This is a genomic window from Colwellia sp. SU-HH01217 (genome assembly GCF_057543495.1).
Window position 1 is genome coordinate 230,685 of the sequence record NZ_BAAJLX010000004.1, and the last position, 57,671, is coordinate 288,355.

Here is a 57,671-nt window from a genome sequence, read left to right on the forward strand (position 1 = left end):
GTCGATGTTAAACGGCAATAAAGCTCTACATCCCCCCAAATTAAACAATTGGCACTAATGGCTTTTGCAATAACTGGCTCTGTTAAATCAACCCCTGGACTGGCTAAGATAATTTCTGCTTGAGCAATGAGTTTTTCATCCCAGCATCCCACTGATAATTGTGTTTGTGGGTAGTTTTTCTTAAATTCAGTAGGCTCTACTAACGGCTGTTCACGGCTATCATTTACTGCAAAAGAGATATTATGTTTCTTTAAGAATCGCGCACAGGAAAGCCCCGTAAGCCCAATGCCTAAGATTAATACCTTTTTCTCTCGTAACAATGAGAGTGTTGCTTGCGATAGTTGTGTCATTACTGTTGCTAACTTTTCCTATTACTAGTTTTAACGAAGCTTTAACGTGGCTAAACCAATTAAGACTAAAATCAACGAAATTATCCAAAAGCGAACAATCACGCGGGGCTCTGGCCAACCTTTAAGCTCATAATGATGATGAATAGGTGCCATTCTAAATATTCGCTGCCCCCTCATTTTGTAAGAGCCTACCTGTAGAATTACCGATAAAGTTTCCATAACAAAAACGCCGCCCATAATAAAAAGCACTAATTCTTGTCGCACTAAAATGGCGATAACTCCCAACGCAGCTCCTAAAGCTAAAGATCCCACATCTCCCATAAACACTTGTGCAGGATAGGTGTTGAACCATAGAAAGCCTAAACCTGCTCCTACCATTGCCGTACAAACAACAACAAGCTCACTCGTTAGCGCAATATGAGGAATATTTAAATAAGAGGAGAAGTTAGCGTTGCCTGTCATGTAAGCGAAAATAGCAAATGCTCCAGCAACCATAATGGTTGGCACAATAGCTAAACCGTCTAACCCATCGGTTAAGTTAACCGCGTTACTGGTACCAACAATGACAAAATAACTAAAGACAATATAAAAAATACCCAATTGAGGTAATACATCTTTTACAAAAGGGATCAGTAATGAAGTTTCTTCGGGGCTTTGGGCAAACTGATATAAAAAAATTGCCGTCACTAATCCTGCCACTGTTTGCCAAAAGTACTTCCAACGAGCAATTAAACCATTAGAGTCTTTCCTGATCACTTTACGATAGTCATCAACAAAACCTATAATGCCAAAGCTAACGAGCACAAAAAGCACCACCCATACATAGGTATTCGTTAAATCTGCCCACAATAAAACACTAACCACAATTGAAGCTAAAATTAATATGCCGCCCATGGTTGGAGTGCCAGATTTAGACAAATGGCTTTCAGGTCCATCGTCTCTAACCGTTTGTCCAATTTGCATTGTTTGTAAATAGCGAATTAATTTCGGCCCAAAATACAACGAAAGCGTAAGTGCCGTTAACGTACTAATAATGGCTCTGAATGTAAGATATGAAAATACATTGAATGCCGAGAAATATTGAGTTAAAAACTCACCAAGCCAAAGTAACATTAGATAGACGCCCCATTATTATTTTTATTTTCAAGAGTGGTTGTCGATGCATTGTCCGTATTAGCTGTAACATCCTGTTTTAAGTTAATAATATCGGCAACAACATTTTCCATATGCGCACTACGTGATCCTTTAACTAAAATTGACACGTTTTGTTTTTCATCTGCTACCAACGTATTTAATGTCCGCATTAATTGCTCTCTAGAGCTAAAATGTAAGCCTTTTCCATGTTTCCCCGAAAGTATGTCAAATGCATCAGAACTACTTTGACTTAACACGCCTAGTGTTAGTAAATAGTCGATGCCTTGTTTGTGAGCATGTTCACCCACTTCTTGATGGTAACTTCTAGCCACTGAGCCCAATTCGCCCATATCACCTAGAATTAAAATACGTAGTCCTTGATAATTAGCGATTAATTCGGTCGCCGCTTTAACTGACTCAACATTAGCATTGTAAGTATCATCAATTAGTTTAAAGCCTTCGTTTAATTGGTGTATATTCAGTCGCCCTTTAACAGGTGACATTTGTGCAAGCCCCAGTTGAATGTCGTCTAAGCTGGCACCAAATTCTAATGCAATTGCCGCAGCAGCTACTGCGTTACAAACATTGTGTTTGCCCGGTAGAGTTAATTCGATATAAGTACTACCTAAATTACTGTTAAGGGTAAAACTTGCACAACCATTATCATTTAAGGTTACTGCGCTAGAATATACTTTGGGTTGTTCATCAACATTACTATCAAGACTATTTTCAACTGCTGGCTGACATGAAAAACGACAAACGTTTTTATCAACTAAACGCCACTGCCATTTATGTGCATATTTTGAGTCTTGATTATAAATTGCTACGCCATTTTGAGGTAAGCCTTCGAATATTTCACCCTTCGCTCTAGCCACACCACATAAATCTCCAAATCCTTCAAGATGAGCGGCGGCGATGTTATTGATTACGGCAACATCAGGTTTCACTAAATCAGTGGTATAAGCTATTTCACCTAAATGATTCGCCCCCATTTCAATAACAGCAAAGTCATGCTTTTCCTCAAGACGTAATAGCGTTAAAGGCACACCAATATCATTATTGAAGTTACCTTTAGTTGCTAACACACAGCCTAAGCGTGACAATATTTCTGACACCATTTCTTTAACCGTGGTTTTACCGCTGCTACCAGTGATACCAACGGCCTTAGGTGCCACACGCTGTTTCACATATGCCGCAATTCTTCCTAATGCGATACGAGTATCTTGAACCACAATTTGCGGAACAGTCACTTGATAGTCTGGAGTCGGTTCAATAAAATGGTCAACAATAACGGCACTACAACCAAGCGATTCAACTTGTTTAACAAATTTATGCCCATCAAAGTTAGGCCCTTTAAGTGCGAGAAAAACTTCACCTGTTTTAAGTGCTCTGCTGTCTGTGATAATTTGTTTAATAGTTAACTCACCTGAATTATCAAGTGGACTTACCAAAGAGCCATCTACTGCATGGGTGAGTTCAGATAATGTTAATTCAATCATAGTGTGCTCTCACTTTTGAAAAAACTACTGACAATGTCTCGCTCGTTATAGGCAATTTTTTTATCACCGATAATAATGTAATCTTCATGACCTTTACCGGCTAATAAAATAAAGTCGTTGATTTTTGCATGAGCAAGCGTTGATAAAACGGCTTGTTTTCGATCTAACATAATAGTGACTTTTTCACCAACTCTGCAGCCTGATAGAATATCACTGACGATCATTTCTGGGGCTTCGCTTCGTGGATTATCATTGGTGATAACGATATGATCTGCAAATTTCTCAGCTATTTCGCCCATTAATGAACGTTTACCTTTGTCTCTATCACCACCACAGCCAAACACCACCCATAAATCACCATTACAATGTAAGCGACATGCTTTTAATGCGTTTTCTAGCGCATCGGGTGTATGGGCGTAATCAACAATTGCCGTTGACATATTTGGCGCAGTAAAAGTTTCCATTCGGCCAATTATTGGTGTAAGACTAGCTACACTTTGCGAAATATCGTCTAGCGAAACTTTCTCGGCTATCAATACCGCTATTGCCGCTAATACATTGTCAATATTAAAGTCAGCCATTAATGGGCTGTTTATTTCAATATCGCCTAAATGTGTTGATAATAAAAAGCACACACCCGTTTGATGATGTTTTATGTTGTTAGCTTTAACGTATTGTTGATGCTCACCTTGCTCAAATGAGCGCCCGTAGACTATAACGTTCTGCGTTTTAGGCCAATTATTCAACCATTGTTGGGCCATAGCATCGTCGCCATTGACAATCGCTATTTGCCCAATTTCTCCCGTAAAAATCGCGCGTTTAGCTTGTGCGTAATTTTCCATGGTTTGATGATAATCAAGGTGATCACGAGATAAATTAGTAAAAATGGCAATGTTAAATAGATCCGCCGTTACTCTACGTTGATCTAATGCGTGCGAAGAGACTTCCATAGCAACATGGCTTATCCCTTCATTAGCAAATTTAGCTAATAAATGAGTTAATTGTGTCGCTCCTGGCGTAGTATTATTCAACGGCGTTAGCTGTTCTATTTTTCCTGCGCCATTAGTTCCAATTACCGCAGCCGAACGTTTAGTTGCATCAAGCAATTTGGCAATTAATTGGCTAGTGCTAGTTTTACCATTAGTGCCTGTAATGCCAATCATAGACATATTTTTTTGTGGCTGTTGATTATAAGATGTCGCAAAAGAAAACAATAAACGATTAAGTTGATAGAACTGAACAATTGCAATTTGCTTATTCGCCTGAGCTAACTTAAGGGATGAGTTCGTCGCTTTTCTCCACAGTACATTTCCGTGCTGTTGAGCATTTTTACATTCTGCAACAACAAGCAATGCACCTTGTAAGATAGCCTCGTCGATGTATTCGCGACCGTCTTGTTGACTACCGATTACTGCGCAAAAAATGTCACCTAAGCGTAGTTCTCTGGTGTCGTTTATCAGTAAATTTTGCTCCGATGTTGTTTGACTAAGTTGTTTAAGATAGTCGGCAACATCGGTATTGGTGTTAAAGTTTTTATTTGCACCAAATTCTGCCAAAGCATCAAGAATTGAGAAAGAATTAGACATGATCTCGCCCCTTTTCTTTCTTTTGCTTTGACGGTTTTGTTAACTTTTTATCATTCGATTTTAGGGTATGACTAGCAACACTTTCAGCGTCTGGTGCAACATTTAATACCCTTAAAGCGCCTTTCATTACACGAGAAAATACAGGCGCAGCCACTTCACCGCCATGGTATAAGTCGCCACCGGGCTCATTAATCACAACAACAACAGCAAGTTCTGGTGCAGAAACTGGCGCTATACCTGCAAATAAACCAACATAGTCATTACCATAACCACCGGCAATAGATTTTCTACTAGTGCCTGTTTTACCACTAACACGATAACCTTCAACTTTGGCTCTTGGCGTATGTTTATCAACTACCGCTTCGAGCATTTCTACAATATCTTGACTATATTCAGCGGAATAAACTCTTTCTTCAATTGCATAATCAGAACGAACTTTATCTTGTTTAACAATTGTTAATGGTCGTTTCATACCACCATTAGCTAATGTGGTATAAAAACGGGCAAGCTGCAGTGGAGTAATAGCTAAGCCATAACCAAAAGATAGTGTTGCTAATTCAAATTTTGACCAACGATGACGATCAGGCATCATGCCTGTACTTTCGCCAATTAACCCTGTGCCGGTATCACTGGCAAACCCTGCTTCAAAAAATTTATCCAATAAATAATTTTTAGGCACTGAAAGTGCTAATTTTGCTGTTCCCATATTCGAGGAGTGCACTAGAATTTCTTCTAAGCTTAAGTTACCGCGGTTAATAGGATCGCTAACTCGTCGGCCACCTAAACGCATCCAGCCAGGGCTTGTGTTAATAATATCTTTTGATTTTGCTGAGCCAAACTCTAACGCTGTTAATACTGTTAATGGCTTCATAGTAGAACCCGGCTCATAAACATCAGTAATGGCGCGATTACGAAAACGATGCATAGCAGTATTTCGACGATTATTAGGGTTGTACGATGGGCTGTTAACCAAAGCTAAAATTTCACCCGTATGGATATTAGTAACGACTACCGAACCTGACGTTGCTTTAAAAGCCTGTACTGCTCCTTTTAACTCTCTATAAGCGATGGCTTGAATACGTTGATCAATACTTAACGTTAAATCTTGTGGTTCTTTAGATTTTTCTTCAGCAAGAATTTCAATTTTACGACCTTTAGCATCTTTACGGTATCGTTTGGTGCCATCGGTCCCTGTTAGTAGACTATTGTAAACACGTTCAATCCCTTCAATGCCTTTGTCATCTACATTGGTAAAACCAACAATATGTGAGCTTATTTCACCCGTTGGGTAAAAGCGTTTTGACTCTTTTCGTAAATGAATCCCTGGAATTTTTAATTCTTTAATGTATTTTGCCATTGCAGGCGATACTTGACGTTCGATATAAACAAAACGCTTTTTAGGGTTTCGAACAACTCGATTAGTTAATTTATGTACATCTTGCCCTAATACATCAGCTAATGCGTTCCAGTGCTCTACCATAGCTAATGCGTTATTTTGCATTATAATTTTAGGATCTGCCCAAACAGTTTCCACAGGCACGCTGATCGCAAGTTCAGTACCATTTCTATCAACAATGTTCCCACGCTGAACTGTGTGTTCTAGGGTACGAATTGAACGCATATCCCCTTGTTTTTTAAGCATGTCAGGTTCAACAATTTGGATAAAAGCCGTTCGACTAAGCAAAGCAAGATAAATTAAAACAATAACAACCATCACCACGTAAAAACGCCATGTTGCTGTTGTCGGCATGTTCTTAGCTGATTTAGCCTTGCCTGATTGTTTAGTTACTTTTTCGCTCATTTATATAGTCTCTAACTTTCCTCTATTACTTCTTTGTTAGCTCTGGAAGTGAAATAATCACTTCGGTTTTAATTGTTGGTCTTTTCATATTCAATAGTTTTTCAGCTTTGCTTTCTATGGCGCTATGTTCAGCTAAACTGTTTTGTTCTAATAATAAGTTGCGCCATTCAATATCAAGTTCATCGCGCTCTGTTAGTAGTACTTCTAAACTACTGGTGCTTTGACGATTTAAATGTGTAAAATAAATCACTGAAAAAGCAGAAATCACTACTAGCATTAATAAAACATAAGTAACGATATGTCGTTGTAAATCTTGTAATATATCAACAACTAAAACTGTTTTATTTACTGCCATAACAATAAGTTAATGCCTTACCTAGGCAATCGTTGTGCAATACGTAGCACCGAACTTCGTGAGCGAACATTCACTTCAACTTCATTTTTGCTTGGTTTTAATCGGCGCCCTATTAAGGCTAATTTTTTGCCTTTTTGTAATTCTTCTTCTGTTACTGGTAAACCCCTTGGTACGGTTTTACCTTGCGAGTGTTTTTTCATAAACTGTTTAACTAAACGATCTTCTAAAGAGTGAAAACTAATCACGACTAAACGCCCTTTTTCAGCTAACACGCTCAAAGAAGCTGCAAGCACTGTTTCGATTTGCTCAAGCTCGCTATTAATGTACATACGAATAGCTTGAAAGCTCCGAGTAGCAGGGTGCTTTTTAATTTCTCGTTGAGGGGCAGTCGTTTTAATTAACTTGGCAAGTTCGCTGGTACGGGTTAGCGGAGATTCGTCTCGCGAGTCGACAATAGCATTAGCAATGCGCCATGCATGTTTTTCTTCACCAAAAGTTCTTAATACCCAAGTGATATCTTCCACATCAGCAACGGCAAGCCATTGAGCTGCAGTTTGTCCACGCGTTGTATCCATACGCATATCTAAAGGGCCATCTTTCATAAAGCTAAAGCCACGTTCAGCTTCATCCAATTGCGGTGACGACACACCTAAATCAAGTAAGACACCGTCAATTTTTTCAGTTAATTGATGTTTTTCAACAATAGTTTCTAGCTCAGCAAAGCCATGATGTTCAATGGTAAAACGAGGATCATTTTTAAATTTTTCTGCGGCAGCAATCGCACTAGGATCTCGATCAATTGCAATTAAACGACCTTGTTCTGATAATTTAGACAAAATAACGGCTGAGTGTCCACCTCGACCAAATGTGCAATCGATATAACAACCATCAGGTTTTATTGCTAAACCATCAACAGCTTCTTCAAGCAAAACTGATATATGTGAACTGTCTTTTGGTATGCTTGTTGTCATAAGTATTTATCGATTATTTTATTTAAATTTATATTTATATTTACTCTCACTGAGTAACGCTTGTTCTACCTTGGCTTATACTAAATTAGCTATTACAGCTGTAAATCAAGTAAGCGCTCTGGTAATTCAATCTCATTAGGCTCTATACTACTTATGTCTTGCTGCATTTGAGCTTGCCATGCGGCTTCACTCCAAATTTCAAACTTCCTTAACTGCCCAACTAACATCACGCCTTTTTCTAAACTGGCATGCTGTCTTAGTGGACCTGATATCAGTAAACGACCATTTTTATCCATTTCACAGTCTGATGCGTTACCCAGCAATTTTTGTTGGGCTAAGCGCTCGGCTCTATTCATGCTTGAAAGTTCACACAATTTAAGCTCAATTTCTTCCCACTCAGCTAAAGGATAAAGTAATAAACAGGGGTATTGCAGATCAATGGTACACACCATTTTTCCTTGGCAATCGGCAAGCAGCTCTTCACGGTACCGAGTGGGTACTGTGATTCGACTTTTACTATCGAGTGTAATTGCGCTAGTGCCTCTAAACATAAACCCTTTTTTTGCTCTTATTAATTATCGACTTTAATCAAATTATATGAGGTAAGATCCACTTTTACCCACTTTTTACCACATTGATACAGTTTAGTGATTAAAGTAAAGCCTTGTCAAGCAAAGTTTCATTAAAATGATCCTGCTAGAGTGCAAGAAAATTAAGGGGTTTAGCGAAGTTTATGAAATTGTGGAACTTTGTGGATCTCTATCCCAAGAAATGTATTTTAAACACTTAGTTTTTAGTTTTTAACACATAGGAGTTGCTGGTTTTGGTGTCAGAAGTGGAAGTCGGTGAACCTAAAACGATTAATCGCTCACTTTTTCAATTAAATATTACAATAATTTATCAACCTGTTTATCAATGGCAATCATAATAACAGACAACTAAGAGATACTCTTATCGTTTATTACTCAAGTTACAATTTATCACAATTACAAATATGACATTAGCTCGCACATTATTTATTTGCTAACTACAATATTAGTTGCCAACATTTACGTATATGCATAATACTAGGTAATAATAGGATTAGTTTAAGGATTAAATATGATAACACTCACACAGTTAACGGAATTACTCGGATGGGCGAGCGTACTCAATATTAGCATTCTAATTTTTGCTACACTCGTTTTCTCTATAATGAAAACCACAGTCTCTGCAATACACAGTAAAATGTTTAATATTTCAGAAAACGAGCTATCGATTATTTATTTTAAATACTTAGCAAACTATAAAATACTGACTACTGTATTTATATTAGTCCCTTATATTGCTTTAAAAATAATGGGCTAATAACTTTATTGCTCACCCTCAAGTTATACTTAGATTAAAATTAAGATTGATACTGCGCTTACTAAAATTCGATAAGAAAAGGAATAAATAATGATTGAAATGTTACCTGAAAGCCAAGGCGCAACAATAGGTGTTCGAGTATCTGGCAAAGTTGATAGCATTGAAGAAAATAAGTGGCTTAACATATTTAATTCACTTATTAGTGAACATAAGGTTATTAATACTCTCATTGTTTTAGATGGCAAAGTGGATGTTGATCTTGATGCGGCCTACGAAGACCTAAAATGGTTATTCAAGAACCTAAAGCACATCAATAAAATTGCCATTGTCTCTCAAAGCAAGGTATTAAGCTGGCTTGTCGCCGCCGACAGCCCTTTTGCTAAAATAGTAGGAATTGATGAAAAGCATTTCGAAAAACATGATTTAATGCATGCGTGGGAGTGGGTTAAAACGAAGTAGTCGTCGTTCAAAAAGAGAGTTAAAGCGTCTACTTTTAACGTATAATATTCAAGAGATTACTTTTTACTGTTATTAGGATTCACGTTAAGTAACACTTATGAATAAATTTAACTTGTTCGATCTACCGCATAATTTTATTTATCTAGCTTCTAAAACCCTTTTTTCTAGTATTCGTGGTGTTAAAAGCTTTTCCTGTTTGCAAATTACTTTTTTGATTGGAATTTACTTATACCTCCTTCCTGCTTTGGCTACAGCCTATCCCCTTGTTGAAAGTAAACGTTCATCTCAAGACATATTCGCCAAGTATGGTATATCAAAAGATATTGCAAAATTAGGGCTGAGTTCCCTTACACAAAGTGAAAATGTCGTTGAGCACGTTCATAGAGCAATAAATTATGACGGTAACACTCATCAATCAGAAGTGTTTCTAGTACAAAGCACTGATAAAAACAAAAATATTGATATTCGCATTAAATACAACCCCAAAAAATTAGATGCAGATGAAGATCTCATTGAACACATTGAGCAATTAACAAAAAATGAATATCTATTGAGGCAATATTCAAACAGCTACGACGAAAAGTCAGTACGTGTGTTCGAAAAAGGTGAAGACAAAGTCATTGTTCAATTTGATTATTCAAAATATGGGCTACCGCAAAATATTGCTTACTTTCGTTTTTTTAAAGTCTCGTTAACCATTATAAATAAAAAGTTATCTGAAATGGTCATCACCAATAGTCGACCTTTTTTATTGGATAGCTACTTGATTGATACTTACTCTCAAAAAATTACATTTACTACATTAAGCAATGGGCAGGTTATTGCGAATAATAAATCCATATCAGCACTAGGCCAAAAACACGGCAAACCTGCAAAGCTCATCACCCATATAAAGTTAGTATCATTATATAGTGATGAAGATGTTATCGTGCTAGAGCCTGAACTACTTGCAGAAGTTTCTGACCCAAGAATAAGAGAAGAGCGCGTACAACTTAATCGCACTTTTCCTTTAATGGCCGACTTAGTCAGGCGGCAAGGAATTGATGTACCCTTACCTTTTGGTATTTCAATGGCTTACAGAAAGCAAAATATGGATTTAGGTTTTACTAGCTTTAATGTAATGGGGATGAGTCTGGATGAGTTTTTTGATCCTGAACAGTCTTTGGGCATCATAGAAGCCGACAGTCTTTCTTTACGTGCCGATCTTAATATTTTTCCTTTTTGGAATGTTTACGCTATCGCAGGAGAGATAAAAGTAAAAGCTATTATTGACGCTGCTTACACCGGAAATATTCGTAATGTCTTTATTGACCGATTAGGCTCTGAATTTAAAGCAGATATTGCTTGTGGTATTGCTGAAAATGCAGGCTTACCTGTTTGTTCACCAGCCCAGGTAGACGTGCCGTTAGAACTGAATTATAAAATGCTTGGTGGTGGTACAACATTATCTGTGGGTTATCGAGAGTTTTTTGCCTCGTTAAACGCAACCTACACGGTAACCAAGTTAGACGGACAAAATTGGGGCAATGGTATATTTTTAGCACAACCTATTATTGGTTATCAGCTTGTTGATTATCGAGCACAATTTTTTGTCGGTGGCGAATATCAAGGACTGGGCTCTAATATGTCTGGCAACCTTGGCCATATAGGAGAATTGGAGCGTGACTTTACTTACGATGTTGGGGTATCACTTAAAGAGTGGGCTTACCTTGTGGGTATAAACAAGCAATTTGGTAAACATTACAATCTGTCTTTATTATTTAATAAAGGTAAAAGCCGTGATTCAATCACAGCTAACTTTAGTTATCGATTTTAATTCAAATTATATACATTTGAATTTCGCCAGTTTCTTATAGTACTGTATAGTTAATATCAATAAGGATATTACTCCTCATGAAGTAAGTAGTTTAAAAGTTAGTTACGTTGTTTATTTGCTTTATAACAATTTTAAGGAAAGATCATGTTAGATATGTTTGCCCTTCTTGTGATTTTCATCATTTTAACAATGGTTATATGGATAATCATAACCCTTGGCAGCCTCCCCGCAAAATTTGCCAGAGAAAATAATCACCCTCAAATAGCTGCAGTTAATACACTAGCTTGGCTTGGACTATTAACTTTTGGAATTTTATGGATTGCAGCACTCGTTTGGGCACAAATAAAATACCCAGAACAATCAAGCTCACTTGAACAACGTATAGCTGCACTTGAAGCAGCTCAACAAACTAAGGAAGTATAAGCATGATTGCCATTTTAATTTTATTCTACAGTAGCTTCTATTTTCTTTTTTTCAACAAAACTAAATGGCTTGCTAAAACGCCACGTAATATCTCCATTTTTGTCGGCTCTGGTGCTGTAATTATAGGCGCTATAGTTATTTCCTGGTATACCTATTCTCCAATGAGTAGCGATGCTCGTATTGTCCGCTACGTTATTCCAATTGTGCCTAACGTAAAAGGGCAAGTGACTGAAGTTTATGTACAACCGATGACTCCAATGAAAAAAGGCGAAAAGCTCTTTCAAATTGATTCAAGTATTTATCAATACAACGTCGATAAATTAGAAGCACAAGTCGAGCAATTTAAAGCACAGAAAAAATTAGCGGAAATCAATTTAGAGCGTGCAGATACCTTAATCGCTTCCAAATCGATTGCACAATCTAGTGTGGACACCTGGCAGGCAAATAAAGATATCGCAGTAGCGAGTATAAATTCAGCACAAGCTTCATTAAACAATGCGAATTGGCAACTTGAAGAAACTACCGTGCGCGCACCTCATGATGGTTACGTACCGAATATACAATTACGCCCTGGCAACTATGTGACCGCGATTCCTTTAGCGTCCTCAATGGCGTTTATTTCTGATGAGATCAGCGATGTCGTTGCAAGCTTTAGTCAAAGTGCTATCCGCTTAGTACAAGAAGGAGACCAAGTTGAAGTCGTTTTTAACACACTTCCCGGCCAAGTTTTCTCTGGTAAAGTGCGTTCTATAACTAAAGTGAGTAACCAAGCACAACTTGCTGCATCATCAGCCTTACCAACAATGAGTGGTGCACCAGTTAATGATCGTTGGGCAATTCGAGTGACTCTAGATGATGAACAACAGGCTAAAAAGTTACCCCAAGGTGCCGGTGGTAGTGTTGCCGTTTATACCAGTAAAGGCTTCCCTGTTCATGTGATCAGTAAAGTGACAGTGAGAATAAACGCTTGGTTAGCGTATTTAACTTCTCCATAGATACAAATATATAAGATATAAAGCCCTTAACCAGCTATTGAAGTGATTAAGGGCTTTTTTATTTCTTTTAATGAAAATCAGATTAGGATTTTTATAACCAATGGTAAGCGGGACTTACTGCGCGATTTGTTCAGCTTGCTGTTGTAGAAAAGCGGTTGCTTCATCTGAAAGACATCTGTTAGAAATATAGTTTCTTCCAAGGGAATGAATAACTAACCAACCTTGGGTGGTTGGCTCTAACTTTCTCACTTCCGACCACAGAATTACATGATTAACGTAGAAAGATTTGCTGGTAATTTTTTTTTCATTAATCGTTAATGTCATCTCAGCATTAGCGGCTTTACTCATCATTTGTCTAGCCAACCACCAGGGCTTTTTAAAACGAATACTTAAAGCTTCAAGTGCGCCAAGCGCGACGATAAACCATGCTGCATAAGGATTTACATTAGTAAACAGTAGAATAGTTAAACCAAAAATAGCCAAAACACCTGATTTAAAATAAACAGTTTTTGATGTATCAACAATTACCGACTCATCAAATGTTTCGCTGTAGTGACTTTTGTCGAGAATATAACTTTTAGAATATGAAAAAGGTGTTGTCATGAGTATTTAAGGTAAGTTGAAAACGATAGTGTAACCAGAACAGATATTCCTTGAAAGTTTTTTTAAGCTTTAATCTATTTTTAACCTTCCTTTAATAATACGCCTTGGGTAAAAACGTTCAAACACTTTACCTGATGTTTGAACGCCACCTTTGTCTCATAATATTTAATAAAGATGATTAGCTTGCAGTAGTTAAATCATCTAACCATTGATGAAAGTCTGCATCGTATTTTCTGCCCCAAGAACGTACAAGTTCTTGGTAGCCTTGCCAATCACCAACTCTAACTAAAGCTAACATTTGCTCAATATCATCGCGATTGTTTTCCATCATGTAACGCACCGCTAAATACCCCCAACGATAAACACGATCGCCGCCAGTATTTTCATTACTACTAGTATTAAAAAGCTCGCTTAATTGAAAGGTTTTTTCTGACGCCATTGCCACCGCTTTTAGGTTGTTATCACCATGCGCCATATATTCACCTAAGCCTTCCGCCCACCAAACAATATGAGGGTAACTTAAGTTAGGAGAAGGACAAAATTCAGGCCCTGCATGGTCGTCGTGTAAACCATTACAATAATCGCCATATTTATTAAAACGACCATCTAAATAATGCACGTACTCGTGACGTAAGTTCCAAATTTGTCCATCTCTTTCATAAGCAACGAATTCTGCTTGGTTATCAGGCTTGTCAGGATAACCTTCTAGATACATACCACCGTTGTTCGTTGGCATTGTAAAATGTGCTGTTGCGTATTTAACAAACTCCTCACGGCTGTGATATACATTCGCACGCATCGCTTGGTTATTGTCATCAGCAACTGGCTTGTTTTTTGTACCAAAAGTTTCGTGAAAGTGCTGTTCTTCACCAATAAGTATTTCACAGGCTTGTGCGATCATTTCGTCACTTAATGCTTGTGAACGAATAATAATGGTATCGTTACAATTGTGTACTTGTGATAATACTTCATCGACACTCGCCAAAACTTCAGTCACGTTATTTGAAGCAGCCGTCTCTAGAGTGTTGCTTGTATCTGTTTGATTATCTTTGGCAACAGGCGCTTCTTTTGCTGGTTCACAAGCGCTAATTAACCCTACACTTAGCATTAAGACTAATGCACTTACTTTATTTATTTTACTCATCATTACAACCTTACATTAAATATTGTATGCAATATATTAAAGATCACTCATAAAGTAAATGATTAGCCTGCGATTAGCGTATGTTCTTAGCTGCTGAGAGTTTTCTAAACAAACTCGGAAAAAATCGGTAAATAGTTGGCGCCCAATAACTCAACCCTTTTCCAATAATCACTTCATCTTTGTCAGCTTGAATGGCGCGCACTATTTTAGCAGCGCACTCATCAACTTTAATACCATGTTTAATTGCGTGGGAAACTTCCCCAAACACTTCACCACTTTCTGTCATAGAGTTTACTGAAATATTGGTTTGCACAAACCCAGGGCAAATGGTTAATACTTGAAGACCATTTTTACTTTCTTCTGCGCGTAAACAATCCATATAACCTAAAATAGCATGCTTAGAAGCGCTATAACCCGACATGCTTTGGCCGCCTACTTTACCGGCAACAGATGAAACCGTTACTATCATGCCCTTTTTAGCCGCAAGCATTTTCGGTATTACACATTGCGTTAAAGCGATAGTGCCAAAGTAATTCACTTCCATTACTTGGCGCTGCACACTCAGCTTTGTTTCTCTGGCAGTTCCTCGTTGTGCTACGCCGCCATTGTTAATTAAAATATCAATAGCATAGTTATCAATAATAGTTTGAACGTGCGCCGCTATGTTTTCAGGGTCAGATAAATCTAAAGGAAATACAATGTGTTGTTCAGTATTGATAAGTCGCGCTTTAAGTGCATTAAGTTTATCTTCATTTCGGGCTGATAAAATTAATTTAGCGCCTTTATTCGCACAAGCAATTGCTAGCGCTTCTCCTATGCCTGAAGAAGCGCCAGTGATCCAAATAGTTTTATGTGTAATGTTCATAGTGCTTTATGTTCCTATAAAAATTTATAAAGCTATTAAAGCACTTTCAAACACTTGTGTTAATCTTTGATCATTATTTCTTTATTGATGCTTAACCTCACTTTCTCTTATTAACATCAATAAATGCGCAGCACTCCAACTAAAGTTCGTTGCGCCTTGTACTTGACCCGTGACAGGATTGTAATTTTCACGAATTGCACCATTGCCCATTAAGCCTTGGGCATTATTAAATAATTTTTCAGACAATTTTTCTGCCTCATCAGTAAAACCATAGTTGTTAAGCGCTGTAATACCAAAATACACTTGATCTAACCAAACTCTGCCACGCCAATAAATATTTTGATCGTAGGCTGGGTTTGATTGAGAAGCGGTTCCAAGTGGCACAAAAGTGTTGAACTCTTTAGCATTTAACATTTGTAATCTTACTTGTTCTGCTTGAGAAGGTTCGGCAACATTAGCCCATAACGGGCTCCAGCCTTCAGGTCCTCGACCACGTTTTGTTAGTAATTTTCCTACACAACCTTCTGAATTTACTGCCTTGTTTTGAGTTATTTGTCGGTCATAATAAAAGCCTGTTTCACTATCAAAAAAGCATTGGTTTATTCGAGTCGCCAATTGCTTAGCCGCTTGTTGATAATTACTGGCCACTTTAGGTTTATTAAGTAATGCTGCCATTTGAGCTAGTAAAGACTTTTCTTGTGCAAGATAAGTATTCAGTTCTACTGATTCTTGGTTAATTGAAAACCCTAATAACTCGCCTTTATCATTGGTGTTTTCAAAAAACATCACCTGCCAATCTTTTCTCGCCTGTTTTAGATCGCCTTGATAATGTTTTTTGGCATAAGCCGCTAGCTGATTATTATCAATAAAACCAAAACGTGCCGCATTATCCATTCCGGATTCCCAACCCGCACCATGCTGAGCGCCAATATCTAAATCAAGATATTGCCCGTCATCAAGCACCGCTTTATATAGCGCCATGCCAGAACAAGCATATTGGCTAACGTCATTTTTAGCATCCGTCTTTACTTTCACTGAACAAGCTGAGAGTTGCTCTGCTAACTCTTTAACTGCAACCTGAGATGTTGAACCGTTGATGAAATTATTAGCATAGCTGACACTAAAGCTAATATGACCTTGTTCGTCGTTATGCTTAGAATGTTTAGTCGCGCCATATTCAATTAAACCATTCTGATTATGATCGCGATTTCTGTACCACCACTGATGATAAGCTTGAAGCTTAGGAAACATCTCTTCTATAAAGCTAATATCTTGTGTTTGAAGATAAATTTCCCATATCGCCCAACTCGCTAACGGCGGCTTAGTGTTTCGTTCATTCCAGTTGCCGCCATCGCCACCTCTTGCTTGGTCTTTATTATAAAATACTGCATCTATAACCATACCTTGATCTTGCGATCTCAGTGGATCGTTTTCCATCACTTGGTAATCAAACATCGCTCTGACATTGTTTTTTGCTAGTTCCGGATTAACACTGGCTAGCGCATACGCATGTTTCCAGGTATCCCATGCCCAAACGCCATTAAACCAACGAGCAGTTACCGACGGTGTTACGCTGTCATGCTTAATATTTCCTGCGGCACTTCGCCAATTTCCGATCAATGTTTCAATAGATTTTACCATCACTTTTTGCTGTTTTGGAGAAGCATTAATGCCCTTAAATGCTTTAGACAAGTAGCCTTGCCAACGCTGCTCAGACGCCTTAATGAAAGTGCTAGGTTGTGCCAATATTTTCGCTATTTTTAATTTTTCTGAAGCCGTCTCTTCCTGATTATGAAGATAACTGTGAGTGGTATAAATACGTAATTGATCGTTTGCAGGTAATACAATGCTCGCTGTTGAGTTATATACTCCTTGTTTGATCATCGTCTCGCTTTTTAGTGAACGCTCAATACGATATTGTGAAGAATCACTCGTCATCACTTGCCAAGGCGATCTCACTTTTGAAAATGCAAATACAACAGTATTTTTGTCCATTAGTACTTTTGCGTTTAGTTGAGGAAAAGACGTTTCCACACTTTGGGTCGAAGAAAGTTGTGTTAATAACTCCCCTTGCCAATTAATTTGATAGCTTTTCTGCTGATTAGACGTGTTATGAAAAGCAGTTTCCACTAACGCACTACGATTACTTACAAAAGTTAAAGTAAGTTCGATAGTTACATCGTTAAACTGATAAATTTGGCTCAACTTCCCCGGTTGAGATTTAAGTTGAGACTTAGCGCTAGCAAAGTCTAATACTTGTTGAGTTGACAAATCACGAATCGAGAGTTGCTCTAATTGCTCGGCAATAAATAAACTATATTCCTGAGCGATAACCATAGGACCAGTAAAAGCGCCGAAGGTAGTCTTATCTTCAGGCAATAAAAAGCCATGCCATGCCCCTAAATCTATGAAAGGATTATACTGTTGATTAAGATAGTCGTCATAGTCTTGAACTTTTTTTGGATTGCCCGTGCGATCAATAATATTGTCAAATTGGCTACTAGAAAAAGTGTTTTCTAAGGCAAAAACCTTTATTTGAAAACTAACTAAAACAATGAAAATAAACAAAAAAACGCTGTGCTTATTTCCCTTAAGTATACAGCCTAACTTACTGTCTAATTTATACCCGCTGTTACACATATTCTCAATTAACCTCTTATCGATGAGTAAAATAACATTTTGTATATTATTTTTATTTGTAGTATAAATAACACAACAAGACAATCAGTGGTAGTTAAAGTTAATTAAAGTTAACTGTAGGCTACTTTTATTTGGTCACTTAAACTCTATTAGATATTTATTATGAATCAACCCCATATTTGGCTGCGAGCCGAAACGAAACCACAAGAACAAAGAACTGCGCTAACACCTAGTAACGCTAAAAAGTTACTTGACGCTGGCTTTCAAGTCACGGTTGAGGCTTCTACCCAAAACATTTTCCCTGATCAGCAATATAAAGCAATTGGTTGTCATTTAGTTGGCCAAGGTGAGTGGGTTAATGCACCAAAAGACACGATTATTCTTGGCTTAAAAGAATTACCTGAAGCCACATTTCCTTTAGTGCACCAACATATTTATTTTGCCCACGTATACAAAGAACAGCAAGGTTGGCAAAAATTACTTGAGCGCTTTAAACAAGGTGAAGGTAAGTTATATGACTTAGAATATTTAGTTGATGACAATAACCGTCGTGTTGCTGCCTTTGGTTATTGGGCTGGTTTTGCTGGTGCAGCATTAGCTATTCAAGCTTGGGCTAACCAAAAATTAGGCATGCAGCCACCATTAAAAGACATTAAAGCATACGCAGATAAATCAGAGTTAATGACCGATTTAGCCGAAGCAGTTAACCATTCAACTATTAAACCCAGAGTAATTGTTATTGGGGCTAAAGGCCGAAGTGGCAAAGGTGCTGTTGATGTTGCGAAAGAATTATCGCTAGAAGTTGTTGAATGGGATATCGAAGAAACTCAACGAACAGGCCCGTTTGAGGAATTAAATAGCTTCGATATTTTAATAAATTGTGTTTTCATTAGCGGTATTGCAGACGATGGTAGCTCGCCTGTTTTTCTTAACCATGAAAGTTTAGCTTCAAGTCAAAGAAAACTCGCGGTAATTACCGATGTGAGTTGCGATCCTTATGGCGACTATAACCCACTACCTATTTATCAACACAGCACCACATTTATGCAGCCTTGTATTAAGGTTATTGACAAGGCTGAACAATCGCTCAATTTAATTGCCATTGATCATTTACCTTCGTTACTCCCCAAAGAAAGTAGTGAAGATTATGGTCAACAATTAGTAAAGCATTTACTTACTTTAGGTGACACATCGCAAGATGTTTGGCCAAAAGCATCTACACTATTTCATAGCAAACTAGCTGAAATTCAAAAAACACAATAGGGAAAATATGACTAATACCATTCATTGGCTAGGTGCTGGACTTTCTTCAGTACCGGGCATTAAACGACTTGCACTTAGTTCACACAATTTAATTGTTTGGAATAGAAGTTTATCTAAAGCACAAGCAACGCTTGCATCTATTCGCGATGAAAATTCGCAAGCATTAAACGTGCAGCAACTTGATTGGCAGCAATTAACAGAGTCAGTTAAGGCTGGGGATATTGTTGTCTCAATGCTACCTGCAACTAAACATATCGATGTTGCCCAATTGTGTTTACAAAACAATGCGCATTTTGTCTCAAGTAGTTACATCTCTCCTGAAATGGCGAGCTTAGATCAACAAGCAAAAGCACAAAGTTTATCTTTTATTAATGAAGTTGGTTTAGATCCAGGTTTAGATCACTTACTTGCTCACTTACTGGTGGATGATTACCAAAATAGTGATGAGTTTTCATTAGATAACCAATTATCATTCCGTTCGTATTGTGGCGGTTTCCCTAAAGTCGCGAATGATTTTAGATACAAATTTAGTTGGTCACCATTAGGTGTATTAAAAGCGTTAAAATCACCAGCAAAATGGCTTAAAAATGGCGAACCAGCAACTTCTCAAGCCCCCTGGGAAGCATTAAGTGATTACACAATTTCGTTACCTGATGGCAAGGAAACTTTTCAAGCCTACCCAAATAGAGATTCACTACCTTTTTTAGAGCAATATGGTTTTAATAAAAATTGGCAAGTAGATGAGTTTGTTCGTGGTACGTTACGACTGTCTGGTTGGTCAACAGCTTGGCAATACTTGTTCGATGAAATCGCTCAGTTTAGTCGTGATAATAAACCTGCCGATGAAGTAGAACAGCGTTTAACAGAAATTAGTCAAGAGTTAGATAAAAAGTACAGCTATGGTGAAAACGAGCCTGATCGCGTTGTACTTAACGTAGAACTGGTCGCTAAAAAAGACGGCAAGGAAGTTTGGCACAAAAGTTACTTACTCGACGCTTGCGGCAATGAGCAAGGACAAGCAATGGCAAGATTAGTGTCTGTGCCAGTGTGTTTTGCCATTGAGTCTATTTTTGCTAATAACAGTCCACTTGGTGTTAGCGCAGCCCCGCACATGCCAAGTAAAATTGCGCCGTGGTTGGCACAACTTGAAGATTTAGGTGAGAAATTCCATCATACCAATCATTTAACTGATTAAAGTTTTAACCAGCTAACACGATAAAAGGCTCTATAAGCTTTTTTGATAATAGACTGCCTGCATATCACCTAAAGGGTCTTTATGCAGGTAGCTTTTTACATAGCGTAAACCTATTTTTTCCATCACGGCAATTGAGCCAGCGTTTTCTTTCACTGCCGTTGCACTGATTTTTTTGACCATACCATGTTTTATCACTTCATTTTGCACCGCAAGAGCAGCTTCGCTAGCGTAGCCTTTGCCCCACGATTTCTGCATAAAACGCCAACCTATTTCTAGATTATCAAACTCTGGAGTTTGACTAAAAAATTCCATGGGCCTTATTAATATCCAACCAATATAGTCTTGATTAGCTTTTACGGTAACTTTCCATAAACCCCAACCTAATGTAGGGTTAGTGAATTTTTTTAATCTTGGAATATAAGTATTCACAATTTCAGCTAAAGAGGTTTGCTTCCCGCCATTAAGGTAGCGCATTACTTCAGGATCTTTATCTAACTGATATAATAACTCAGCGTCATCTTCTGTCATTAAAGTAAAACTTAGTCGAGCAGTATCTTTTACTTTCATCAATTTTCTCTTACAAAGTTACATCTCAAATAATTGACATAAAAAAACCGTCACAACAAAGGTTAAACAGGTAATAGTGCCCAAAGTTTAACGTGTTATAACGGTTTTCTATTTAAATGAAGTACAGTTTTCTAAGTTAATTCTACTGATTCAATCACTTCGTATTCGTAACCAAAGGCTCTTAGCGCTTTGCCCGAATCAGTAATAAACTCTACCGTTGTTGAGCGAGGGTGAATTAATACCGCATCAAACTCTTCTCCGGCTGAACAACCATGTTCAAAATTCTTTTCTATATCAGCTGTTAACTTTATACGCATACTTAAAAACACTTATTTTTGAAAATTTAATTGTCGTATTGTAGCAGAAGTTTTAGCCACTGTATAAAATTTAATTAAATCTTAAATCCAGTTTGCTAGTATTAGTAGAACAGCTAGGGTTATATTAATAAGACAGTGAGCCTTAGCTTTAAAATAAATCGTAAAAATGCGAAGCAATTTGTTTTAAATCAATAAGGCTAAATTAAAATCACGTAAAAATAACCTATTAAATCAACCATAAGAGCATACAAATTGAATAAAGTAATACACGCTAAAAAATCACTCTTACAAAAAATATCAAAAGTATGCGGTATTTTGAGCTTTATTATTGCCGTTATTGGTATGGCGTTTTTATTGATTATCGGTAACGAATTAGGCGATGTTTATAAAGCTAGCGCGGGGGCAACCACTTTTTTCTTTTTTATGGTCGGTTTAGTCCTGACAACAATGGGAAATACTAATTTACCTAATTTGAAAGTAGATACTTCTAAAAAGTAGTTACTTGCTTAAGCTTACAACTCTCGTTTATCAATTTTATCGTTCAACCCTCTCTACTTAACCTTAATTCAGGTTACTTACTTTATTTATTAAACTCTTTTTTCTCAACCTTAGATTTAATCAATTACCTCTATCGTTACTTCCACTAAAATGTATATTGTATTATAAAATTTATTAACCTATTATATTAAAACTTTTATTTGTACTATAAATATACATCAAGTGTGTTTTAGGAATAAAATAACTCTTTTTGCTAATACAATACTCAAGAAACAACGCTAAGATAGCCGTCTATACCAAGCTATACATTTAACTTAGCCCTTTAGAGTAAAACGTTATTTACACTTGTGCATATTAATGAGTAAGCTAGAAAGCACAAAAAATAACAATAATTTAAAATAATAAATAGAGAATACCATGTCACAATTATCAACACTCGATACCAGTATTTTTATCTTTTATGTACTGGCACTTATTGCCCTAGCCTACTTTGTCTCTCGTGAAAAAGCAGGCCATGAAAAAGACGCTAGCGACTATTTTCTTGCTGGCAACAGTTTACCTTGGTGGGCGATAGGCGCTTCACTTATCGCGGCTAACATTTCAGCCGAGCAAATAATTGGTATGTCAGGCTCTGGCTATGCTATCGGCTTAGCCATTGCATCTTATGAATGGATGGCAGCAATTACTCTTATTTTAGTAGGTAAGTATTTTCTACCTATTTTCTTAAAGCATAAAATATTTACAATGCCGCAATTTCTTGAACAACGTTACGATCACAATGTTCGCATGATTTTAGCTTTCTTTTGGTTAGGCGTGTATGTGTTTGTTAACCTAACCGCTATTTTGTGGCTTGGTGCATTAGCGATTAATACGGTTACTGGCGTAAACATGGATGCCGCTATTTTATTCCTAGCAGTGTTCTCGCTTGCTTATTCACTTTATGGTGGCCTAAAAGCAGTCGCCTATACCGATATTATTCAAGTCGTTTTACTTGTGGGTGGCGGTTTATTCTTAAGTTATATTACCTTGAATATGATCAGTGACGGAGAAGGCATTGTTGCTGGTTTTAGCCAGCTTATGGCGCAAGCACCTGAAAAATTCGACATGATATTAGCTGAAGATAATCCTCATTACATGAGTCTCCCCGGATTGTCTGTTTTAGTGGGTGGTATGTGGATAATGAACTTGTCTTATTGGGGGTTCAATCAATATATTATTCAACGCGCCCTTGCTGCTAAAGACTTACGTGAAGCGCAGAAAGGTATTGTTTTTGCTGCATTTTTAAAGTTGTTAATGCCAGTAATTGTTGTACTTCCAGGGATTGCTGCTTTTGTGTTAATGCCTGATTTAGAGCCTGCCGACAAAGCATACCCTATGTTAATGAATTTAATGCCAGAAGGGATTAAAGGCTTAGTATTTGCGGCATTAGTTGCAGCTATTGTGTCGTCACTTGGCTCAATGGCTAATAGTATTTCGACTATTTTCACTTTAGATATTTATAGCAATTACAAAAAAGACAAATCCCAACAACATTATGTAAAAGTGGGCCGTATAGTAAGCTTTATTTCAATGATTGTCGCCGTACTTACAGCACGCCCATTACTTGGCGAGTTAGATCAAGCTTTCCAATACATTCAAGAGTTCACTGGATTTTTTACTCCAGGTATTGTTGTGTTGTTTTTATTAGGTATGTTTTGGAGTAAAACCACAGCAAAAGGCGCATTAGCAGCAGCGATTGGCTCTGCGGTACTTTCATTAACCTTTAAGTTAGTTTTTCCTGAATTACCCTTTATGGATCGCGTAGGTTATGTCTTTATTGCTTGTTTGATGTTGGCTGTTTTAGTTTCATTAGCCGATAAACAATTAAGTGAAGCGAAAGCGGTTGATACTAAAGCAATTGATTTTTCAACCAGTACTTCTTATAACATGGCTACAATTGCAGTTATCTGTATATTAACGGCATTTTATGCCGCTTGGTGGTAATAACCCTTTAAAGTAGTGCCAATGAAAAAGCCTGAGTATTAACTCAGGCTTTTCTGTTTAGTGTGGTGTGACTTAGTATTAATTCGGTTGTTAACGGTTCTCTTCAAGTGCTCGAAAAATATCTCTCCAACTTAAAATACCCAGCACTTTTTGAACTTCATCTTCATCAGTAATAGGAATACAAGACACATTATAATTATTAAAGATTGAAATTGCCTGATAAATACCCGCACTAGGTGGTAAAGTGATCACTTTACGAGACATAATTTGATGGGCTTTTTTGTTAAGGGTCGCTATATCTCTTGCCGACTCAACAGGAGTATCGACTTTTGGGCTTATTGCTCTTAGTAAATCCCTATCAGAAATTACACCAACTAACTTACCTCTTTCAACCACTAACAAATGATGGAATTTTGTATTCTCAAAAATATGCTTTATTACCGATAATGGATCATTCATCTCTACAGTAACAACAGTTTTAGACATTATTTTTTCAATACTCACGTGTAAAACTCCCTGCCTATTATGCGCGATACTTTAAATAACTATGACCTAATTGTTACTTATTTTCCATTTAATCTAACGTCAATAAAAGGATTTATTTCAGGAAAACCATTACAAACAATAGAGCCTCCAAGTAATGTACTAGCTAAAACAAGCCCTTCATTTAAACGACTATTACAATTCATTTCATATTTTTTTACTTTAGGAGTATCGGCTTTTTTATTGATTGATGGTTCAATAAAATTTTTAGACATTTTATAGTTTTTCAAGTGTTCAGCCCCACTTTCAATTACATTAGTTGCTGATAAATTTGCTTTTAATTTTTTTAACGAATCTATCGTTGAGACTCTAACAATAGGTTTTGAAACACTTGGCATTGATAGCTCTGATTGAGAATAGATGCTCTGTTCTACTTGTTCTACTTGTTCTACTTGTTCTACTTGTTCTACTTGTTCTACTTGTTCTACTTGTTCTACTTGTTCTACTTGTTCTACTTGTTCTACTTGTTCTACTTGTTCTACTTGTTCTACTTGTTCTACAAGGTTAGATTTTGGTGCTACGTAAAGATAGCTTTTTATCGGTTTGTGCTTAACTTTTTCTTTTACAGTTTTCGATTCAAATGACATAAAAAATAAAAAAATGACCAACACCCCATGAAAAAATAAAGAGGTTAAAAGTGTTTTGTAATTTATTTTTTTCACAAAGTCTTTCTTAAATAATTGATAAAACACTACATTGAATAATTAATAGACCTATTGATAGAGCATAAGTTCCGATATCATTATTAACTATCTTTCATTTAATTTTCACAGCACACAAACGCAATAACTGTACAAAAGAACAGTTAAAATGTATTATTCAACTAACACACGATCATCTAACTCCTTGAATGAAATTATATATTGCCGAAAAACCTAGTTTAGCAAGAGCGATTGTTGACGTGCTTCCTAAACCCCATAAAAAAAACGATGGGTATATCGAAGCTGGTAATGGCGATAAAGTTACTTGGTGTATTGGTCATTTACTAGAACAAGCACCGCCAGAAGATTACGATGTTAAATTTAAAAAATGGCTTGTTGAACATCTCCCAATTATCCCTCAACAATGGCAATTAAAGCCGAAAACTAAAACAAGAAAACAACTCACTGTTATCAAACGACTCATTAAACAGTCAGATATTATTGTCAATGCGGGTGACGTTGACAGAGAAGGCCAAATACTTGTTGATGAGGCCATTAGCTATTGTGGCGCGAGTAAAGCAAAAATAAAAAATGCATTGCGTTGTTTAATCAGCGACATGAACTCTAACGCGGTTAAAAAGTCAGTTAATAACTTAAAGCCCAACAGTGAATTTATTCCATTAGCGGTTTCAGCACTTGCTAGAGCAAGAGCAGACTGGCTATATGGTCTTAACATGACTCGCCTTTGCACGCTTCAAGGTCAAAAGTCTGGCTATCAGGGCGTATTATCAATAGGCCGAGTACAAACCCCTATTCTTGGTTTAGTTGTTAATCGTGATATTGATATTGCCAACTTTGTCTCCAAACCTTTTTATGAAGTGCTTGCCCACATAAAAACCAACAAAGGCGAATTATATCAAGGGAAATGGCAACCTAGTAAAGCCTGCTTACCATACATGGATGAAGAAAAACGTGTGCTTGATAAAAAACTAGCATTAAATGTTGTTTCCCGTATTAATAAGCAACCGGGCAAAATACTCAAGGTTCAACAAGATAAAAAGCAACAACAAGCTCCTTTACCCTTTAGTTTGTCAGGATTACAAATTAGTGCCGCCAAAGCATTTGGAATGAGTGCCAAACAAGTTTTAGATATTTGCCAGCAGCTTTACGAAAAACATAAATTAATTACTTACCCTCGTTCAGACTGCCAATATTTACCCACAGAGCATTTGCAAGATATACCTGCGGTGACTCAAGCGATCAGCCAAGTATCAACTCAATTAGCTAGTTTACTGTGTGACGCCGATTTAACTAAAAAAAGTCGAGCATGGAATGATAAAAAAGTCAGTGCGCATCATGCCATTATCCCTACCGCAAAAAATAAGTCTACGGGCATAATGTCATCACAAGAAGAAAAAATTTACGACCTAGTAGCACGTCAATATCTCGCACAATTTTATCCAAATTTTGAATACAGCGACAAAAAAATTGAAACTGAAATAGCAGGTGGTCTCTTTATCAGTAAACAAAAAGATATTATCAGCAATGGGTGGAAGGATTTATTTAAGAAAGCAAATCCACAAAAAGATGCCAACGAGTTCTCGACTAGGGTTTTACCTCAAGTAAAAGTGGGTGATACCGTACACTGTACTTCAGGTGAGTTAATTGAGAAAAATACCACGCCCCCCAAACACTTTACCGACGCTACAATTTTATCAGCACTTACAGGGATTTCTCGATACGTCTCAGATGCTGATATCAAAAAAGCATTAAAAGAAACTGATGGCTTAGGCACAGAAGCAACTAGAGCTGGTATTATTGAGCTATTATTTAAGCGCCAATTTTTAACTCGTCAAGGTAAAGAAATAAGAGCCACAGATATAGGAAAACAATTAATCACCGCCCTGCCGTTGCAAATATCTCAACCTGATATGACTGCGCTTTGGGAATCTCAGCTTGAAGCAATCAGTAAGCAAACCATTAATTATCAGTTTTTTATAGAAGGAGTGGAAAATAATTTATCGCAACTTATTGAAAGTGTAAAAAACGTTAATTTTACTGGGTTACCGCAATCAACAGTGAAAAGGAGATTTACTAAAAAGCGAGCTGTAAAAAAATAATTTCAATTGAACAGCCCATTTCACTTAATTATAAAGTGTATAGTGCCCATAAAGAATATGTTTCATCAATGTGGGCACTTAAGTTGATTAAACGTAAGATTTATTTACTCGACGCGTTAATCCACAAAATAATGCATAAGCAATTGTTTCTGAATACTTAGCTACACTATTAGCTAAAATATTATCTCCCCAGAGTTCTACATCAAAACCAATGCAGTTTTGTTGATCAAACATTGATAAATCGACCATCATCATATCCATTGATACACGACCTAATATTTGACTTTTCTTACCATTGATATAAACAGGTGTACCATTAGCAGCATGCCTAGGATAACCATCAGCATAACCGATAGAGACAGTACCAACTTGTGTTGTTTTTTTCGCTTTCCATAGCGCATTATACCCAACGCTATCTCCTTCATTAATAGTTCGCTGAGAGATAACTTTGGTTTTAAATGTCATCGATGGCTTAAGTGAATTTGATAACACCTCATTATCAATAGGAGAAGCGCCATATAACATAATCCCTGGTCGTATCCACTGCTGTCTTGTTACTGCCTTGGTTAAAATTGCCGAGGAATTAGCTAAACTCACTTCTCCAGGCAAATCACCAATAGTCTCTATAAATAATTCTTGTTGTTGCCTTGTTGTTGAAGCACTTACATCGTCAGCGGATGAAAAGTGGCTCATATGCACGATACTTTCAACCTGCCTCAAAGCTGTTAATGCTTGCCAAGCTTCAACATATTTATCAGGTAAAAAACCTAATCGGTGCATGCCTGAATCCATTTTCAACCAAACTTTAATCGGTTGAGTGAGTTTGGCTTGTTGAAGTGCTTCAAGTTGAAATTGGCTATGTATAACGCACCATAGATTGTTTTGACTAATGTACTCTAATTCGTCTGCGGTAAAAAAACCTTCTAATAATAAAATAGGTTGTTGAATCCCCGCATCGCGTAACTCTTTTGCCTCCTCAATACACGCCACACCAAATGCGTCTGCTACATCAACTAACGCTTTTGCTACTTCTACAGCACCATGACCATAGGCATTTGCCTTTATGGTTGCAATCGCTTTGGCTGATTTTTCGAGTGACTTTGCATATAAGTAGTTTTGTTTAATCGCATTTAATTTAATAATTGCTGTTGCTGTTCTAGCCATAATATATTCCCCTAATGCGCGTAGCGGTCAATTGATAAGCCAGCAACATCAATATCTGGCGGTTTACAACTAATAATATCGCTAACAAACTTCGCTGAGCCTAAAGCCATAGTCCAACCTAGAGTGCCGTGTCCTGTATTTAGAAATAAGTTATCGATAGTTGTTTTACCTAATATTGGTGTACCGTCTGGTGTCATTGGTCTTAATCCTGTCCAAAATTCAGCTTTTGCTAAGTCAGCAGCATGAGGAAACAAATCAGCAATAGAAAATTCTATATTCTTACGGCGTTTTTCTAATAATGCTAAATTATAAGAAGTGATTTCTGCTGTGCCACCCACTCTTATTTGATCACCTAAACGAGTAATCGCCACTTTGTATGTTTCATCCATAATGGTAGATTCTGGTGCAGCCGAAAAATCTTCGATAGGAAGGGTGAGCGAATAACCTTTAATAGGATAAACAGGTATTTTCAAACCTATATTTGCTAGCATGTGTGTAGAATAAGAACCTAAAGCCATTAAATACGCATCGGCAGTGAATTCGCCTTTACTAGTAGAAACACTTTTAATGTCATTACCTTGTTTATTCAACTGCTTAATATCTGTATCCATAATGAATTTAACACCTAGGTTTTCGCACTCTTGAGCTAACTGTGTAACAAACGCATGACAATTACCCGTTTCATCATTAGGTAAGTGTATGCCGCCAACAACTTTTTCAATGGTATGATGAAGTGCGGGCTCGTAGTCTAAACAGTCGTCTGGTGTAAGTACTTTATGATCAACACCACACTCATTTAATACTTGAATGTCTTTTTTAGAACTTTTCACTTGGCTCGAGGTGCGAAACAATTGCAATGTACCTTGAGTTCTATGATCATATTGAATATTAATTTCGTCCCTAAGCGCACGTAAACAATCACGGCTATACTCAGCCACTCTCATCATTCTTGATTTATTAATGTGGTAATCTTTACTATTGCAGTTTGCTACCATTTTGGTCATCCACACTAAAGTTTCTGCGTCAAAATTTTTTACATTAATTTTTAAAGGGGCAAGCTCTTGCATCAACCATTTCATCGCTTTAACAGGAATACCAGGTGCAGCCCAAGGTGCAGAATATCCTGGAGATATTTGCCCTGCGTTAGCAAAGCTTGTTTCATTTGCAACAGTTGACTGTCTATCAATCACTGTTACCTCATGACCTGACTTAGCTAAATACCAAGCACTTGTGACCCCAATAACACCAGAGCCTAAGACTAAAACTTTCATTTTTACCTCACATACTTCTAAATTTAAAAAAGCTATGTTAGATGACAACAGCAACTATTAAAGATTGAATTTACGAATATTTCGAAATAAAAATCTAAATAATGATGAATAATAGCGTTTTCATCTAAATGTTATAAAAGCCTCATACGGCATAGGCTGGGCTATTTATTCAAATCAAAATTCAATAGTGTTATCACCAATGTATTCTGTACATTAACAATTGAACTAAAAAGGGCGCCATTATTGGCGCCCTGTAAACTTATCCTTTCCTTTTCCTTGGTTTTACCACTTCAGTAGTATTTGATTCTTTTTTCAATTTACGTTTTTCTTTCAACGTTAATAATGGTTTTTTCATTTTATTTTTAGACATATTTTCACCTACAATAAATAATAGAATATTCACGTGTGCTTTTTGCACAAAAAAAGTTAAAAATCATAAAAAAAGATCAAATTCAATCACCTCCTTATCGTAGATAATTAGGGCGTGTTTATTTTTTAAATAAATGAATAAAATACAAAAATACTTAAATCCACTTTATTAAGCGCATTAAGAACAGCTATAAAAATAGCTTTAATTAAGTATTTAAATAAAAGTGTGTGTTGGTAGTAATACAGCAACACAATTGGACGTAAAGGTACGTCCGCTTAAGAGGGGAATTTTAGGGCAAAGCTCCCTAAAAATGGAATATAATAACGTACTGAGATATATGTTTTCATAGGCCTAATATAACAAGCTTAAATAATAACTTCAAGCCTAATTAAAAACGTTTATAAAAAGCATAAAAGTGTTTTCTAATAACCGATTATCTGCCTTTAGAATTAGGGGGTTAGCTGGTTCTCTAACTTGTACAAATATAGGCCTATTAATTTTATACAGACTTTATTAAGGCATGAACGGTGGACCTAATTTTAATATCAGTATGCTATACCCTCCTTATTTCTTCCTTCGCTAAATCATCGGTTGATAACGGTTAAAGCTTAATAACTAACAAAATCGGTATTATCTCCTTCTTTATTGGCAATAGTGAGCATTTTTAATTATGATTGGCTCAGAAGCATATTATTGATGCAATGTCCTTTTGTTTTCCCGTATCGCTATTTTTTTGTTGCTTAATAACAAAGGAGTCATTTAAATTTAATGGTTATTATAATAAGTAATAGCCTTACTTTTTCAACTTTTCAAACGTTTACATCTTTATAATGTTCACTTTTTTAAATAGCGATTAGTTATCACATAATTTAAAAATATTTGTGTAACTACCAATTCGTATTTAGCTATTTGTTATTTACCTCACAAAAACAGGAATTAAACCGATGCAAGGCAAAATACTCACTTTAGCTCTTCCTATACTTGCTTTACTTCCAATGACTTCATCGGGAAGTTCTTGGGTTGAAACCAGTAATATCTACACTAACAAGCAAATACAAATAGCCAGTCAGTTTCAGCCTGAGATGGCAAGTTATATAGGTATTACAGAGACTGACGGTTTATGTAGCAATATCACCAAAGCTCAAACAGATAAATACATTAGCGCTATTAAAAGTAGCAAAAAAACACTGTTACAAGCACTTAAAACAGAAAAGCAATTACCCGTTCAGCAAGATCTTAACATTCTTATTGATGATATTGATCAAACCATCATGACCGATGAATTAGATAATAAATACCTACTCCCTTGGCTTGATGTTCCTTTATTTATATTTCAAGGCGTTTCGGCCTTATTAGATGAGCAGATGTCAGATGCTCGAAAAAAAGCCGCTATATCACGCTTAGCATGTTATGTAGGTAAAACAGGGCAACCAGCAATTACACAGCAAGCAAAAAACTTATTTGAAGCAGCCTTAACCAATAAAACTTTAATGGGACCTACCAAAGAAGAGGTTAGTCAGGCACTTGCCAGAGCAGATATTTTGATGAATGGCTTACAGCAGTTATTTGATAAGAACCAATTGACTCAAGCCAATGATAATTTGTTGCTATTAAAGCAGCAAATCAATGATTATCAACAATGGGCAGAAAAGGTAGTTATCCCAAAAACTCGAAATGACTTTAGATTGCCTGATGAAATTTATGCGTTGAAGCTGAAAAAAGTGGGTATTGATATAGCGCCTCAGTTATTAATTGAACAAGCAAAAGCAAGCTACATGATAACAAAAGCCAATATGCAGGCGTTGGCTCCTTTGGTTGCTAAGAAATTCAATTTACCATCAAGTGATTACCGCGATGTTATTCGAGCGCTCAAAAAGGAGTCTTTAGCAAACGATAAAATCGTTGATCATTACCGGAATATTAATAAAAAGTTGGAAGGTTTAATTAGTAAACATAAAGTAGTTGATTTACCTAAACGCGATATGATTATGCGACTTGCATCCGATGCAGAAGCCGCAGGTAGCCCGGCTCCTCATATGCTGCCCCCACCGTTTATTGGTAACACAGGCGAACAGGGGCAATTTGTGTTAACCACGGGAAACCCAGCGTTAAAAGGAGATGCGGCCTATGATGATTTCAATTTTGATTCGGTCGCTTATACCTTAAGTGCTCATGAAGGACGTCCGGGACATGAGTTACAATTTTCAGTAATGTTAGAGCAAGGCGTTTCATTAGCGCGCGTATATTATGCGTTTAATAGCGTTAATGTTGAAGGTTGGGCACTTTATGCTGAAGCTGAAATGTTGCCTTACCTTCCTATAGAAGGACAACTTATTGCTCTTCAACACAGACTATTGCGTAATGCTCGCGCCATGTTAGATCCTATGCTTAATTTAGGACTTACCACCAAAGCGCATGCATATTCTTTATTACGTAATGAAGTTATTTTTTCAAAAGCTGCCGCAACACAAGAAGTAGACAGATATACCATCAGAAGCCCAGGTCAGGCGGGGAGTTATTTTTATGGTTTATCAAGATTACTTGAGATTAGAGCGGGTGTAGAAGTAGCCCTAGGAGAGAGATTTGATCGATTAGCTTTTAATAATTTTGTATTAAAACAAGGGTTAATTTCGCCTAAATTAATGGCAGAAGCGGTTAATGCACATTTTATGGTAAATGAGTAACTAACTCCAATTGTCAGTCAATTTACAAAAGCATCCATTGTATTAATTGATGCTTTTTTATGGAAACTTTAGCTGTTAAATTGGCATATCAGAAAAATAGTTACTCCCAAAGTAAAATCGACACTCACGATTCAAACGTCAGAACTTATAAATAAACACAGTATTACCCTTTCTTTAATGGCAATAGGAAACATTTTTAATTATGATCACCTCATAAGCCTATTATTGATGCAATACCCTTTTGTTCTTGCCGTATCGCTATTTTTTCGTTGCTTAATAACAAAGGAGTCACTTTAATTTAATGGTTATAATAATGAGTAGCAGCCTTACCTTTTCAACTTCTCAAGCGTTTACATCTTTATAATGTTCACTTTTAAAATAGCGCTTTTTAGCTTTGCATTATGCTTTTTAAGCTTCAGTGTTACGGCAAGCAATCTAGCTGTTTCATTAGAGGGAGACCTTCCGAAAGCCGCTAAAACCAATATTCTTTCGTATTTAGGACAATTACCTAATACTGAGTTAGAGCGATCTACTTTTATCTATAGCGCCAAAGGTAATGCCAACAAGGCATTACAAGCATTGGGCTATTATCAAGCAAATATTGTGGTAAAAATTGATAAAACGCCGTGGAAAATCAGTTTAGCGATCACGTTAAATGAGGTGACCTTAATTGATAAAGTTAATATAAAAGTAATGGGGCAAGCCAGTGAAGATGCTGAATTTATTCAGCTACTCAATAACCATCAAATTATTCAAGGTGATCCCCTTCATCATGATAAATATGAACAAGTAAAATCTGATTTAATTTCATTAGCCTTAAGCCGTGGTTACTTCAATGGTGAATTAACTGAAAGTAAAATAGCGATTAAAGACAAATATCAATACGCTGATATTACCATTCATTACTTAAGCGGTCCTCGTTTTCAGTTTGGTGACATCAAATTTGATAATTTTTCCCTCGAACCTGACCTACTCAACAGTTTAATCCCCTTTCAAAAAGGTGAATATTATAGCGCTACCCGCTTTCACAAACTTCAAAATCAACTTCAAGCCACTCAATATTTTGGCAGTGTATTAGCGGTTCCTGATGACAAAATTGAAGATAACACACAACAGAAATTTACCGTGCCAATTAGTGTTTCATTGACCCCTGCAAAAAGTCACCTTTTTGATCTAGGTATTGGCTATGCAACGGATACACAATTTAGGTTTTCTGCCGGTTGGCGTACGCCGTTGATTAACAAATATGGTCATTTTCAGGAAACTAAATTTGAGTATTCTAAAATAAACCCAACGGGTAAGTTTATTTACAGCATTCCTTTAGATCACCCCATTACCGATTTACTGCAAGTAAAGATGACTGTCGAAAATGACGATTACGAAGACTTAACCACCAAGTTTTTCTCAGCACAAGTTGGTCGAGTTGTTCGCAAAAACAATTGGCAGCGAGAAATTTACACTCGTTACCATCAAGAGGATTGGCATTATGAACTTGACGATAGCGATCCGAATGAGGAATGGGATGTTTTAGATGCCGCCAGTTATATAATCCCAGGGATCACTTGGTCGAAAACTGAACGTACAGGTTCACCCCTAGATCCTAGCCATGGTTTTCGACAAACTTATAATGTTGAAGGTGCTCATGAAGACGCCGGCTCCGATAATACTTTCTTCAGTCTACATGGTCGATGGAATTATATTACGACATTAAAAGCCAACCACCGCCTAGTTACACGTGCTGAATTAGGCGCTGTATTTGTAGATAGAGATGCTGAACTAGCACCCTCTTTGCTTTTCTACGCGGGGGGCGATCAAAGTATTAGAGGCTTTGCCTATCAATCTATTGGCGTAACTATTCCGTCATCATCTGATCCTACTCAAGCCGTCCCTATTATTGTCGGCGGCACGCGCCTTGTCGTTGCCAGTGTTGAGTATCAATATTATTTGAACAATAAATGGCGTGTCGCTCTATTTTCAGATGGCGGCAGTGTTGCCAATAAAGGGGAATTTAACCCCGTTTACTCTTTAGGAACAGGGTTACATTATATGTCACCTGTTGGTGCTATTAAGATTGATTTTGCTTACGGTATCGATGGCGATGAGCAAAATTGGCGAGTACATATCAACTTAGGTGCTGAATTATGATTTGGCGAAAAATCAGTTTTAACCTAGCAAAAATAATAGTCGCTCTGCTTTGTCTTATCGCTATTTTATTAACTACGCCATGGGGAACTTGGCTCACTGTTAGCTTATTAAACAACATTGATGGTATTGAAATTGACTACAAAGCAGGTGCTTTAGTTAGAGATATTGAACTTAACGCCCTGCATATCAATACCGAATCAATAAATATTGATATAACCGGCTTAGTTGCTGATATTGACTTTTCTTGTAGTTGGAAAAAAGCCATATGCTTTGAATCGCTTAAAGTGACTAATTTCTCAGTTAATCTCATCTCAACGACTGAAAGTAATACAGCTACTGAAGATAAATCAATGGCAGCAAACAATAACAGTTTATTGATTATGCCATTTTCGATTAATGCGAAAAAAATTAATTTATTGGAGGGCCAGATAGTAATAGATCAAACAACCGTAGAGATAAAGCAATTATCTGCAGCAATAGAGATCCACCACAGCCAGTTTGCAATAGTAGACCCTCAAATCAGTTCGTTAACCATCTCCCAGAAAAAAAATAGCAATAGCCAAACAAGCCAGCCGGACTCTGCGACAAAGATTAACGAGCTAGCAAGTATAATTTCAGAACTACCCGTTGTTAGTTTACCTATCGCACTGACAATTCAACGACTGTCTATTAATGAACTACTCCTTAAAAATCAAAATACTCTTCGCTTTGAGGACAGCCAGCTTAGCGCTAATTGGGAAAAAAGTGATGTTAAAATCGATCATTTTCAAACCTCAACCAATGAATATTATGTAGGTTTGTCTAAGGCTGATATTCAATTAATACCGCCTTATAAAATTGATGCACAATTAACAACCCGCATAGATAATTTGTCAGCATGGCCCGAGCTGTCTAATTCATCACAAAATATCCAATTAAATGGCGCATTAAACGCCTTAACGCTAAATGCCAAAGGCCAAGGTTCGTTAACCTTTTCCAGCCAAAGCCATGTTGATTTAACAGATAACGAATTACCATTTAATTTACAGTTATCCGCCGATAAACTTCCTTTGCCCTTGTCGGTTACTCAATACGCTAAACCATCATCGCTAGATTTATCTATTACTGGCAATTTGTCTCAACAAAACTTTACGCTATTAAGCTCACTCAATAGTTATGGTTATCAAAATGCACAATTACAGCTAACGGCTCACCATCAACAAGGTGTCCTCAACATAGCAAAATTAACATTGAACGATAAGATCACAAACAGTCACTTACACCTAAATGGTAAAATTGATATTCAACCTTCCAACTTGCAGTGGGAGTTATTTGCTAATTCAACTGGGGTGACGTTACCTAAAATCAACTTAGCTGCCATAATCCCAACAGATTTACCGCCAGCGCTTTTGCTACCTCAATCACTTAATGGACGTTTTCAAGGTAAAATAGCGAGCACTGGTAAAGTGTCAGATTCCCAGTGGGCATTTGCTCTACATAAAACCGACCTCACTGGCACAATCAACAACATGCCTCTTAACATTAAAGGTGATATTGCTTTAAACCAGTCAGGTTATGTCTCTTCAGGTAACACTAAACAAGGTAAACTATTCGCGTCGCTTGCTGATAATCAATTAACGATAAATACAGTTAACGATAAAAATTGGCATCTTGATGGCAAACTAGTCATTGCTAATATACGGTCATGGTATCAAGATGCTAGCGGTGCTATTAATGCTGAATTTACTATTAAAGAGAGTAAAGACAATCCGGTAATTTCATTAAAAAGCGAAATAAAACATTTCGCCTTTCAAAAAATAACTACACCATCAGTCAAGATAACAGCAAATTATCAACCTTTTATCGCTCATAAAAGTCAATTAACTATCGAAAGCGATAATTTAGCGCTTACTAATAATGACAATAACTACAGCTTCGATAATATTGCCATTAATTTAACTGGCGACATTAACAACCAACAATTTAATGCGCAATGGCAAGGCGATATCGCCGGTAAATTGGCAATAGCAGGACAAAGTGGTCATAAATTCGAACATTGGCTAGGTAAAGTTGAGCAAGGTTCCCTTAGTTATAAAGATGCCCAATGGCATGCCGATAAGGTTTTTTCACTCAACCTTGATATAAATAAACAACAACTACTTATAGCAAAGCACTGTTGGTTAGGAAAAGGGCTTGATGTTTGCTTACCTGTTGATGCTAACGTCGGTAAAACAGGGGATATCAACTTAGCTCTAGACATTGATTTATCGTTAATTGATGAGCTGTTTTTACCCAAAGAAATTGAAATTAATAGTAAAATTAACGGAGAGTTGACAGCTCAATGGTCTCCTTTACAACCAGCTTTAGCCAAAGGTAAGTTAACTTTGTTGCCAGGTAACGTCAAAGTAAGTGATGATTACAGCGAACAACAAATGACCCAATGGCGCAATGGCGAACTGAGTTTTTCTTTAAATGAGCAACTACTGAGGACAAAGCTTTTTCTTCAAGACAGTATTGATCATACATTAATTAACATCAATTCAACTGTCGAATTCAAAAACGAATTTCCAATTGACAGTACAATAGTGCTTAACCAGTTTAATTTACAGCCTTTTCAATCGGTTATTGCTAAAGTGGTTGACCTAAAAGGTGATTTATCTGCCGATTTACACATTAAAGGCACAATAAGCTCACCGTTAATTAATGGCAAGCTGGCGCTAGATAAGGGGGAATTATTACTGAGCCAAAACCCAAATAAATTTGAAAAAATTAAGACAAACATTAACGTAATTAATAATCTGGCAACAATCGATAGTGAGTTTTTTATCGAGCAAAGCAAAGGCTCGCTCAACGGTAATTTACAATGGCAAGATACTTTGCAAATGAATGTCGATTTGCATGCCGAAAAGTTACCAATCATATTTCCACCGCAATTAGCAATGCATATCACACCCGTTTTGAACTTTTCACTACAAGATAAAATATTATCAATTAGTGGTAATATCGACGTGCTTGATGGCAGCTATGATATTGAGAAACTCCCCGAAGGCAGTATAACTTTAAGTGATGATGTAGTAATCATAGATGCACAAGGTAAAGAAGTTTTTAAACAAACCTCTGGATTTGATATTCAAACGGACGTACGCGTGAATATAGCCAACGATTTTCAAGTGTCAGGGCAAGGATTGCAAAGCTACTTAGAAGGACAATTACATATTCAACAACAGAAAAAACACCCTTTACAACTTTTTGGCACAATACAATCTACTAGTGGAACTTACCAAGCATACGGGCAAAAGTTACAAATAGATCGGGGAAAACTTACCTTTAATGGTCCGATGAATAATCCTTATTTTGATTTACGTGCGAGCAGGCAAGTGAAAGCTGAGGATGTTGAGGTTGGTCTGCAAATAACAGGTTTAGTCGATAGCTTAGCACTGAAACTGTTTTCGACTCCTACCATGGAATCGCCAGAGATCTTGTCTTACTTGGTAAGAGGACGTGGTTTAGATGCCGGCGGTGGCAATGGTAATGCAGCAACTAGCATGCTGTTAGGTTATGGCGTAACCAGCAGTGCGGGTTTATTTGAACAAATAGAAAAAATACCATTGATAAATAATATTGCTGTAGATACTGAGGGTGATGGTGACGAGACCCAAGCAACCATTAGTGGTTATATAGGCAATCGCGTTTATTTAAAATATGGTATCGGTGTTTATGAGCCGATAAATGAATTAACCGTTCGCTTGTATTTTCTTAACCGTTTATGGCTGGAGGTTGTTAGTGGTATTGAACAATCAAGCGATCTTTACTATTCGTTTGATGTTGATTAATTACCCGGTTGTGTCCTCTATAATTTTTTACGCGAGTAACGGTGGCAAGTTTTTTGCCAAATAATCCATCATAGCCCGAATTCTTGGATTTTGATGAATATCGCGATGACAAACTAAATATATCGGCAATGAAGGTAGTTTAATATCAGTCAGTAAAGGTTGTAGCCCCTGTGTTAACGCCAACTTTTTGTGTGTCGCAACAATACCTGCATGTTGTTTAGCTAGCTCAAATTGTAATGCGATAGAATCGCTACGAAACAAAAATTGTTCGTTCTTAATGTCGTAACCTAATAAGCGCCCTCCCTCAACAAATTTTTGATCACGATCAAACCCTAACAGTTGATGATTTTCATCAAAAAGTTCTTCTACAGTTTGGGGGCTACCGTTATTTCGACAATAGGTTTTACTGGCAAATAACGCTAGTGGTAGCTCATTTAAGTATTGGGCAATTAAATCAAGTTGCCGAGGTTTGAACATCCTTATTGCAATATCCGCATCACGTTTATCAATACTGGAAGCTTTATTTGTTACTTCAACCTCTACAGACACTTCAGGGTATAACTGCATAAATTTTGGTAATAAAAGTGGTATATAATACTGTGCCATCATTTCATTTACCGACAGACGTACTCTACCTTTAAGCTGTTTATCTTGTCCTTGGCAAATTCTTAGTAATCGTCTTGCAGAAGACTGCATCACTTTGCCTTCTTCCATTAAACTACCAGCAAACGGTGTTAAAGTCAGTCCTTGCGTACTACGTTCAAAAAGCGATTGGCCCAGCTCTTTTTCCATAGCGATCAAATGTCGACTTAACGTTGGTTGAGAAATATTCAAACCATTTGCCGCTTTACTTAAGCTACCATGCTCTGAAATTTCTAAAAAAAATTGCCACCATTGCCAATCAAAGCTATTCATAAATGCATACCCACTTAAAAAATTTAGCCATTCTCTATTTAAATTTAATTTGTATAATCTCGTCGATCATAACTGATTATAAATAATACATAAAGGAATTAAAAATCACAGTAAAATTTTAAATTGTAATAAGTATCATAAGGTTAATTAATAAACCTAAAAAGGTAATTGCATAAAACAAGCATTTAGCCGGGCACAGGCAACTCAAATAAATCAATATTACTTATCAAATTTATTCCAATATAATCAAGCAGCAAACGATTTTTACTTAGCATTTTTACGAAAAGTTAATAGGTGTTGATCAGTTTCGCATGATTGTCTCAAATTATTACTGTTCATTTTTAAATCAATAAGTTCACTTATATAGCGAACTATATTCATTTGATGACACAAGGATAAATCATGACTGAACATAACAATAACGAATTTCCTCTTAATAACTTCACTTCAGAATGTGCTCCTGAACCACTCGCCATCGTAGGGATAGGTTGTCGCTTACCTGGTGGCTCTAAATCACCTGACATTTTTTGGGACAACTTACTCGCTGGTAAAGACTGTATCGTAGATGTACCTGACAACCGTTGGGATATTAAGAAATTCTATGACGAAAATAAAAATAAATCAGGAAAGATGCACGTCAAAAGTGGCGGTTTTCTTCAAGAGAAGATAGATGAATTTGACGCCTTGTTTTTTGGTATTTCGCCCAGGGAAGCTAACTCTTTAGATCCACAACAACGTTTATTATTAGAAGTGAGCTGGGAAGCATTTGAGGATGCTGGTATAGACCCTGAGTCGTTAGCAGGCAGTAATACTGGTGTCTTTATTGGGGGCTTTATGATGGACAATAAATTAACACAATTTAGTCCATTAAACCGCCACACTATTGCCAGTAATACCGCCGTTGGTATGTCACTCACTATGTTATCTAACCGCTTATCTTACACTTATGATTTACGCGGACCAAGTATTAGTATTGATACGGCTTGTTCTTCTTCAATGGTGGCATTAGACCAAGCTTGCCGTAGCATTTGGACCGGTGACAGCTCTATTGCTTTAGTTGGTGGTGTTAATGTTATGCATCGCCCCGAAGTATTTATTGCCATGTGCAAAGGGGGCTTTTTATCACCTGATGGTCGCTGTAAATCATTTGATGAACGTGCAAATGGTTATGGTCGAGGCGAAGGCGCTGGTATTGTGGTCGTTAAGCCTTTGCACCAAGCTGAAAAAGAGGGCGATCAAGTCTACGCTGTTATTCGCGCGACGGCTTGTAATCAAGATGGTCATACCGATGGTATTACCGTACCTAACCCAGACTCACAAAAAGCATTAATTCATCAAGTTGCAGCTAAAGCGCAGGTTAACTTAAAAGATATTCAATTTTTCGAAGCACATGGTACAGGTACTCCTGTAGGCGATCCATTAGAAATGTCAGCCATTGGAGGTACCGTTGGTCAAGCGAAAATAGGCGATACTTCATGTATTGTCGGCTCAGTTAAAGGCAACATAGGGCATTTAGAAGCTGCATCGGGTATTGCCGCCATTATCAAGTCGGCATTGAGCTTAAAAAATAAGTGTGTAACGCCACAAGCCAACTTAATTAATTTAAACCCCAATATCCCCTTTGATGACCTTAATATAACTATTCCCCGCAATGTTTTATCGTTAAACGATACCAATGGTGGAATTTTAGCGGGTATTAATTCTTTCGGTTACGGTGGTACTAATGCTTGTGCCATTTTAGAGAGCTATCAATCACCTATTACAGAAAAAAACTCTTATTCAATGGTTACCGCGAAAAATCAACAATACGTACTGCCATTATCAGCGAAAAGTAAACCCGCGCTAGCAGCCATGGTACAAAACATGGTGCATTTTATTAAAACAAACAATGATATATCAATTAACGATTTGATTTTCTCGGCAGGTACTCGACGCTCACATTTAAGTCATCGCTTAACCGTAAGTGCAAGTTCAATCGCAGACTTAGCTAATACCTTACAAAACTATCAAGAGAATGGTGCTGACAATCAATGTATAGAAACAACCACTAATGAAAAACGCAATAAATTAGCCTTTGTTTTTACCGGAATGGGACCACAATGGTGGGCAATGGGTCGTGAACTTATTGAATCAGAGCCGGTATTTTTAGCTTCAATGAAACGCAGCGACATAGTGTTTATTAACATTTCAGGTTGGTCGATTTTGGCTGAAATGTTAAAGCCAGAAACTGAATCTATTATCAGTGAAACACAAGTTGCTCAAACAGCCAACTTCGTATTACAAGTTGCTTTAGTTGAGTTGTGGGCTTCTTGGGGAATAGCGCCATCAGCCATTGTTGGACACAGTGTGGGGGAAGTTACTACTGCGTATATTTCTGGTGTTTTAACATTAGAAGAGGCTTTATTAGTGAGTTATCACCGCAGTCGCATTCAAAAGAAAGCGGCGGGACAAGGGGCAATGTTAGCCGTTGGTTTAACACAGAGTCAATCGCTTGAACTAATTGCTCCCTTCGCAGATAAAGTATCAATCGCTGCGATTAATGCACCATCAGCAATTACGTTGGCTGGTGATGAGAAGATATTAAATCAATTAGCTGAGCAGCTTACAGAAAAAGAGGTGTTTAACCGCTTATTGCAGGTTGAAGTGCCCTACCACAGCCCATTAATGGATCCATTATTAGCAGAGATCACTGAATGTTTAGCTAAACTTTCTCCTAAAACGCCAACATTAGCTAGCTACTCAACCGTTACTGGCGAGAAGATATCTACCACTTGCTTTGATGCCCAATATTGGTGTGACAATGTTCGACAACCGGTTTACTTTTTTAAAGCTCTCGAGAATATGATTGCTGATGGTTTCGAAGATTTTCTCGAAATAGGACCACACCCTGTTTTATCTTCATCAATTAAAGAGTGCTTTTTACAGTCTAACATCTCAGGATTTTTAGCGACATCTTTAAAAAGAAAAACAGATGAACAAGTCACCATAAAACAAACGGTTGCTGAGCTTTATGGTCGAGGTTATCAATTAAACTGGACAGCTCTGAGCGCTAACCAATTTATTAACAATGACGTTAACAATACAACTAATACACGATCAAAAATCATTGAGGTTACGCCATTTCGTCCTAATTTCATTCGTCTGCCTACTTACCCTTGGCAACGTGATCGTTATTGGAATGATTGCCAAATATCTTCAATAGATAGAAAAGGAACTGCCATTAAGTTTGCCGCTTTAGGTGAACAACAATTAACTACAGATATTTCATGGTTAAGTCATATTAATTCACATTTTTTCAGTCACTTAACCGATCATAAAGTAGAAGACTTAGTGATTCTTGCTGGTGCAACATATGTCGAAGCTGGACTTGCTGGATTTAAAGCATTAAGCGGCAGTGATGCTTGTTTAATTACCGATCTTAGCTTACATAATGCCATGGTAGTTGAAGACGATAATGAATCATTAATGCGGACAACTTATCATCCAAAAGATAATAGTTATCAAATTCATAGTTACACAAACAGCGCTCCAGACGACGCTACATTACATGCGACAGGACGTATAACCGCTTTAACATTGGTTAATACAAAGCTAATACCGCTTCAAAAGATTAAAAAAGCTTGTATACAAGAGTTAAATGCACAATACATTTACACAGAATTGACGGCTCGTGGATTACAATATGGGCCTTGCTTTCAAGGGATTAATCATATTTGGCGAAAAGATAAGGAAGTACTCGCTTACATTGAGCCGCATACAGAGTTAACTTTACCAACTATCGATTACCAATTACACCCTACATTACTTGATGCTTGTTTTCAGTCTTTAATTTCTGCTATTCCCGTTGATAGCGAATTTTGCAAACAAGTATATGTACCAGTGCATATTGGTCAATTTCGCCATTACCGAAAAATTTCTGAAGCTTTTTATTGTCATGGTCAATTACGTGTTATTAATGGCCAAGAGATAGTGGGCGACCTTATTTTATGTAATGAAGCAGGTGAAGTGCTCGTAGAAATATGTGATTTACGCTGCCAATCTTTACGTCAAATCAATAATAAAAGCATAGAAAATTTAGATGAATGGACTTATCAACCTACATGGAAACTGTTGGAAACATTAAGCAATAATAAAAGTAGCGCCGCTGACAATAACACACTTGGAAAAATCATTTTATTTGTTGATCAGAGCCAAGCAAGCCAGCACTTAATTGAACAATTTCAAGCCTATTCTTCAGAAAATTGTACGCTAGTTTATCGAGGGAATAATGTTAATAGTGAAGGAAAACGTTATGGAGTTAATGGACAAGATAAAAACCAATTAACCACTCTTTTTAATACCATAATTAATGGCGAAGAAGACGCTGAAAACACAACGGTTATTTATGCTTGGGCAATGTTTAATGATGAAAAGGATCCTATTCATTTAGGAGAAACACAAATCTTATTAAACCTTACACAGGTAATGGATAACGTATCAAAGAAAAGCGAAATGCGTCTCTATGTGTTAACGCAAGATGCCGCTAAAGTAACTGAACAAGATAAGGTTGAAGGGTTTCATCAAAGTGCATTAATTGGATTAGGACGAGTCGCTTCTACAGAGCTTCCGCAATTGCAAACAACATTAATTGATGTTGATAAAGATTTCACTACTCACACCGCAAGACAAATACTAGCAGAATGCCTAAATAAAAACCAAGAGCGAGAGCTTGCTCTACGCAGCGGGCAACGTTTTTCTTACCGCTTAGCGAATGTTCCTTTAGCAAAGGGCTATCAAACTCATACTCAAGTAGCGAATAATGATCAAAGCTTTTTACTTGCTCAACAAGGTTTTACCTCAAGCCGACAATTAGCTTTCCAAGTAACACAATCGCTTGCGCCAAAAGCAGATGAAATTGAACTGCGCATTAATAGCGTTGCTTTAGATGCCTCTACTTTAACATTGAAAGCACCAAGAGAAGTGTCTGCAACGGTAACTCGTTTAGGCTCACAAGTGTCTAAATTTAGGGTTGGCGAAGATATTATTGGTTATTTCAACGATGAGTTAAGTAATGTAATTTCTATTAAAGAAAGTCAACTTCTGGCAATAGCAAAGCCTGAGTCATGGTCGGCTACACAAGCTGCAGGGTGCTTGTCAGCATTTGCCGTTGCTTATCACGGATTAATGCCTCAACTGAGCAAAGAAAACAGCGTTTTGATTATTGGAAGTAACAGCCTTATTGGTCAAGCAGCCACTCAACTCGCTAAAAAAATAGGCTGTACCGTTATTGGGGTAAGAAATGAAAATGATTTGCTTACCATTCAAAGCGCAAGCTTAACAACTGATTTACTGCAAGCGTGTAAAGCACAGCATTTTGATCATTTTGATGTCATTCTTAATACGGTAGGAGAGCAAGCGAATATCAATACCGATCAATTGCTTGCCGCTCATGGTCGTTACATCACAACAATGCTTGATGAAAGCTTACCTACACGATTAAGTGCGACTAAATCTCAAACTGTACTTACTCCAGAAGCATTATTTTCAAGTAGCAATAAAATATTATCGACGTTATTTAATCATATCACTAAGGAGCTTGAACATGCGATTAGCCCGCTACAGAGCACTATAATTCCTGTCGCTGACATCGCACATAATTTTGATGAAAGTATGATTGATTCACAGCAACCAATCATTGTTGATTTTAACAATATAGACAACCTAAACTTAGTCGATAAAAGTGCAGCTTCCATTACTGTAAAAGATAACGTCAGCTATTTAATTTCAGGTGGTTTTGGTGGCTTTGGCTTAGGCATGGCTAAGTGGCTTGTGAGTCAGGGCGCAAAATCATTAATCTTAGTGAGTAGAAGTGGTGCACAATCAGACGAAGCTAAAACAGCCATAACTGCCTTTGCTCAACAGGGCGTGAACATAAAACCTGCCGCTATTGATATTGCCAATTCAACAGCCGTAGAACAATTAATCAATGACGTTAGAAACACCTTCCCACCACTTGCAGGTATATTTCATGCGGCAGGTGTATTAGACGACAACGAATTGCTAGCGATTAATGGCGATAGTTTACAAAAAGTAATGCTCCCTAAAGCCCTAGGCGCTTGGAATTTACACCAATTTACCGCTGATTTGTCATTAGACTGTTTTATGCTTTACTCATCAGTCTCATCAATGATTGGTAATCGTAACCAAGCCAATTATGTTGCAGCTAATTTATTCTTAGATAACCTCGCGCAATATCGTCACGCGAATGGTATGGCGGCAACCTCTATTAATTGGGGCGCCCTAGCCGATGTTGGCATGGCAGCCAATACACCCAGTGTTATTGACCATTTAGCACATGTCGGTATTCATGCATTTAGTCAACAACAAGCCCTTGAAGCATTTTCAGCTCTATTAAGCGCACCAGTACCTCAACTAGGTATTTTTAATGTTGATTGGCAACGCTGGCAACAATTTGAAACGGCTAGTACTGACCAACGTTTTTCTGAACTTATTATCTCTAATAATGAAGACGCTCAAGAAGATAAATGGATGAACTTATTAGCCCAAGGCAATGAGGTACTAACTCCTTTAGTTATCGAGTCTCTCAGTAGCTTAATTTCAGAAACATTGAAATTGTCAGCACAACAAATTGACCTTGATACGCCTATCAATAAGTTTGGTTTAGATTCATTAATGGCAATGGACTTACAAATGAAATTTCGTAATGAATTCAAAGTCGACGTTTCTATTTTAGAGTTAATGAAAGGCAATAGCATTAACAAGCTTTCTGGCGCAATTGTACAAAAACTCACGGAAATAGACGAGTCCGTTGTTCAAGAAACAACTCAACAAGTTAATGAAGATACCAGTGCAGTTGACAGTCTTGTCGATCAAATAAATTTACTGAGTGATTTATCGGAACAAGAATTAGATGCCTTGTTAGCGAAAGAGTTAGCCGCTCAATAAACAAAAATAACACTTAAAGACGATGAATAAATTTACCAACTAAGCGTAATTACACTTAGTTGGTATTATTAATTTTATGGAATGAAATATGAACGCCACTTCAACGGTTAATGCATTAACCAAAGACGAAAAACAAGCGCTACTGAAGAAAATTCTCGAAGCGAGAATGACCAAGGAGCAGCAAACATTTCCTATGTCAAAAGGACAAGAATCACTTTGGTATGTTCATCAAACATCACCAACAACCAGTGCTTATAATATTGCCAGTACGGTGACTATTCATAGTGCGGTTAATTTAACACTGTTAGAAAAAGCCATTAATGATTGCATCGCAAGGCACTCAGCATTAAGTACAAGTTACGCGTTAGAGCACGATAAAAACATTCAACGCATTCAAGAAAATGTTGCAATAAAACTCAATATTACTCAAGTCGCGTCAATGTCAAACAATACGCTGCAGTCTCAAATTGAGCATGATTACCACCAACCTTTCGATCTCAGCCAAGCACCTATTATTCGCGCTCACGCTTATCAAAAATCAGCAACTGAAGTCATTTTTATGTTGGTTGTTCACCATATTGGTTTTGATGCATCATCGTTATGGATTTTAATGGAAGAGTTAGGTGAAGTTTACCAAGCACTGCAACACGATCGTAACCCTAAACTGCCCGAGAAAAGCGGTAGTTATCGCGATTTTACTGCTCAACAAATACAGTTATTGGCGAGTAAACAAGGTGAGAAAAATAAAGCCTATTGGTTAAACAAACTCAGTGGCGAACTTTCGCCATTAACTCTCAATATTGCAAAAGCTCGTCCTGCTGTACAAGCCTATAAAGGAAGCACAGAGTATTTCAATATTTCAAACCAATTAGGCGATGCTATCAATGCATTAGCGAAAAAAACAGGCGTAACCGCTTACACTGTTATGTTAAGTGCCTATTATCTTTTACTGCAGCGACATTCGTCACAAGATGATATATGTATATTGTCACCCACATCAGGACGTAATCAAACTCAGTTTATGCGCACAGTTGGCTATTTTGTTAATCCAATTATTATGCGCACGAATTTAGCAGGCCAACCCACTTTTACCGAACTATTAACCCGAGTCAATGAAACAGTTTTAGAAGGGCTCGAACATCAAGACTATCCTTTTTCATCACTTATTGAAGCATTAAACCCAAGACGAGATGCGAGTTACTCTCCACTTTCTCAAACCTCATTTGTTTTTCAAAAAGCAGTAGGTGGTGGTTTTAGTGACGTATGGCAGCCGGGTACTATAGGGAAAAAAGTCCCTTGGGCTGGGCTTGAAATTGCACAATACCCACTTAATCAGCAAGAAGGTCAATTTGAATTAGAGCTTGAAGTGATTGATAACAACCAAGGATTTTTTGGTATTTTTAAATACAACAACGCTTTATTCAGTGCGCAAAAAATTCAAATGTTGATCGGGCATTTCAAGACTTTACTAACAGGTATTATTGCTGATCCTACACGACCTATTAGTCAATACACTATGATTACACCTGCGGAGATTGAACAAATTGCAAAGTGGAATCAAACCAATGTTAATTACCCTGCTACGCAGAGCTTACATCAACTGATTGAGCAACAAGTTACTAAAACACCTAATAACATCGCCCTCACTTTTGAAAATAAACAACTCACTTACACACAGCTTAACCAACAAGCTAATCAGTTAGCGCATTACCTTATCGAGCAAGAGGTTACTGTGGAAAGCAAAGTCGTTGTTTGTATGAATCGCTCAGTTGAATTGGTGGTGACTTTACTTGCAATAATTAAAGCGGGTGGTGCTTATGTACCTGTTGATCCTAACTACCCAGCAACACGCGTTGCTTTTTTAATTAACGATGCTAATTCGCCACTGTTGTTAACTCAACAAAATTTAATTGAGCAGCTGCCTAAGCTAGACACACAAGTCGTTGCTGTTGATTTACTATCAACGGACAAACAAGCGAACACCAACCCAAATATTGCCATTACCCCTGAAAATTTGGCTTACATGATTTATACCTCAGGCTCGACGGGTAACCCTAAAGGCACGATGAATAGCCACGCGGGTATTTGTAACCGCCTGCAATGGATGCAACAAGCCTATAAACTTACAGCGCAGGATACAGTATTACAAAAAACACCTTTTAGTTTTGATGTCTCAGTGTGGGAGTTTTTCTGGCCATTAATGAGCGGTGCTCGTTTAGTGGTTGCGCGACCAGAGGGACATAAAAATCCTGAATATTTAATCGACTTAATAAACACTGAAAAAGTCACTACTTTGCATTTTGTGCCCTCCATGCTCAGTGTATTTTTAACTAACGAATCAGCAAATACCTGTAAAAGTTTAACCCGTGTTATTTGTAGTGGTGAAGCGTTAAACGCTGATTTACAACAGCGCTTTTTTTCATTATTTGATCTCACACAAAGCGCTAGCCAAAGCACACCTCAATTATACAATTTGTATGGCCCAACCGAAGCAGCAATCGATGTCACCCATTGGCAATGTGATCGTGAATATTCAGCCAATATTGTGCCAATAGGCAAACCTATCGCCAACATTCAAATTCATATTTTAGATGAAAACAAGCAAGCTGTGCCTGTAGGCGTAAATGGTGAACTCCATATTGGCGGTGTTGGAGTTGCACGTGGTTATCATAATCGCGACGAGTTAACCGATGAAAAATTTATTGTTGATACGATATCAGGAAAACCTAACGCTAAACTTTATAAAACGGGTGATTTAGTACGATATTTGCCTGATGGAAATATTGAATACTTACAACGCATAGATAATCAAATTAAGCTTCGAGGCTTTCGCATTGAGTTGGGTGAAGTTGAAGCCTTAATTTGTCAGTGTGCAGGTGTTAAAGCATCCGCCGTACTTAAATGTACCAGTAAAAATGGTGATGATTATTTAGTAGCTTATGTTACTGGATACGACAATACGGATAATGCAATTAGCGAAGCGGATGTGCTAAACCACGCGAAAAAAGTATTACCCGCACACTGTATTCCAAGTGCAGTAGTGGTGCTATCTGAAATGCCACTTACTCCCAACGGTAAAGCAGATTATAAACAACTACCAACACATAGTTTTGATCAACAAGACAAATACGTTACCCCTCCTAGAACGCCGTTAGAGCGTAAGCTTGTTAAGTTATGGCGCGAATTATTAGTCATAAAGAACATCTGCATCACGGACAATTTTTTCTCATTAGGCGGTCATTCATTACTTGCTGTGAAACTCATGGCATCAATAGAAGATGAGTTTAATGAGAAACTGCCATTGTCGAGTCTTATTCAAAGCCCGACCATTGAAAAACTAGCATTGCTTATCGATAAAGGCAGCCAAGACAATTGGAAATCACTCGTTGCCATTCAAGAAAAAGGTAATAAAACACCCCTCTTTTTTATTCCTGGTGGTGGCGGCAATGTGCTTTATTACTACGCGTTAGCCGAACAACTAGGTAATGAACAACCCTTTTATGCCATACAAGCACAGGGCTTAGACGGCTTAACCGCACCATTAACGTCACTGCAATCAATTGCCGCAAGTGCCATTGAAGAAATTAAAGCAGCGCAACCTACTGGCCCTTATATTATTGGCGGACATTGTGTTGGCGGTTTAATTGCTTTTGAAATTTGCCAACAATTGAAAGCTCAAGGTGATGATATTGAAAAACTGATTATTTTAGATGCCCCTGCAGCGCATTTTTTCACACCAAAGGAAGCTACTTTAAGTGATGAGCAGTGGATTAGCGTATTTTTAAGCACTATCGCACACATGCTTAATAAACCGTTGTCGATTGAATTAGCCACTTTAGAGAAAAGTGACCATCAGCAGCAATTAGTGTTATTAAAACAAAAGTTAGCGCAAGTCAGCGTAGTGCCTGAAAACACGCCAACATCACAAATAAACGGTTTACTTTCAGTATTTAAAAGCAATGCCTCGTTATTTTATCCTGAAAATTTAACTCCTCAACCGATACCGATCACTTTAGTTCGCGCTCAAGAAGTTAATTCACATTACGACTACAGCTGTTATGACGATGAAAACTGCGATTTAGCCAGCTCATCACTCGGTTGGAACGCTTATGGTGAAACTGAAACAAAACTCGTGGCAGGTGATCATATCACCATGCTCGCACCCCAAAATGCCGAACAACTGGCACTCGTTATCTCACAAACATTGTCAAAATCTACATTGTCGAAACCTACATTGTCTAACAAAGGAAATGCTTCATGTTAAAAAAGTACGCTAATTATATTACCTATCACCCAGTCAAGGTGTTGATGCTCGCATTTATTATTTTATGTGTAACAGCAGCAGGTATTAGCCAACTGTCATTTAAATCGGATTTACGTATCTATTTTGGCAAAGATAATCCTCAAATTGCCATGTTAGATCATATGGAAAAAACCTATACCAAAACCGACAGTGTATTGTTTGTACTAGCCCCTAAAAATGGCGTTTTTAATAAGAGTGTCCTTACTGTTATTGAAGAGCTCACCGAAAAAGCATGGCTTATTCCTTATTCAAGCCGCGTTGACTCTCTTACTAATTATAAATACAGCTCAGCAATTGGTGACGATATTGCTGTTGATGATTTAGTGATAAACGCCCAACAATTAACAGATAAAGGCATTAAAGAAATTCAAACGATTGCCAGTAATGAACCGTTACTTGTCAACAGTGTAATTTCGCCAAATGGCCAGGTAACTGGTGTGAATGTCACTATTAATATTCCCAAAGGCGAAGAGTTAACCAGTGTACCTAAAGTGGTTAAACACGTTAGAGCGCTAGCTGCTGAAATTCAAGAAAAGAATCCAGACATGGCAATTTACCTTACGGGTGTTGTTATGATGGATAACGCCTTTGCAGAAGCCACAGAGAAAGATTTAAAAGGCTTAGTGCCTGCCATGCTCACTATTGCTTTAGTGATAATGAGCTTAGTTATGCGATCGGCTCTGGCTGGATTTTCTGCCATGCTGTTATTAACTTTCGCCATTTTAGCAGGTATGGGAATTGCTGGCTGGACAGGTGTTTTACTTAACCCTATTAGCGTTAATGCGCCTAATATTATTTTAACGATTGCCATCTGCGACTGTGTACATTTATTAATGGCTTATATGATAGGGCTACGTAAAGGGCTCGCCAAGCAAGAGGCGATGTCAGATGCGCTTGTTAAAACCTTTAACGCCCTACTAATTACTACCGTAACGACCTGTGTTGGTTTTTTAAGCCTTAACTTTAGTGATGCGCCTCCTTTTAGAGATTTAGGTAATATCACTACTTTTGGTGTTGCCATGGCATTTATATTTACCATCACTTTCTTACCTGCTTTTATGATGCTGTTTAAAGTAAAAGTGAATACCGCACAAAGCAATAAGGAAACAAAATTAGAAAAAACCATTAACCAATTAGCTGAAAATATAATCGCAAAACCTAAACAATATTTCGCCTATTCCTTAATTGTTGTCGTCTTGGCTTGTACGGGGATTTTCAACAATGTATTAAACGATGAATTTATCAAATATTTTGATGAAAGCGTGACCTTTAGACAAGACACCGATTTCACTGCTGAAAATTTAACAGGTATATATTATATCGATTATGAAGTCGGAGGAAAAACAGAGCAAGGCATTAATAGCTCTGAATACTTACAGACTTTAGAAGAATTCACCCAATGGTTGCGCCAACAACCTGAAGCATTGCATATCAATAGTATTACCGATATTTATAAACGCTTAAATATGAATATGCATGGTGATGATCCAGCAAAATTTGTGATGCCAGATAATAATGAGTTAGCGGCTCAATACTTATTAATGTATGAAATGTCATTACCTTACGGTTTAGATTTACGTAATCGCATTAATGCCAACAAAGATGCTACCCGTGTTACCGCCACGTTAAAAAACTTATCAAGTAATGAAGTTTTAGCGCTAGAAGATCGCGTACAAGCATGGCTTGAACAACATCAAGACACACTCACTTACAGCGATGGTACGGGATTAACCATTATGTTCGCGCAAATCGGCTTACGTAACATTATTGGAATGATAAACGGCATGGCGATAGCCTTGGTAATAATTTCAATTATGCTCATTGTTATTTTCCGTTCATTTAAATACGGCTTAGTCAGCTTAATTCCTAACATATTGCCTGCTGCCATCGCATTTGGTGTTTGGGGATATTTAGTTGGGCAAGTAGGTTTAGCCTTGTCAGTTATGGCAGCAATGACTTTAGGTATTGTGGTAGATGATACAGTGCATTTTTTAAGTAAATATATTTATGCACGTCGTCAAAAATCGATGAATGCCGATGATGCCATTCGTTATTCATTTGCCAATGTCGGTTCAGCACTATTCACCACGACGCTAGCGTTAACCGCTGGCTTTGCCATTCTTGGTTTTTCAAGTTTCGAAATAAATGCAGGTATGGGTATTTTAACGGCGATGGCCATTAGTTTTGCCTTGATACTCGATATGTTTTTATTGCCCGCCTTATTGTTGTTAATTGATTCACCTCGCCGCGAAACTCAGCATGAAGACACTGCTGTTTTAGTTGAAGAACCAAGGCTTGCGACTCGCTAGTTAAATAATCGATACCAAAGAAATACCATAGAAATACCAAAGAAATACCAAAGGAATAAATATGAAATTTACACGAGCTACATCATTAATAGTCCCACTATTGGCATTAATGCCTACACTTCTACTTTGCAGCATAACGGTTACCGCCAATGCCGCTGAAAACTTTAGCTTATCAGGTTCAGATATTGAGAAAGGACACGCTATTGCTAAAGAAACAGAACGTTTAGACTCTGGTTTTAAAGATTACATTGTAGAAGCTAAAATGTATTTAAAACAGGATGATAAAGTATTAAGTGAACGAGTTTTTAATAGTAAAGTTTTAGAAATTATTGGTGATGGTGATCATTCTGTGAATGTGTTTAAAAGCCCTCGCGATGTTGCTGGCACTGCCATTTTAATTCATTCTCATGGCACCACCCCTGACGATCAATGGTTATACCTGCCTGCAGTTAAACGCGTTAAACGTATTTCTACGCGTAGTAAATCAGGCCCTTTTGTCGGCAGTGAGTTTGCTTATGAAGATATTTCAAGTTGGGTACCTGAAAAATACACTTACCGGTTTTTAGAAAACACACAATTAGACGGTAATAACTGCTTTAAAGTAGAAAATACGCCAGCTTATAGCGACTCTGGCTACAGTAAATTACACGAATGGGTTGACAGCAAAATTTTTCGCCCAAGAAAAATTGACTACTTTGATCGCAAAGGTGATTTATTAAAAACTTTACACTTTCAAGACTACCAACAATATCAAAATACCTTCTGGCGCCCATCAAAAATGGTAATGGTAAATCATCAAAATGGTCGTAGCACTGAAATAGATTGGCATAATTATCAATATGAAACAGGGTTAACTGCTTCCGATATTGCTAAAGCAAAGTTAAGAAGTATTCAGTAATTCAAAAAGCACAAGTTAGTTTTCTATCACATCAAATAAAACTAACTTGTGCGGTTAACACAGAGAAGCAAATAAACGTTCAGCACTTCCTTTCATAAAGCACTTTAATTCAGTGTTTAGAAGAAGTGCCCCAATCAATACATATTTTTAGGTCAACTATCATGAGTTCTCGGCATTCTTCAACTTTCCAGTTACCCCGTTTTAACATCGCTTGTTATTTACTCTTAACATGCACTGCCGTTAATGCCTCATCCACCAATTTTGAAGCGTCAATTTCTGCGCAATATTTTCCGCAAGATAGTGCTTTAGCAACATCTAATTATCATACGAACAGTAACCTTTTATTAGGTGTCGAACATCAAAATACCTTGTTTGACGACGCCATTATCTTAGACATTGATGGTCATGCTACCTATAGCTTAGAAGATGACAACCAAACTCTGATTGATTTTAATGACTTCTCACTGAGTTATTATGATGATTTTTATTCAGTATCCGTTGGCATTCGAACCGAATTTTGGGGAGTAACCGAGTCTTGGCACTTGGTTGATGTACTTAATCAAACCAATGTAGCTGCCAATATTGATGAAGAAAACAAACTAGGCCAACCCATGGCAAAGTTAGCAATATACCAAGAATGGGGAAACCTACAGTTTTATTGGCTGCCTATGTTTCGTGAACGAATTTATCCAAGTGAAAACGCAAGATTACGTAGCCAATTATTTATTGATGATAACTATACACAATATGAGTCGAGCGATAAAAAACATCATCAAGATTTTGCTTTTCGTTATAGTCATACCCTTGACCGAGTAGACTTTGGTATTGGTTACTTCAAAGGCACGGCTCGTACACCGTTATTACAAGCACAACCTAACGATTCTGGCGATTATATTTTAGCGCCCTATTATTGGCAAAATGAGCAAATAAGTTTAGATTTACAAATTACCTTAGAAGCTTTACTACTTAAACTAGAAGTCATTAATAGCCAAAGTAACGCACAAAACACTTACCAAGCAGTCGTTTCTGGCTTTGAATATACTCAAGTAGGTTTATTTTCTAGCGCAATGGACTTAGGTTACATTGCTGAGTACCTTTATGACGAACGCGGTGACTTGGCCACAACCCCCTTTGCAGATGATTTATTTTTAGGACTAAGGCTGGTCGCTAATAATATTTCACAATCGACCTATTTATTAGGTACTTATATTGATCGGGAAACCAAACATTCAGCGTGGCGTTTTGAAATGGAAACACGCATTAAAGATGGCCTGACCTTTACTATTGAAGGTCAGTATTTTTCCAAACAAAACACTGACGAATTACTCTATAACTTCCAAGATGATAGTTACTTAACCATCAGCCTACAGCAGTATTTCTAATCATGTATTCACTTAATAAGTTACTCACCACTGAGAAAAGTAGCACTTCATCAACCGATTTGCTTTTTACGCCACAGCCGAACCCCGATGCTTTTTTTAGGTTAATTTGTTTTTCTTATGCTGGAGGCACCAGTGATATTTACCTGCCTTGGGCTTCACAACTGTCCACTAATGTAGAGTTAGTGGTTTGCCAATTACCAGGAAGATCAAGCCGATTAATGGAAGCGCCTTATTTGTGCATTGAACCGCTCATTGCTGATTTAATCACGGCAATTAAACCTTTAGTGAATAAACCCTTGATATTTTTTGGCCACAGTATGGGCAGTAAAATTGCTTACGAATTATTACTTGCCATGCGAGAACATTATCTGCCTACCCCGTTACATTTTATTGTGTCAGCGTGTGGTGCACCTCAACTTCCAAGGCGTCGACCTGCGATAAATAAACTGCCTGATGCATTATTTATTATTGCATTATCGCGGCTTAATGGCACACCAATTTCTATATTAAAAAATGCAGAAGTTATGCAATTAGTGTTACCCGCACTTAGGGCTGATTTTTCATTAATTGAAAATTACTCGCACCTCAATAAAAAGCCAATCGATACCTCATTAACCTTATTAGGCGGCACAGAAGATACCGTTATCGACCAAGAAGATTTACTTGCTTGGCAAGATTTAATGATTAACACATCGGTAAACACAACAACTATCGAATGGATAGCAGGTGATCACTTCTTTATTAAAAGTAACCCTAAAGCCGTGGTTCATTGCATAAATCAATTATTATTAAACCAACGGAATTAACTTTAAGTTACACCAATGTAAGTTACACAAAAAACCTAGTAATAATTAACCTTGATAAGGATTAACTTTCGTTAAAAGTAGTTATGAGTCTATAGCGTCATTCTGTTAAACTAGCATTGATATTTATAACAATAATAAAGGGATAGCATGAACTCTCAAGGAAGCGCTTCACAAGGTAATACGGTATTTTCTAATCATACGTTTGCTGAAGAGCAACTACCTTCGCTGACACAATTGACTTTCAAACCATTAGCACCTGTTTATCTTAAAATACGTCGATTAATCAGTTTGTTTTCAACAGCCATCGTTTTGATAATTACATTTATTTGTCAAAATCAATCGCTGTTTCCTTTCTTTGAAAGTTCTACGAATTTAATTAATAACATAACACTAGCTTTTGGCTTTCTCGGCTTACTTCATTACAGCTATGTAGTAATGGCTGATAAGAAAAAGCACTATGCGCTTCGTGAGCAAGATATTACTTATCGCTCAGGGCTTATTTTTCAAAAAACGGTTATCCAACCTATTTTACGCATACAACATGTAGAGCTAAAAAGAGGCCCAATAGAGCGAAAAGTAGGTTTGGCATGCTTACAGGTTTTTAGTGCTGGTGGAGCTGCTTATACTTTTGAAATTTCAGGGTTATTGCTAGAAAATGCAGAATCTATGCAAGCATTCATTCTTGATCATAAAGCCATAAATAATTAGCTAAAAGGTAACTTACGCCCATGTTTACGGATAAAAAAGAGCAAGCGCTTTTACCTGATGACGAGAATATCGCTGTAACCGACAACAGCACTTTACAAAATTGGCAACGACTGTCGCCTATTGCACTTCTTTATTTTATTGTGAGTTTTATCAAAGGTTTGTTAAGCAATATTATCGTACTTTTACCGGCAATTTATTTCAGCTCAGATTCTATTATGGCAAACCCCAGCTTGTGGTTGCCTGTGCTAATCGCTTTATTAGGTTTATTGTTGCTTGGTACATTTTTAAGTTTTTATTTTTTTCAGTACCGATTAAATAACGATACTATTGAAATTCGCTCAGGTGTTATTTCCAAGAAACATTTGAATTTGCCTTTTACTCGCATACAAAACGTAAAACTTGAGCAACCGCTTTATTATCGATGGTTTAACTATACCTGTTTAGAATTAGACACCGCAGGCTCTGCTAAACAAGAAGCAAAAGTAGTGGCGTTAAAAACAGATTTTGCTGAGCAGTTAAAAGCTAAAATTTTAGCAACACACCACCAATCCCCCGAAACAAATTTAGAAGATTTATCTGCCAATAACTCACCTTTAACCACAGAAAAAATCTTAAACACTCGATCGATTACCGACCTTGTTATTCATGGTTTGACCAATAATCGTATTTGGATTTTCCTTGGCGGTTTAGCGCCATTTCTTGATGATTTTGGTAAATACATCGTAACCTTATTTCAAGATTTCGGGATTGATATTCAACAACTGTTAACCATAGCAGACAAACCACTTTGGCAAATCACCCTTTACGCTTTAACCCTTACCTTTATTGTTATTTCGGTTATCTC

At 37.2% G+C, this 57,671-nt stretch carries 40 protein-coding genes (2 of these 40 cut by a window edge); 21 read left to right on the forward strand and 19 right to left on the reverse strand.

Features of this window, described 5'->3' with window-relative positions:
- From murD to mraZ, 8 genes are all read right to left on the reverse strand, one after another.
- Nucleotides 1-350: the beginning of a UDP-N-acetylmuramoyl-L-alanine--D-glutamate ligase gene (gene murD, locus AC27G3_RS07625; protein ID WP_487120309.1), read on the reverse strand. The gene continues 1,111 nt to the left of window position 1, outside the view; the window shows 350 of its 1,461 coding nt (coding positions 1-350); it begins with the start codon at nucleotides 348-350; the stop codon falls past the left edge of the window.
- 30 nt (nucleotides 351-380) lie between these two features.
- A complete protein-coding gene (mraY, locus tag AC27G3_RS07630; protein WP_487120311.1) occupies nucleotides 381-1,463 on the reverse strand; it encodes a phospho-N-acetylmuramoyl-pentapeptide-transferase in 1,083 nt (360 codons plus the stop codon).
- Nucleotides 1,463-2,983, reverse strand: a complete 1,521-nt coding sequence (locus AC27G3_RS07635) for a UDP-N-acetylmuramoyl-tripeptide--D-alanyl-D-alanine ligase (RefSeq protein ID WP_487120313.1) — start codon at nucleotides 2,981-2,983, stop codon at nucleotides 1,463-1,465. The genes mraY and AC27G3_RS07635 overlap by 1 nt, the downstream gene beginning before the upstream one ends.
- Nucleotides 2,980-4,569 (reverse strand): UDP-N-acetylmuramoyl-L-alanyl-D-glutamate--2,6-diaminopimelate ligase, encoded by a 1,590-nt coding sequence (locus AC27G3_RS07640; protein WP_487120315.1) that lies wholly within the window; start codon nucleotides 4,567-4,569, stop codon nucleotides 2,980-2,982. Before AC27G3_RS07640 ends, AC27G3_RS07635 begins: the two co-directional genes overlap by 4 nt.
- The gene (locus tag AC27G3_RS07645) at nucleotides 4,562-6,370 is read right to left on the reverse strand and encodes a peptidoglycan D,D-transpeptidase FtsI family protein (protein ID WP_487120317.1); all 1,809 of its coding nucleotides are present in this window, start codon (nucleotides 6,368-6,370) and stop codon (nucleotides 4,562-4,564) included. Before AC27G3_RS07645 ends, AC27G3_RS07640 begins: the two co-directional genes overlap by 8 nt.
- Nucleotides 6,371-6,395: 25 nt before the next feature.
- Nucleotides 6,396-6,725, reverse strand: a complete 330-nt coding sequence (gene ftsL / locus AC27G3_RS07650) for a cell division protein FtsL (RefSeq protein ID WP_487120319.1) — start codon at nucleotides 6,723-6,725, stop codon at nucleotides 6,396-6,398.
- Between the two features lie 17 nt (nucleotides 6,726-6,742).
- The gene (gene rsmH / locus AC27G3_RS07655; protein ID WP_487120419.1) at nucleotides 6,743-7,684 is read right to left on the reverse strand and encodes a 16S rRNA (cytosine(1402)-N(4))-methyltransferase RsmH; all 942 of its coding nucleotides are present in this window, start codon (nucleotides 7,682-7,684) and stop codon (nucleotides 6,743-6,745) included.
- Nucleotides 7,685-7,788: 104 nt separating this feature from the next.
- Complete coding sequence (gene mraZ / locus AC27G3_RS07660; protein ID WP_487120321.1) at nucleotides 7,789-8,247, reverse strand: division/cell wall cluster transcriptional repressor MraZ; 459 nt, start codon at nucleotides 8,245-8,247, stop codon at nucleotides 7,789-7,791.
- A 550-nt stretch (nucleotides 8,248-8,797) separates the two neighbouring features.
- Between mraZ and AC27G3_RS07665 the strand changes: the two genes are divergently transcribed.
- The 5 genes from AC27G3_RS07665 (at nucleotide 8,798) to AC27G3_RS07685 (ending at nucleotide 12,736) form a co-directional block, all read left to right on the forward strand.
- Nucleotides 8,798-9,043, forward strand: coding sequence for a DUF6868 family protein (locus AC27G3_RS07665; RefSeq protein ID WP_487120323.1), 246 nt, complete (start codon nucleotides 8,798-8,800; stop codon nucleotides 9,041-9,043).
- A 90-nt stretch (nucleotides 9,044-9,133) separates the two neighbouring features.
- Nucleotides 9,134-9,502: a SpoIIAA family protein gene (locus AC27G3_RS07670; protein ID WP_487120325.1), complete on the forward strand. Its 369-nt coding sequence runs from the start codon at nucleotides 9,134-9,136 to the stop codon at nucleotides 9,500-9,502.
- Between the two features lie 97 nt (nucleotides 9,503-9,599).
- Nucleotides 9,600-11,318, forward strand: coding sequence for a hypothetical protein (locus AC27G3_RS07675; protein WP_487120327.1), 1,719 nt, complete (start codon nucleotides 9,600-9,602; stop codon nucleotides 11,316-11,318).
- Nucleotides 11,319-11,462: 144 nt separating this feature from the next.
- Nucleotides 11,463-11,741, forward strand: a complete 279-nt coding sequence (locus AC27G3_RS07680) for a DUF3302 domain-containing protein (RefSeq protein ID WP_487120329.1) — start codon at nucleotides 11,463-11,465, stop codon at nucleotides 11,739-11,741.
- 2 nt (nucleotides 11,742-11,743) lie between these two features.
- Nucleotides 11,744-12,736, forward strand: coding sequence for an efflux RND transporter periplasmic adaptor subunit (locus AC27G3_RS07685; protein WP_487120331.1), 993 nt, complete (start codon nucleotides 11,744-11,746; stop codon nucleotides 12,734-12,736).
- 114 nt (nucleotides 12,737-12,850) lie between these two features.
- Here AC27G3_RS07685 and AC27G3_RS07690 read toward each other — a convergent pair whose 3' ends face one another.
- From AC27G3_RS07690 to ygjK, 4 genes are all read right to left on the reverse strand, one after another.
- Nucleotides 12,851-13,339, reverse strand: coding sequence for a YcxB family protein (locus AC27G3_RS07690; protein ID WP_487120333.1), 489 nt, complete (start codon nucleotides 13,337-13,339; stop codon nucleotides 12,851-12,853).
- Between the two features lie 178 nt (nucleotides 13,340-13,517).
- Entirely contained in the window at nucleotides 13,518-14,483 is a 966-nt protein-coding gene (locus tag AC27G3_RS07695) for a collagenase (RefSeq protein ID WP_487120335.1), read from the reverse strand.
- 73 nt (nucleotides 14,484-14,556) lie between these two features.
- Nucleotides 14,557-15,348, reverse strand: a complete 792-nt coding sequence (locus AC27G3_RS07700) for an SDR family oxidoreductase (protein ID WP_487120337.1) — start codon at nucleotides 15,346-15,348, stop codon at nucleotides 14,557-14,559.
- Nucleotides 15,349-15,429: 81 nt separating this feature from the next.
- Nucleotides 15,430-17,916 (reverse strand): alpha-glucosidase, encoded by a 2,487-nt coding sequence (gene ygjK, locus AC27G3_RS07705; RefSeq protein ID WP_487120339.1) that lies wholly within the window; start codon nucleotides 17,914-17,916, stop codon nucleotides 15,430-15,432.
- 234 nt (nucleotides 17,917-18,150) lie between these two features.
- Between ygjK and AC27G3_RS07710 the strand changes: the two genes are divergently transcribed.
- Nucleotides 18,151-19,251: a saccharopine dehydrogenase gene (locus AC27G3_RS07710; RefSeq protein WP_487120341.1), complete on the forward strand. Its 1,101-nt coding sequence runs from the start codon at nucleotides 18,151-18,153 to the stop codon at nucleotides 19,249-19,251.
- A gap of 7 nt (nucleotides 19,252-19,258) precedes the next feature.
- A complete protein-coding gene (locus tag AC27G3_RS07715; RefSeq protein ID WP_487120343.1) occupies nucleotides 19,259-20,446 on the forward strand; it encodes a saccharopine dehydrogenase C-terminal domain-containing protein in 1,188 nt (395 codons plus the stop codon).
- A 30-nt stretch (nucleotides 20,447-20,476) separates the two neighbouring features.
- On the opposite strand, the gene AC27G3_RS07720 is transcribed toward AC27G3_RS07715, so the two are convergent.
- Both AC27G3_RS07720 and AC27G3_RS07725 read right to left on the reverse strand, forming a co-directional pair.
- Entirely contained in the window at nucleotides 20,477-21,013 is a 537-nt protein-coding gene (locus AC27G3_RS07720) for a GNAT family N-acetyltransferase (protein WP_487120345.1), read from the reverse strand.
- A gap of 131 nt (nucleotides 21,014-21,144) precedes the next feature.
- Entirely contained in the window at nucleotides 21,145-21,330 is a 186-nt protein-coding gene (locus AC27G3_RS07725; protein ID WP_487120348.1) for a hypothetical protein, read from the reverse strand.
- A 252-nt stretch (nucleotides 21,331-21,582) separates the two neighbouring features.
- Here AC27G3_RS07725 and AC27G3_RS07730 point away from each other — a divergent pair, with 252 nt between their 5' ends.
- Nucleotides 21,583-21,828 carry a hypothetical protein gene (locus tag AC27G3_RS07730; RefSeq protein WP_487120350.1) on the forward strand — a complete coding sequence of 82 codons (246 nt, stop codon included), beginning with the start codon at nucleotides 21,583-21,585 and terminating at the stop codon, nucleotides 21,826-21,828.
- Nucleotides 21,829-22,245: 417 nt separating this feature from the next.
- The gene (locus AC27G3_RS07735) at nucleotides 22,246-23,811 is read left to right on the forward strand and encodes a sodium/sugar symporter (RefSeq protein WP_487120352.1); all 1,566 of its coding nucleotides are present in this window, start codon (nucleotides 22,246-22,248) and stop codon (nucleotides 23,809-23,811) included.
- A gap of 90 nt (nucleotides 23,812-23,901) precedes the next feature.
- Here AC27G3_RS07735 and AC27G3_RS07740 read toward each other — a convergent pair whose 3' ends face one another.
- Nucleotides 23,902-24,315, reverse strand: coding sequence for a CBS domain-containing protein (locus tag AC27G3_RS07740; protein WP_487120354.1), 414 nt, complete (start codon nucleotides 24,313-24,315; stop codon nucleotides 23,902-23,904).
- 59 nt (nucleotides 24,316-24,374) lie between these two features.
- A complete protein-coding gene (locus tag AC27G3_RS07745; protein ID WP_487120356.1) occupies nucleotides 24,375-25,016 on the reverse strand; it encodes a hypothetical protein in 642 nt (213 codons plus the stop codon).
- Nucleotides 25,017-25,204: 188 nt separating this feature from the next.
- On the opposite strand from AC27G3_RS07745, the gene AC27G3_RS07750 reads away from it, so the two are divergent.
- Nucleotides 25,205-27,115 (forward strand): DNA topoisomerase III, encoded by a 1,911-nt coding sequence (locus tag AC27G3_RS07750; RefSeq protein ID WP_487120358.1) that lies wholly within the window; start codon nucleotides 25,205-25,207, stop codon nucleotides 27,113-27,115.
- 87 nt (nucleotides 27,116-27,202) lie between these two features.
- Here AC27G3_RS07750 and alr read toward each other — a convergent pair whose 3' ends face one another.
- Together alr and AC27G3_RS07760 are read right to left on the reverse strand one after the other, a co-directional pair.
- Nucleotides 27,203-28,279, reverse strand: a complete 1,077-nt coding sequence (gene alr / locus AC27G3_RS07755; protein ID WP_487120360.1) for an alanine racemase — start codon at nucleotides 28,277-28,279, stop codon at nucleotides 27,203-27,205.
- Nucleotides 28,280-28,290: 11 nt separating this feature from the next.
- The gene (locus AC27G3_RS07760; RefSeq protein ID WP_487120362.1) at nucleotides 28,291-29,550 is read right to left on the reverse strand and encodes a D-amino acid dehydrogenase; all 1,260 of its coding nucleotides are present in this window, start codon (nucleotides 29,548-29,550) and stop codon (nucleotides 28,291-28,293) included.
- Nucleotides 29,551-30,864: 1,314 nt separating this feature from the next.
- On the opposite strand from AC27G3_RS07760, the gene AC27G3_RS07765 reads away from it, so the two are divergent.
- The 3 genes from AC27G3_RS07765 (at nucleotide 30,865) to AC27G3_RS07775 (ending at nucleotide 38,561) form a co-directional block, all read left to right on the forward strand.
- Nucleotides 30,865-32,604: a DUF885 domain-containing protein gene (locus tag AC27G3_RS07765; protein WP_487120364.1), complete on the forward strand. Its 1,740-nt coding sequence runs from the start codon at nucleotides 30,865-30,867 to the stop codon at nucleotides 32,602-32,604.
- A gap of 363 nt (nucleotides 32,605-32,967) precedes the next feature.
- On the forward strand, nucleotides 32,968-34,749 hold the full coding sequence (locus AC27G3_RS07770; RefSeq protein ID WP_487120366.1) for an autotransporter assembly complex protein TamA: 1,782 nt from the start codon (nucleotides 32,968-32,970) through the stop codon (nucleotides 34,747-34,749).
- Complete coding sequence (locus tag AC27G3_RS07775) at nucleotides 34,746-38,561, forward strand: translocation/assembly module TamB domain-containing protein (RefSeq protein ID WP_487120368.1); 3,816 nt, start codon at nucleotides 34,746-34,748, stop codon at nucleotides 38,559-38,561. The genes AC27G3_RS07770 and AC27G3_RS07775 overlap by 4 nt, the downstream gene beginning before the upstream one ends.
- Before the next feature lie 27 nt (nucleotides 38,562-38,588).
- Here AC27G3_RS07775 and AC27G3_RS07780 read toward each other — a convergent pair whose 3' ends face one another.
- Nucleotides 38,589-39,476, reverse strand: coding sequence for a LysR family transcriptional regulator (locus AC27G3_RS07780; RefSeq protein ID WP_487120370.1), 888 nt, complete (start codon nucleotides 39,474-39,476; stop codon nucleotides 38,589-38,591).
- A gap of 402 nt (nucleotides 39,477-39,878) precedes the next feature.
- On the opposite strand from AC27G3_RS07780, the gene AC27G3_RS07785 reads away from it, so the two are divergent.
- The 8 genes from AC27G3_RS07785 to AC27G3_RS07820 form a co-directional block, all read left to right on the forward strand.
- The gene (locus tag AC27G3_RS07785; RefSeq protein ID WP_487120371.1) at nucleotides 39,879-46,421 is read left to right on the forward strand and encodes an SDR family NAD(P)-dependent oxidoreductase; all 6,543 of its coding nucleotides are present in this window, start codon (nucleotides 39,879-39,881) and stop codon (nucleotides 46,419-46,421) included.
- 88 nt (nucleotides 46,422-46,509) lie between these two features.
- Nucleotides 46,510-50,685, forward strand: a complete 4,176-nt coding sequence (locus tag AC27G3_RS07790; protein WP_487120372.1) for an amino acid adenylation domain-containing protein — start codon at nucleotides 46,510-46,512, stop codon at nucleotides 50,683-50,685.
- The gene (locus AC27G3_RS07795) at nucleotides 50,679-53,033 is read left to right on the forward strand and encodes an efflux RND transporter permease subunit (RefSeq protein WP_487120374.1); all 2,355 of its coding nucleotides are present in this window, start codon (nucleotides 50,679-50,681) and stop codon (nucleotides 53,031-53,033) included. Before AC27G3_RS07790 ends, AC27G3_RS07795 begins: the two co-directional genes overlap by 7 nt.
- Nucleotides 53,034-53,094: 61 nt before the next feature.
- Nucleotides 53,095-53,931 carry an outer membrane lipoprotein-sorting protein gene (locus AC27G3_RS07800; protein ID WP_487120376.1) on the forward strand — a complete coding sequence of 279 codons (837 nt, stop codon included), beginning with the start codon at nucleotides 53,095-53,097 and terminating at the stop codon, nucleotides 53,929-53,931.
- A 161-nt stretch (nucleotides 53,932-54,092) separates the two neighbouring features.
- The gene (locus tag AC27G3_RS07805) at nucleotides 54,093-55,313 is read left to right on the forward strand and encodes a hypothetical protein (RefSeq protein WP_487120378.1); all 1,221 of its coding nucleotides are present in this window, start codon (nucleotides 54,093-54,095) and stop codon (nucleotides 55,311-55,313) included.
- Nucleotides 55,314-55,315: 2 nt separating this feature from the next.
- Nucleotides 55,316-56,119: a thioesterase II family protein gene (locus AC27G3_RS07810; RefSeq protein WP_487120380.1), complete on the forward strand. Its 804-nt coding sequence runs from the start codon at nucleotides 55,316-55,318 to the stop codon at nucleotides 56,117-56,119.
- A gap of 147 nt (nucleotides 56,120-56,266) precedes the next feature.
- Entirely contained in the window at nucleotides 56,267-56,827 is a 561-nt protein-coding gene (locus AC27G3_RS07815) for a PH domain-containing protein (protein ID WP_487120381.1), read from the forward strand.
- A 20-nt stretch (nucleotides 56,828-56,847) separates the two neighbouring features.
- Nucleotides 56,848-57,671, forward strand: the 5' portion of a protein-coding gene (locus AC27G3_RS07820; protein ID WP_487120383.1) for a PH domain-containing protein. Its footprint extends 760 nt past the window's final position; only the first 824 of its 1,584 coding nucleotides appear in the window; it begins with the start codon at nucleotides 56,848-56,850; its stop codon lies beyond the right edge, outside the window.

What these genes read in the sequence shown, in the direction of transcription:
- ftsL (WP_487120319.1), bottom strand. Translation starts at nt 6,725, where the DNA reads ATGGCAGTAAATAAAACAGTTTTAGTTGTTGATATATTACAAGATTTA.
- AC27G3_RS07805 (WP_487120378.1), top strand. Translation starts at nt 54,093, where the DNA reads ATGAGTTCTCGGCATTCTTCAACTTTCCAGTTACCCCGTTTTAACATC.
- AC27G3_RS07700 (WP_487120337.1), bottom strand. Translation starts at nt 15,348, where the DNA reads ATGAACATTACACATAAAACTATTTGGATCACTGGCGCTTCTTCAGGC.
- AC27G3_RS07685 (WP_487120331.1), top strand. Translation starts at nt 11,744, where the DNA reads ATGATTGCCATTTTAATTTTATTCTACAGTAGCTTCTATTTTCTTTTT.
- mraZ (WP_487120321.1), bottom strand. Translation starts at nt 8,247, where the DNA reads ATGTTTAGAGGCACTAGCGCAATTACACTCGATAGTAAAAGTCGAATC.
- AC27G3_RS07785 (WP_487120371.1), top strand. Translation starts at nt 39,879, where the DNA reads ATGACTGAACATAACAATAACGAATTTCCTCTTAATAACTTCACTTCA.
- AC27G3_RS07720 (WP_487120345.1), bottom strand. Translation starts at nt 21,013, where the DNA reads ATGAAAGTAAAAGATACTGCTCGACTAAGTTTTACTTTAATGACAGAA.
- AC27G3_RS07635 (WP_487120313.1), bottom strand. Translation starts at nt 2,983, where the DNA reads ATGATTGAATTAACATTATCTGAACTCACCCATGCAGTAGATGGCTCT.
- AC27G3_RS07810 (WP_487120380.1), top strand. Translation starts at nt 55,316, where the DNA reads ATGTATTCACTTAATAAGTTACTCACCACTGAGAAAAGTAGCACTTCA.
- AC27G3_RS07690 (WP_487120333.1), bottom strand. Translation starts at nt 13,339, where the DNA reads ATGACAACACCTTTTTCATATTCTAAAAGTTATATTCTCGACAAAAGT.
- AC27G3_RS07780 (WP_487120370.1), bottom strand. Translation starts at nt 39,476, where the DNA reads ATGAATAGCTTTGATTGGCAATGGTGGCAATTTTTTTTAGAAATTTCA.
- AC27G3_RS07710 (WP_487120341.1), top strand. Translation starts at nt 18,151, where the DNA reads ATGAATCAACCCCATATTTGGCTGCGAGCCGAAACGAAACCACAAGAA.
- AC27G3_RS07815 (WP_487120381.1), top strand. Translation starts at nt 56,267, where the DNA reads ATGAACTCTCAAGGAAGCGCTTCACAAGGTAATACGGTATTTTCTAAT.
- AC27G3_RS07750 (WP_487120358.1), top strand. Translation starts at nt 25,205, where the DNA reads ATGAAATTATATATTGCCGAAAAACCTAGTTTAGCAAGAGCGATTGTT.
- AC27G3_RS07760 (WP_487120362.1), bottom strand. Translation starts at nt 29,550, where the DNA reads ATGAAAGTTTTAGTCTTAGGCTCTGGTGTTATTGGGGTCACAAGTGCT.
- AC27G3_RS07680 (WP_487120329.1), top strand. Translation starts at nt 11,463, where the DNA reads ATGTTAGATATGTTTGCCCTTCTTGTGATTTTCATCATTTTAACAATG.
- mraY (WP_487120311.1), bottom strand. Translation starts at nt 1,463, where the DNA reads ATGTTACTTTGGCTTGGTGAGTTTTTAACTCAATATTTCTCGGCATTC.
- alr (WP_487120360.1), bottom strand. Translation starts at nt 28,279, where the DNA reads ATGGCTAGAACAGCAACAGCAATTATTAAATTAAATGCGATTAAACAA.
- AC27G3_RS07640 (WP_487120315.1), bottom strand. Translation starts at nt 4,569, where the DNA reads ATGTCTAATTCTTTCTCAATTCTTGATGCTTTGGCAGAATTTGGTGCA.
- AC27G3_RS07715 (WP_487120343.1), top strand. Translation starts at nt 19,259, where the DNA reads ATGACTAATACCATTCATTGGCTAGGTGCTGGACTTTCTTCAGTACCG.
- AC27G3_RS07735 (WP_487120352.1), top strand. Translation starts at nt 22,246, where the DNA reads ATGTCACAATTATCAACACTCGATACCAGTATTTTTATCTTTTATGTA.
- AC27G3_RS07775 (WP_487120368.1), top strand. Translation starts at nt 34,746, where the DNA reads ATGATTTGGCGAAAAATCAGTTTTAACCTAGCAAAAATAATAGTCGCT.
- AC27G3_RS07725 (WP_487120348.1), bottom strand. Translation starts at nt 21,330, where the DNA reads ATGCGTATAAAGTTAACAGCTGATATAGAAAAGAATTTTGAACATGGT.
- AC27G3_RS07790 (WP_487120372.1), top strand. Translation starts at nt 46,510, where the DNA reads ATGAACGCCACTTCAACGGTTAATGCATTAACCAAAGACGAAAAACAA.
- AC27G3_RS07665 (WP_487120323.1), top strand. Translation starts at nt 8,798, where the DNA reads ATGATAACACTCACACAGTTAACGGAATTACTCGGATGGGCGAGCGTA.
- AC27G3_RS07670 (WP_487120325.1), top strand. Translation starts at nt 9,134, where the DNA reads ATGATTGAAATGTTACCTGAAAGCCAAGGCGCAACAATAGGTGTTCGA.
- AC27G3_RS07800 (WP_487120376.1), top strand. Translation starts at nt 53,095, where the DNA reads ATGAAATTTACACGAGCTACATCATTAATAGTCCCACTATTGGCATTA.
- AC27G3_RS07765 (WP_487120364.1), top strand. Translation starts at nt 30,865, where the DNA reads ATGCAAGGCAAAATACTCACTTTAGCTCTTCCTATACTTGCTTTACTT.
- AC27G3_RS07675 (WP_487120327.1), top strand. Translation starts at nt 9,600, where the DNA reads ATGAATAAATTTAACTTGTTCGATCTACCGCATAATTTTATTTATCTA.
- AC27G3_RS07695 (WP_487120335.1), bottom strand. Translation starts at nt 14,483, where the DNA reads ATGAGTAAAATAAATAAAGTAAGTGCATTAGTCTTAATGCTAAGTGTA.
- AC27G3_RS07645 (WP_487120317.1), bottom strand. Translation starts at nt 6,370, where the DNA reads ATGAGCGAAAAAGTAACTAAACAATCAGGCAAGGCTAAATCAGCTAAG.
- AC27G3_RS07770 (WP_487120366.1), top strand. Translation starts at nt 32,968, where the DNA reads ATGTTCACTTTTAAAATAGCGCTTTTTAGCTTTGCATTATGCTTTTTA.
- AC27G3_RS07795 (WP_487120374.1), top strand. Translation starts at nt 50,679, where the DNA reads ATGTTAAAAAAGTACGCTAATTATATTACCTATCACCCAGTCAAGGTG.